Raw genomic sequence first — 57,671 nt, forward strand, 5'->3', positions numbered from 1 at the left:
TTGCAGCCTATGCAGTGATTGGTGTCAGCGTGAGGAGGCTGATGACCGATAACGGGCCTGCGTACCGCTCTGGGCTGTTTAATCGCATCCTGACGGCGAAAGGCATTAAGCATGTATACACCCGCCCTTATACACCTCGAACCAATGGCAAGGCAGAACGCTTTATTCAGACAATGTTGCGAGAGTGGGCATATGCCGTGCCCTATGCCAACTCCGTGACACGTCACTGGGCATTAGCAAATTGGGTCAATCACTATAACCGGGAGCGCCGTCATGGCAGTATCGGAAACTTACCGCCGGTATCTCGAATACCTAAACTTTGTGAACAACGTGCTTAGCATCCACACCTAGTGGTTCCTGTGCATACAGGCCGGGTTAATTGCAGACAGCAATAAAGCCAGGTGAATACCCTGTGTTGGGCCTGATGAATAATATAGAGGGTATGCCTGGGCCAGCGGACGCTAGCCCAGATAGCGCTGATAGAACGCCAGCTCCCGCTCCAGCACGGTGATATTGTTCTCCGCCTTACGGAAGCCGTGTTGCTCGTCGGGAAAGAGGTGCAGCTCGGTCTCTATGCCGTTGCGGCGGAGCTGGTCGGCCATCTGTGTGGTCTGTTCGGGCAATACCACTTTGTCTTCACTGCCCTGAAAGAAGATCACCGGGCAACGGATTTTGTCGGCGTGATGAAGCGGTGCACGTAGCTGGTAGCGGTGAGATTCCGTGACAGGATCGCCGATCAGCCAGTCGAGGTAGCGGGATTCAAATTTGTGGGTGTTACGGGTCAGTGTCAGTGGGTCTGATACACCGTAGAGGCTGGCACCGGCGCGGAAGCGGTCGGAGGCGACCAGACAAGCGAGGCTGGTATAGCCGCCAGCGCTGTTGCCCCGGATAAACACTTTATCGCCATCAATCAGCTGTTGCTCCGCCAGATAATCAATGGCGGCATCGACATCCTCAACATCGGTGACGCCCCAACTTCCCTGCAATCGCATTCTGTATTCCCGGCCGTAGCCGGTACTGCCCCGATAATTCAGGTCGGCAACAGCAAAGCCACGCTGGGTCCAGTATTGCAGGCGCATATTAAGCACCGGATAGGTGGCACCGCTGGGGCCGCCGTGGATGAAGATCACCAGTGGCGGCAGCTGCTGATCACTGGAGCAGGCTGCATTGGCAGGCGGGTAGAAAAAGCCGTGGGCCTGTTCGTTGCTATTTAGCGCATAACTGAAGTGCTGGGGCTGGGACAGGTTACCAGCATCCAGCGGCTGCTGGCCGCCGGCAACGATTCGGGTTTCTGCTCGGGCCAGGTCGATCTCAATCACCGCCGAGGTCGTGCTTTCTGACAGCGCTACGGCATAGAGCTTATTGCCGCGGCCATGCAGGTGACGGAAGTGATTAAAGGTTGTAGCTATCTCTGAGGCGTTGCCTGCCCGATCTGTTAGCCATAACCGTCCCACACCTCTTTCAAAGCTGACTGAGACCAGGCCAGGTGTAGTAATGGCATGGTGGCGCAGGCCACACTGCCAGCCTGCGGTGGCGCACTCCCCGCCTGTCTGGCTGATTAACGCTGGTGTCGTGGCAGCGGGTTCAGGGTTTTGTGCCTTATCGGAAAATCCTGCAAGATAACGGTATATTTTCCAGTCGTTTTTAAGATCACTGACGGCCAGAAGCTGGTTATCGACGTCGAATAGCGGCTGGGTAAGCGACTGGTCGCCTGCGGCTATGCAGCTGAAGTTGTCGAATTCACCGGCATCTGACAGGTTGCCGTGGTACAGCTTTGTCCGGGTCCAGGGCTGGTCGGGGTGGTCCCACGCGATGAAGGCCAGTTGATCGCCATCGTCACTGAGTGTTGGGTAGGCGTAGAAGTCATGGCCCTGATGCAGGGTTTTCATTTCACCACTATCCAGGCCAATGGCGACCAGCGTGTTGATCACTTCAGCGCCGGAGTGGTCTTCACAGATGGCGATCAGGCGGTCATGGGAGGGTTGCCAGATCGGTTCGAGGAAGCGGTAGCCCGGATAGTTGGTCAGGCGCTTTGTGGCACCGGTTGCATCGGCGGAGTCACAAGCTTCGCCCACGGAGTGGGCTCCTACAGGATCAAACCACTGAAGATATAGCTGCTGGTCCTGGTTGTTAACGAAGGCCAGGCGGTTATCGAGCAGGCACCAGCTGGTGCCGCCGTATTCATGCACACGGCTGCGGACGTTGTAGCTCTCGGGGGTGAGGGTTTCGATGCCCTGCGCGGATTCGCGGCAGATAACGCTGCGACCGCCCTCTTCCGGGCGGAATTCAACCCAGTAGAGTCGGCCCTGCGGGTCGGTTTGCAGCTGGCCATACTCTTTCATCCCGGCAACCACGTCGGCTGCGCTGAGGTCGGAAGGCCATAACCCCGGTTGTCGCGGGCTATTCGCTGCGGAAGAAGACACGGGAGTTACGCTCGTTGCGGTAGATAAATTCGCCTTCGACCGGTGTCTCGGCGCTGTCACGTGCTTCGACGATCTTATGGTGGTGCGGTGACTTGCCACATACCGGGTCGGCATTGGTGGCATCGCCGGTCATCATGTAGGCCTGACAGCGGCAACCGCCGAAGTCTTTTTCTTTCTCATCGCAGGAGCGGCATGGCTCCTTCATCCAGTCATAGCCGCGGAATTTGTTAAAGCCAAAGGACTCATTCCATATATAGGACAACGAGCCCTCTCGCACGTTGGGAAACTCCACTGGCAGCATTCGGGCGCTGTGACATGGCAAGGCGGTGCCATCCGGGGTGACGGTCAGGAACACCTGCCCCCAGCCGTTCATGCAGCCTTTGGGGCGCTCTTCGTAGTAGTCCGGAGTCACAAAGATCAGTTTGATCGGGTTGCCCTCGGCGGCCAGTTTTTCGCGGTATTCGTTGGTGATCCGTTCGGCACGCTCAAGCTGGGCACGGGTGGGCAGCAGCTGGTCGCGGTTTTCATAGCCCCAGCCATAATACTGACAAGTGGCCAACTCGACGAAATCGGCTTCCAGTTCGACGCATAGCTCGATGATACGGTCAATCTGGTCGATATTGTGACGATGGGTGACGAAGTTCAGCACCATCGGGTAGCCCTGGGCTTTGACCTCGCGCGCCATCTTCAGCTTCTGCTGGAACGCCTTTTTCGAACCGGCCAGCATGTTGTTGACCTCTTCGTCGCTGGCCTGAAAACTAACCTGAATATGATCCAGCCCGGCCTGACGGAACTCGGCAACTTTGCGTTCATTCAGGCCCACACCGGAGGTGATCAGGTTGGTGTAGTAACCCAGCTCCCGGGCAGCTCCGATCAGCTCGACCAGGTCCTGCCGCACCAGTGGCTCGCCGCCGGAAAAACCCAGCTGTACCGCGCCCAGCTCGCGCCCCTGACGGAAAACCTCGATCCACTCATCGGTGGTCAACTCGTTGCTATGGGCCGCGAAGTCGAGCGGATTGGAACAGTATGGGCACTGCAGTGGGCATTTATAGGTCAGCTCAGCCAATAGCCAGAGCGGCTGGCCGTGGCTCGGCGTCACGCCCGGTACGGAGTCGAGGGAGGGTTTGGCGTTACATGAGGCGTTGGCCATAGCGGGCCTCCGGTGTTGTTCTTGTTATCTGTTTTTTGCTATCCGTGGGAAAAAACTTCGCTCGCGGAGCGAGCTCCCACAATAGTCAGCTAGTCTCTGTGGGAGCGCTTTTCTTCGCGTATAGAGTAGACCCCTGCAATAAACCGGTTCAGGCCTGCAGGCTGATCCAGTTCTGGTTTTCGGCGTCCTGCATAAACTCGATCACATCGCCTTCGATCCCTTCAGCCCCGTCGAATTTCTCTTTCAGCAATGCGACGATCTCGATGATGGATCTGTCGCCGTCAATCAGGGCGAGGATCTCCCCTGCCGGGCCATTGAGTTTGATCATCCCTTCCGGGTAGAGCAGCACGTAGCAGTTCTGTGCCTGCTCCCATTGGAAACGGTACATGGCGCTTATGCCTGGAACAGAGTTGAGACTGGCCTCAGTGATCATCAGAACAACCCCCGGTGGTAAACTTTCTGATCGGTTACGGTGTGGTACGGTGGCCGGTTAAGTTCGTAGGCCATGGTCATGGCGTCGAGCATGCTCCAGAGGATATCGAGTTTGAACTGCAGGATCTCCAGCATACGTTCCTGCTGCTCACGGGTTTTATAGTGATCCAGCGTGATCTGCAGGCCATGCTCCACATCGCGACGGGCTTCAGTCAGGCGGTTGCGGAAGTACTGGTAGCCGTTGGCGTCGATCCAGGGGTAATGCTCCGGCCAGGTCTTCAGCCGTGACTGGTGGATGGTTGGCGCAAACAGCTCGGTCAGCGAGGAGCTGGCGGCCTCTTTCCAGTTGGCGCGGCGGGCGAAGTTAACATAGGCGTCGACGGCAAAACGGACACCGGGCAATACATGCTCCTGGGAGATAATCTCCTCACGGGTCAGGCCCACGGCTTCACCCAAACGCAGCCAGGCCTCGATACCACCTTCGGCACCGTCATAGCCATCGTGATCCAGCACCCGCTGTATCCACTGGCGGCGTACGTCACGATCCGGGCAGTTAGCCATAATGGCGGCATCTTTCACCGGGATCATAATCTGGTAGTAAAAGCGGTTCGCGACCCAGCCGCGAATCTGCTCCGGGGTACAGGTGCCTTCGTACATGGCGATATGGAACGGGTGATGGATATGGTAAAGGTCGCCCTTGGCCCGCAGCGCCGCTTCAAACTCTTCGCGGCTCATGGCCGCCTGATCGCAATGTTCTGACATGCTCGCCTCCTACAACTCTATGCTCATGCCGTCATACGACACTTCAATACCGTGACTCACCAGCTCGGCACGCTCTGCCGAATCCTCATCCAGGATCGGGTTGGTATTATTTATATGGATCAGTACCTTGCGCGGCTTCTCCAGGGTATCCAGGTATTCGATCATGCCGCCCGGGCCGGACTGACAAAGATGGCCCATCTCCTGCCCGGTTTTGGTGCCGACACCGGTGACGATCATCTCGTCATCACGCCAGATAGTGCCATCCACCAGCACGCAGTCTGACGATTCCATATAGGGACGCAGGTGGGGTTCGATCTGACCCAGGCCCGGGGCGTAGAACACCGACTTGCCGGTTTCACGGTCACGAATATGAATACCGATATTGTCGCCCGGATGTGGGTCGTTTCGGTGTGGCGAATATGGCGGCGCACTGCTGCTGAGCGGTATTGCAGTCAGTTGCAGCCGCGGGAATTTCGGGATCTCGAAGCGGTTCCGGCCCTCTTCTATATTGATCTCATGCCAGTTAATACCGCCATTCCAGTGCTCCAGCATATTGAATACCGGGAAGCCACTGCTCAGGTCCTGACGCACCATCTCGGTACACCAGATATCGTGCGGGCAGCCTTCGCGCAGCATCAGCAGACCGGTTGTGTGGTCGATCTGGCTGTCCATAAAGACGATGGCGGCGATGCCGGTATCACGGATCTGCCGTGCAGGCTGCATCGGCGCGAAACTGTCCAGCTGAGCGCGGATATCGGGTGAGGTATTAAACAGAATCCAGTCTTCACCATCGATGCTGACAGCAATCGATGACTGGGTGCGGGGGCTGGCGTTAAGGGTTCCGGCGCGAACACCCTTGCAGTTGGGGCAGTTACAGTTCCACTGGGGGAAGCCCCCTCCGGCAGCTGAACCTAAAACCTGTATTTTCATTATTATTCCCGGCTTTGAGGAATCCCGGAGTACTCAGTGCGGCTTCAGAAGGTGGGTACGACGGGCTTCGGAAGGCAAAAACTGCCGCAGGGCATAGGGGCCCCACAGCAGTCAACGGTGCTTAGCGGTTTGCGAAGTACATAGTGACTTCAAAACCAATGCGCAGATCCTGGTAAGCAGGTTTAGTCCACATAGTGCCTTTCCTCTTTTTTGTTTTCGGATGTGAAACAACGTCCTTTGATGATAGGCAGCCCCCCTTCGGGCAAGAATGGTACTTTGGAACTAAAAGGGTGCTGATTTGGTCGAGGGTAATACTACCCAGCAGATGTAAAAGCCCGGTTTAATAAGGATTTGCAGGGGCTTTTTCCCGAGCGACAGGAGCTGGGCACGGGGTTCATTCGCGCACGGAGTGCACTCCCACAGAGACGTCATCTGTCACTGCTTTTATCAGAGCTAGCTGCTGTATAGCGGTCTTTAGCTGTTGCTTTCTATCTGGTCGATATAGCCCAGCCAGTTGCGGGCGCTGCGGGCGGTGGCTTTTTCGGCCTTTGCCTGGGTGAAGGATCTGCGGGCGTCGTCCAGCTTGTGCTGGTTGACCTGGGCGATGCCTCGCATCACCAACAGCTGCCCCTTGTTGCCGGGTTTGCGCGCCAGTGCACGATCGATAGTACGTACGGCGTCATCCCAGCGTTTCAGACTGATCTCAACCTGGGCCAGCTGCCTCAGTGTCTTAGTGTCGTTTTTGATGGCGAGCAGCTTCTGCAGGGTCGGGCGCGCATCATTGTATTCCCGGGCCAATAGCTGGGCTGAAGACAGCAGTTTGAGGCTTTTGCTGCCGGACTTGAGCTGGCCCTTTTCAAGCGCTTCACTCAGCACCTCTGCGGCACGCTGTGGCGCACCCTGGCGGACCAGCATCTGGCCCAGCAGCATATAGTGACGCTCTTTAGTAAACAGGCCGTCGATATAGGCCGAACGCAGCGTTGCCAGTGCCTGTTTGTCGAGCTTGCGTCGCTGATAGACGTCTGTCAGCTGCTCCCAATAGGTCATTTTACCGGGAAACAGTACAATCATGGTCTTGAGCAGGCGGCTGGATGACTTATGTTGTTTCAGCCTCAGATGGGCACCCAGCTGAAGCTGGTACCAGCTCTCCGGGGCCTTCTTGCGCATTGATATGGCTTTTTTGATCGGACTGATCAGCGCGCTCCACTGCTTCAGTTGACTGTAGCCCTGGGCGATCAGCAGGTGGTCATTGGCCTTGATCATTGTCGGCGCTTTTTGCGTTGCTTCGGCCATCCATTGCTGCATCTCGCTGATGCCCTCAGACCACTGCTCTTCACTGAAATAGAGCTGGGCGATGGCATGCCTTAGTTTGAGCTGCTCAGTTTCAGGCAGGGCGTTTTGGGCATAGGCCAGCTTGAACTGTTTCAGAGCCGCGCTATAGCGTTCGCGGCTAAGATCGATATTGCCCAGCAACTGATGCACCAACGCCTTAGCATAGGGCTTGAGCGGCTTTTCCTGCATAGCCCGCAGGATCTTACCGGCGTCGGTCAGCTTCTCCGCCATCAGCGCATCCTTCGCTGCCATCAGTTGCTTATGCTCAAAGGCTGTCAGTACCGGCTTGGCGGCTGCAGCAGAGAGCGGCGCGTAGCTCAGTAAGAGCGCAAGGCCGATTGCATTAAGCGTCTTTGTTGTTCGCGTCACTTATCAATCCTGAATTCAATCGGCTGACGTACTTTGTACTCAACCGGCTTGCCATTGCTATAACGCACTTCGTAGCGGGAACGCAGCAACGCGCGCTTGGCGGCTTTCTCAAAGACGCCCTTGGGCGTCGCTTCAACAACCTTAAAGCTCTCGGCAATGGCACGCCCCTGAGTATCAATACGGTATTCAAAAACAACCTTGCCCTCTATCTTGCGCCGCAGTGCACGGCGCGGATATTTGGCATCGACCTGCTTCAGAAACGTTGCCTTACCGATCGTCACCGCCTGGGGTGCGGGCGGCGCGATCGGGCCTGGTGTTACCGGCTGGGCGATCTCGGCCGAGATATTAGGCGCGGCGTTGATCTTAACGCCAACGTCGATCTTCGGCGTTGGGATATCGATCTGAGGCTGGTCGATATTCACCTGGGTATCGACACTCATCTTCTGCTGCGGCGCCGGCGGTTGAGGTGTCAGTTCAAGCGGTGGCGGCGGTGGCGCGCGCTCACGCAGCTCGGCCTGGCTGTCCATCTTGAGGCGGAACAGATCAATACTGAGGGCCGTCCCCCTGTCGCCAATCGGCTGGCTGGCACCGATTCCAGCCAGGTAGGCCATCAGCAGGAAGGTGCCGAGGGTCAGCGGCAGCGCCAGCGGCAGAAAAAACAGACTGCGCATCAGTGCGCGCCTTCCTTCGCAGCAACGGATACTTTATCGATTCCGGACAGTTTCACCTGGTCCAGCACCTTGATCAGGACGCCGGTTTTGGCATCTTTATCCGACTGGATGATCACGCCGATATCAGGCTGCTCGACCTTAAGGCGCTCAAGCGTCGGGCGGATCATACGCAGGTCGATCTGCTTGCGATCAAGCCAGATATCGCCCTGTGCGGTAATCGCCAGCATAGCGCCGCTGGCCTCTTTAGTGGCCGCTGTGGAAGATGTCGGACGGTTGATATCCACCCCGGACTCGCGCACAAAGGTGGTCGATACGATAAAGAAGATCAGCATGATAAAGACGATGTCGAGCATCGGCGTCATATCGATCTCAGCACTGTTGTCCTGGGTCTCAAAATTAATTCGACTTCTCATCCCGGCTCTCCCATCGCTCGCAGGCTGTTCTGTTGTAGCTGGCTCCAGCGCTGCAGGCGGCTATACAGCAACAAGCCCGTGACGGCGACCACCATCCCTGCCATGGTTGGCAGCGTTGCCCGGGCAACGCCTGCCGCCATCAGGCGTGCATTGCCCGTACCGTTTAACGCCAGCTGGTCAAACACCTGAATCATCCCGGTGACGGTTCCCAACAGCCCGACCAGCGGACAAAGGGCAATCAGCGTCTTGATCAGCGGTAGATTGTTTTGTAGGGCAATCAGCGCATCGCAGCGTTGGTGAATCATCTGGGCAAGGCCACTGCTGGCATAACAGCGTTTACGCATCCGCGGATAGTCAAAATACTTAAACCAGATCCGCTCCAGCAGCAGGCTCCACAGAATCAGCGCCAGGCCTGCCAGCAATAGCAGTACCGGCCCACCGGCATGCAGAAACTGCAGCAGGACGCCCTCTGCCAGCTCCCGGTCAAGCTGCATCGCTGACTCCGTTTTCATTGGCGGCACGGGCAGGATTAGCCACGGCCCGATCAGTGTGATCGATCAGCAGCGCCAGGCTCTTCTGCTGCAGACGTTGCAGCATGCGCTTGCTACGGGCTGCCAGCAGGGTATGACAGAACAGCAGCGGGATCGCCACGCACAGACCCAGCACTGTAGTGATCAGCGCCTGGGATATGCCACCGGCCATCAGCTTAGGATCGCCGGTACCAAACAGGGTGATACTCTGGAAGGTACCGATCATACCGGTCACCGTCCCCAGCAGCCCCAGCAACGGCGCCACCGCTGCCAGCAACTTCAGCAGCGACAGACCGCTTTCAAGTCGCGGAACTTCCTGCAGCAGCGCCTCATCAATACGCAGCTCCATATCATCGCGGCTGTCTGCCTTTCGTGCTGAAAGCAGGATTCGCCCCAGTGGGTTGGACTGTTTAGGCACGGCGCTGTTTTTCATCTGACGCCGCACCGCCAGGTCACACATCAGGGTACGCAGCAGACGCCAGATCGCGACGATAGCACCCAGCGCGCCCAGGGCGATGATGATATAGCCCACCAGGCCACCCTGATGGATACGCTCTTCAATCGTTGGCGTCTGGGTGATCAGCTTCAGCAGGTTGCCGCGACTGGGATCAACCACCAACGTGTTCTGGCTGCCACTAAAGAAGGCCGCCGCCTGCTGCTGTACGCCACTGTCCGGCTGGCGCGGGATCACATTGAGGTGATGGGCATCAGGCTGGTAGCTCAGGTACTGACCCGCTTCGTTGATGGCGGTAAAGGGGCCGACCCGCAACACCTGCTGTTGCAGGCGACTGCCATCAGGCTGAACCACCTGATGACTAAAGGTCTTGATCTCACCGCTGGCGGTCATCTCCTGCTGCATCAGGAACCAGAGGGTCTCCAGCTCGGTCACGGTGGGGATGCGCTTGTTGTCGGCGAAGTCGAGTTGCTTCAGACGCTCCGGATACTCGGCGCTGATCATCGAGTCGCCCATAACGCCACGGAACTCCTGAGCACTCTGCTTAACCACCCCGAACACTTCGCCCAGCTGGCCACTGCGGTTGCGAAGAGCTTCCTCTTTCTCGGCCAGCTCATCTTCCTGACGATCAAACTGCTGTTTCAACTCAGCCTGGCGCGCGTCTGCTGCGGCCAGCCTATCCTGCGCCTGCTGCAGCAACTGCGCCTGTTTGCCGGCATCGGCCTTAAACTCTTTCAGGCGCTGCTGGTCGGTGGCTTTGTCGGCGGCGGCACTCTGGCGCACCTGTTGTAGCAGTTGATTGAGATCCTCAGCAGCCTGAACCTGGGTAGCAGAACCCGCCACCAGCAGCAACGAAGCTACGACACATTTAATCAGTTTCATCTTATTGCCCCGCCACCAGTGGAAGTTCCATCATTTCCGGCACCGCCTGCTGCAATGCGATACGAATCCCCTTCTGGATCGACCAGTTGAGGGATGGATCGATCGGCTGCCATGACGCGGTCGCATTGTTCCAGATAGCGGAACTCAGGCCATCCAGGCTCTGGTAGTAGAGGGCTGTGCGCCCTAAACGCAGGAAACGGACATCACGCGTCGTACCGGCCTGTTCGATCACGCCATCCCAGGCTTCCAGGGTGCGACCATATTCAGCTTCGATCTGATAGGCCTCCAGCAGCTGGCGATACTTCTCAGCAATGCTGACATCCGCCCGATCGATCAGCTTGCTCAGGCGTTCGATTCGCTGTGCGCGCTCTTCCTGCAGGAATGGCAGGTCGGCTTCGACAAAACGCTCCAGCATCCCCTGCATCCGCACCAACAGCGGCAGCGTGGCCTGCTCGGTTTCCGCCAGTGATGCCAGCTGGCTATCCAGGTCAGTCAGCTCATTACGCTGGGAGTCCACCAGCTTTTCCAACTGACGGTTATAAGCTTCAACCAACTTAGCCTGACGCAGCACAGCGGTGTAGGTCTCGTAATCTGTGGCTGTTTTCTCATCGAGCTTATTAATTGCTTGCTGAGTTTGTGCCGCTGTCTGGTGAGCTGACTCCAGGCTCTGGCGGACGCCATCCACCGTCGCAGCGGCCACCACAGGAGATAAGAAGGCACTACCGATTATTGCAGCAACGGCCAGAACGGTCGGCCTCTTTGCGCTCAACCATTTCGACACAGGCGGCTTATTCAGGATCATAGGGATTAAAACTTAATGAGAATGATTTAGATTTGAGAGGCAGTCTATCGTTTTCAATGCATAAAGCAAGCATTACCCCCGCTTAGCGCATCCTACTATCAGAATCTGCTATTGCATCACTTAATGAAACAGATGCAGAGAGACATAAAGTCGCAGGCACGGAGATCACAGCTACCAGCTACCAAATGATACATATTACGTATCTTTTAGTACCTTTAAACTCCTGATCAGGCATCCCATCCGGCCCTTGGAGCAACGCCAACGGCGCATTCCGGGCTGCCTTCAGGCACTTTGCCGCCTCCTTGTAGTCATAAGCTCAGAAGCCAATGTTCGGGCGGCAGCTAATGCAGGTTGTAAAGTTATGTAAAACCGGCTGCAGCTTCTGCCGTCGGCTACTAGTATCAGCCACCACAATAATGATCCTTAAATAAGACAGCTCCTATGAGGTCCTCCGTGCATCGGACAGCACTGAACAGATCACTCTCCTTTCTGGCATTGCTTGGCATACTGTCAGGCTGCGCTTCGGCACCACCGGCACTCAACCCCCAACCTACCCTGCCAGACAACTGGCACTTCAGGCATGACGGCAGCCAGGCCCCAAAGGGATGGATCGACAGCTTTGACGATCCCCAGCTGTCGGCGCTGATTAAGGAAGCGATGGAGAACAACTTTGCCCTGAAAGCTTCAGCACAGCGCATTGCCCAGGCCGGAGAGGCCGTAACCAGTGCGGCCGCGGCGCGCTACCCGACACTGGATCTGTCAATCGATACCGGGCGCAGCCGCTCCTCTTCGGGTGATATCGGCAACGACAGCAGCGCCGATCTCAAGCTTGAGTGGGAACCTGATATCTGGGGCAAACTGGGTGCGGCTGAGCAAGAGGCAAGCCTTAACCTGGGTGCCCGTGTCGCCGAATATGATAATAACCAGCAACAGCTGGCAGCCGATATCAGCGATCGCTGGTTTGAGCTTCAGTCCGCCCAGATGCTGCTGAACCTATATGTGCAGCGACGGCTTAACCTGCAACAGAACCTGGAACTGATCGAATCCCGCTATCGGCAGGGCCTGAACGACTCACTCGATGTCTATCTGGCGCGCAACGATGTGCGCTCCGAAGATGCCCGCATCAGCGAACAGCACCAGCGCGTACAACGGACCGGCCGGGAACTGGAACGGTTACTGGGACGTTACCCTGCCGCGCAGCTGCAGGCCCCGGCCCGCCTGCCGCTGATTGATGCCGAACCCGCCGCGGGCCTCCCTGCCGAACTGGTCAGCAGACACCCCTTAATCCAGCAACGCTGGCTCGAACTGCTGGCGGCCGATGCGGCATTAGCCCAGGCCCATCGCGATCGCTTCCCTTCCCTCAGCCTGAGCAGTTCCACAGGGCAGCGCAGCGAACAACTCTCAGACCTGGTCAGCCGGGGCAACCTGGTGTGGTCTGTCGGCCTGTCGCTGAGCCAGACCCTGTTTGATGCCGGAGACCTTGAGGCGCGACAGAACCGCCAGCTTGCGGTGCGCCGGGAGCTTGAGCAGCAATATCTCGATCAGCTGTTTGCACAGTTCAGCGAAGTGGAAAATGCGTTAAGCAACCGCAGCGCATTGAAGCAGCAATACAGTTTCTACCTGGAAGCGCAGGCGAACGCCACCGCCGCAGAAGTACTGGCCTTTGAGCAATATGCCCGCGGAATCGTTAACTACACCACCGTGCTGGAAGCCCAGCGCCGCGCCTTCGACGCCCAGACCAACGTGATTGAGGTACGTAAACAACTGCTGCAAAACCGCGTCATTTTGTACCGCGCCCTTGGCGGCAGTTACAGGGGCGACCTTAAAATCGCCGACAACAGGGCCGATCAGCCAGAAAAAACCCAGCAGCAGGTGACAGACAGCACATTATGAAGAAGTTAATCCCGGCCCTTATCCTGATTCTGTTCGCAGCAGTGGCCTACCAGCTCTACCAAAACCCACCCAAGGCCAAACAGCGCCGCCAGGTTCAGGCGCCGGTTGTTAATGTCGAAGTAATGACCGTCAGCGCGGCACCCTATCAGGTTATTCTGAACAGTTACGGCAAGATCCGCCCCCGCACCCAAAGCCCGCTGCTACCCCAGGTGTCCGGCGAAGTCGTCTGGATCAACCCTGATTTCCGCAACGGCAGCTTCTTCGAAAAGGATGAGCTACTGCTGAAAATCGATGACCGCAACTACCGAGCCGAGGCAGCCAGCGCCGAAGCCGCGCTGCAAAGCGCCCGCCAGAAGCTGGAAGAGGAGAAAGCCCAGAGCCGGCAGGCTGCGGCCGACTGGAAGCGACTGGGCAATAAGGAGAAAGCGCCGGCACTGGTGCTGCGCCAGCCACAGCTGAATACAGCCCGGGCTGAAGTATCCTCCGCCAGGGCAGCCCGGGATATTGCCCGACTAAACCTGAGCCGCACCCGCATTCGCGCGCCCTACACCGGCCGCATACTGGAAAAGAACGTCGATATTGGTCAGGTGGTCTCCAGCAACAGCACTCTGGCGTCGATCTATGCCGTTGATTACGTGGAGGTGCGGCTGCCACTGCAAAACCGCGACCTGCAGTTTATCGATCTGCCGGAGCGCTACCGTTTCGAAACCAACCATCAACAGCCACTGCCCGACGTCACTATCACCTCCGAACTGGTCGGCACCGAACACTGGCAGGGACAGATCGTCCAGACCGAGGGCGCGATCGATGACAGCAGCCGCCAGCTCTACGTGGTCGCGCAGATCGATGATCCCTATGGCGAGAAAGCCGCAGGCCGGGCACCGCTGAAGGTCGGGCAGTACGTTACCGCACGAATTGCCGGGCGCACGCTGGATCAGGCCATCGTCATTCCCAACCGGGCGATCTATCAGGGCTCCTATATCTACCGGGTAGAGGACAACCTGCTTCGCCGCACCGAGATCACGATTGAGTGGCAGAACGGCGAAGAAGCTATCGTCAGCAAAGGTCTGAAGGACGGCGACCAACTGGTACTGACCGCCCTCGGCCAGGTCATATCCGGCACAGCAGTCAGGATCAGTGAAGGCGACAGCGCTGACACCAGCATCGCCCAGCACCCTGTCCCGCCGACCACCACACCGGCAACTGACAGCGGAGAAAAGCCATGATCGCCTGGTTTGCCCGCAACCATGTCGCCGCCAACCTGCTGATGCTCAGCATACTGATTGCCGGCCTGATTTCACTCGGTTACCGCATCCCGCTGGAGGTATTTCCGGACTTTGAATCAGACACTATCAGCGTTTCGGTCTCACTCAGGGGAGCAACCCCTGAAGACAGCGAAAAAAGCCTTTCGATACGTATCGAACAGGCCGTTTCAGACCTGGAGGGAATTGAGGAAATTACCAGCCGCTCAGTCGAGGGCAGCGCCACAGTCTGGATCGAGGTTAACGAGGGTTACGATCCGCGTGAATTGCTGCTGGACGTCAAGGCCCGGGTTGATGAGATCAGCACGTTCCCAATCGAGGCGGAGCGCCCGGTTATCACGCTCGCCAGTTATAAACGCGAAGTTATTTCGGTCGCTGTCGCAGGGGACCTTTCCGAACTGGAACTGAGCGGTTTTGCGGCAAAGATCCGTGATGACCTGCTCAGGCTGCCCGGCGTCACCCAGGTCGAACTCGACGGCGTGCGTGACTTTGAAATCTCGGTGGAGGTAAAACAGGACAAACTGCGGGACTTCGGCCTGACCCTGCAGGATATCGCCGAGCGGATCGAAAACAGCTCACTCGATCTCTCTGCCGGTAATATTCGCAGCAAAGGCGGTGATATCCTGATCCGCTCGCGCGGCCAGGCCTACCATCGCGATCAGTTTGAACGTATCACCATCAAATCCAATGCCGATGGCAGCATCGTTCAGTTGCGTGATATCGCTAAGGTCACCGATGGCTTTGAAGAGACGGCCCTGCGCACCCGCTTTAATGGCCTGCCTGCAGCCATGATCGAGGTCTACCGGGTGGGCGACCAGAGCGCCATCAGCGTAGCCGATGCTATCAAAGGCTATATCGACCGCACCCAGCCTCTCCTGCCACAGGGGATTCACCTCTCTTACTGGGACGATGACTCCGATATCGTCAAAAAGCGTATCAAGACCCTGACCAGCAATGCGCTTCAGGGCGGCGCGCTGGTACTGATGTTGCTGACGCTGTTTCTGCGCCCTTCGATCGCTATCTGGGTATTTATCGGCATCCCGATGAGTTTCATGGGAGCCTTCCTGCTGATGCCTGTGCTGGGCGTCACACTCAATATCATCAGCCTGTTTGGCTTTATTCTGGTGTTGGGGATTGTGGTGGATGATGCCATTGTCACCGGCGAGAATGTCTACCGCCATATGCAGAATGCCGAGTCGGGATTGCAGGCCGCGATTTCGGGCACCCAGGAGGTCGCTGTACCCGTTACCTTTGGCGTTCTGACCACGGTAGCGGCCTTTATGCCAATCTACTTTATGGACGGCGGCCGGGCCGCGCTGTTCGCCCAGATTCCGGCCATCGTGATTCCGGTACTGCTGTTTTCGCTGATCGAATCCAAATTCATCCTGCCAGCCCACCTGAAGCATATAAGGCTGCGTACGGAAAAGCCGCGCAACAATGTACTTTCCCGCATGCAACAGAGCTTTGCCGATGGTTTCGAGCGCATTGTGCTGCGCTACTATCAGCCCCTTCTGCGATTCAGCATCCGTCACCGCTACAGTACGCTGGCGCTGTTTAGCGGTATTTTCATTCTGATCCTGACGATGGTGATCAGTGGCTGGACCCGCTTTATCTTTTTCCCGCGGGTTCAGAGCGAAACGGCGCGCGCCACCCTGACCATGCCCGCAGGTACACCATTTAACGTCACCGACCGCCATATAGTACGTATGGTCGAGGCTGCAGGTGTCTTGCAGGATCGCTATCGCGACGAAGACGGCAACAGCGCCATTATGAACATACTTTCCACCACCGGTGCCCGCGGTGGTGGTGCCGAACAGGGTCGGGTGCGGTTTGAATTACTGCCCTCCGAAGAGCGCGACAGCACACTTACCACCTCCAGACTGGTCAGGGAATGGCGCGAGCTGATCGGCCCGATCCCCGGTACAGAGAGCCTGATCTTCCGCGCAGAGATCGGCCGCAGCAGTGACCCGGTCGACATTCAGCTCAGCTCCGGCAATGTTGATGACCTCGAAGCGATCGCCGCCAAGGTGCGGGCGCAACTCGCCACCTATCCCGGCGTTTTCGATATCAGCGATAACCTGTCCGACGGCAAGGAAGAGCTCCAGGTCGAACTGACGGAGCAGGCCCACACCCTGGGTCTGACACGAAATGATGTGATCCGTCAGGTCAGGCAACACTTTTTCGGCATCGAGGTACAGCGGGTGCAGCGTGGCCGGGATGATATCCGGGTGATGGTTCGCCTGCCTCGTAATGAACGCCAGTCGGTCGCCAGCCTGCAGCAGATACTGATCACCACCCGAGAAGGCCAGGTCCCGCTGGCCGATGTCGCACAACTGGTGCCCGGCAAGAGCGCCGCCAGTATCTACCGGGTTGATGAGTATCGTACCGTCAGCGTCACCGCCGATCTGGAAAAGGAAAACGTGAACGCTACAGTGCTGCAACGGGATATCGACCAGTTTATGCAGGCACTGGTGCTGCAGTATCCGGGCGCAGATTACCGCCTGGAGGGCGAAGCCCGCGAACAGCGCGACTCCTTCCAGTCACTGGCTATCGGCCTCGGCGTTGTACTGTTCACTATATACAGCCTGCTGGCGATTCCGTTCCGCTCTTACCTGCAGCCACTGATCGTCATGTCTGTGATTCCTTTCGGCGCGATCGGCGCGATACTCGGCCACTGGCTGATGGGGATGAACCTTACCATCATGAGCGTGCTGGGCCTGCTGGCACTGGTGGGTATTGTGGTTAACGACAGTCTGGTGCTGGTTGACTTCGTCAATCGCAAACGGGCAGCCCTCAGCCTGCACGATCCGCACGCAGCAACGCTCGAAGCCGTGCTGCAAGCCGGCGTGGTGCGTTTCCGACCGGTGATGCTGACCTCGATGACCACTTTTATCGGCCTGATGCCGCTGCTGTTTGAGAAGGCCACCCAGGCTCAGTTCCTGATTCCGATGGCGGTTTCGCTGGGCTTCGGCATCATTTTTGCCACCCTGATTACTCTTTTGATGGTACCTGTGAACTTTATGATCCTTGAAGATATCAAACGATCGCTGGGGATCGGCAGAACCCCGGCATCAGAGCAACCTGTCCAGGGATAATTGAGGTGATGTATGGAAGATCTAAATGTATTCTCCGCCGTGGCTGCCGCAATCGCAGCCTTTGTCTTCGGCGCACTCTGGTATTCCCCACTGACCTTTCTGCCGATGTGGATCAAGGCAGCTGAGCTGGAAGACCATAAGCCCCCGCCGCAGGTATTCGGTATCTCTTTTGTCATGACCATCGTTTCAGCACTGGTTCTGGCGGCACTGCTTGGCCCCTCGCCTTCACTGGCGGATGCCCTGACCACGTCCCTGTTACTGGGTGCCGGGCTGGTGATGGCCAGCATGGGGATTAACTACCAGTTTGCGGACAGGGGTACCCGTCTCTGGCTGATTGATGGCGGCTTCCAGATCGGACGCTTTATGGTGATGGGTGTGGTGCTGGCGCTGCTATAGCGCTGGCATTCTGCAGCTATTGACGGCCAGACTGCAGGGGCGAGGCTAGCTGAGCGAAGCAAACTCCAGCGAAGCATGCAGTACCCCATCCCAGTCGCCCGGAGACGTGTCCAGCTGCAGGCAGGGCATCTGTATCTGGCTGATCAGTCCATCACACAGCTCTGCGTAATCGCCCCAGAACCCGTGCATGCACTGCCGCCCTTCCAGCCCCTGCCGGACACAATAACTGGTGCGTTCAAGATAAGCCGTCACCTTATCGTCCCACACCGGGCCACGAACCGATGCGATCCAGTCGATATGGCTGGCAATCTCCCTCGGCCTGATATAGATCATCCGCACATCGAATTCACGCATTAGCGCGAGGAAGTCCCGGAAATAGCTGTCGATCCGGACGGCATGCCCCCGCTCTAGCATAAAGCGCACCGAACTCTGGAACATACTGCCCTCAAGAATCCGCAGACCTTCTCTGTCGCCACACTCATGCAGGAACTGTTGCCAGCTGCGCAGGCAGTGTTCGGGAAAGTCACTCTGCGACTTGGCGGCGCGCAACGCATAGGGATGCACCGGGTGATCCTTCATCTCCTCCAGATACCACTCGGCATCCATGCCGTGCACCTGAGCCTGGCGGCAGATCAGTTCTGCCAGAGTCGACTTACCACTGCCGGGTACGCCTTCGATAAACAATAACTGCATAGCTGTACCCGAAGCTGATGTGGGAGCCGTCTAGCGATCATAGTTCAGTGCCTAATAGTCCAGCGCCTATAAGCCTAACCCATTGAAGGTGTAATAGCCGGTGATAATCTTTCGCTCACCTTGCTGCAGCACGGTAGAACGATGCAACGCCCGGGAGTCGAAGATAAACATAGTGCCGCGCTTGCCCGTGATCGCCTGTTCACGGTAGTGCCAGCGCTTTCTGATGGTCTCCACTTCGTGTGGCCAGAACATACCGGAATAATCAGTTAACGGGGTATATTGGTTATTTTCGTCCGTACGAAAGTGCAGATAGTAGTTGTACTCATGCCAGAGCCGCCACCAGTGATCTTTATGGCTCCCCAGAAAAATCGTGGTCGGCGCCTGCTGCTCGGTGACATCGGTGAGATAGACCCAGACTTTCACCCGATGACGCCAGTCATCAAAGTGGGTGTTGTTCGACTGGGAGGGAACACCAATCTCGGTCTTTTCTTCGTAAAAGGTCTTCAATAGCCGGCATTCGCTGGAACAGTAGCCCTTTATCAGATCCACAACCATCGGATCAGAAAAGATGGCATTGGTCGCGGGGGCCACCTCCGTAAGATCAAAGATACGCGAAATACCGGTATCGATATGACCGTTCTTGATGGTGTCGGCGGACTCGCGGGCTTTGGCCGCTGCGATACCTGCCTCAAACGAATCCAGCTGCTGATCGCTGAAATACTGCGGAAACACAATACAGCCGTCTCGCTGTAAGGTTGACAGGGCGTTGCGGTTCTCCGGCTGAACCTGATGCTTAGTCAGTCTGCATTTAAGTTTGTAGTCGAGTTTTTTCAGCATAAACCCGGTAATCGAGTCGTTTGCGATAAATCCCATTGTCAGAAACTTCCCTGATCAGTTTTTCTTATTTTCAGATCAGAATATAGGCCATATTTCGTAGCAACAAGATAAATCGGCAAACAACTGTTTAAATACCAACCATAATAACTACTCTCCGGCTACCGCTTTTAGCGCCCCTCGCCCGCCGTCGGTCACCATTAAAACGGCGACACCACCGTCTCGTAACTCCTTCTCCAGCGCCAGTGCATCCTGGCGCGGTGCAAACCAGGCTTCAATGCCATACAGGACACGGTAGGGAGGCTGCCTGTTCTGCAGCCGCCCCCTGAGATAGATTCCTTCCCCGGGTGGTTTCAGGTAGGCAGCTCCGGCCTGGTAAAGGCCGCTTGCCGAAGGCACCAGTGTCAGGTAGACAATCTCCCCCTCCCTTAATCCGGCCAGTTGCTGCTCGGAAAGGGCCAGTTGCTCTTTAGTCAGGCGGGAGAAGGCGTAATTAAGCCGGGCATAGTTGCCACGAAACAGTGAACGCGGATCGACAGGTACCGTCCTGACCTTTACTTCAGTGCCTGTATACAGCGGCCAGTTTGCTTTTACCAACATCCCAGACAGTACCAGAAGCTGAATCAGTATCGCCGCCAGAATTGCGCCTGTCAGTACAGGTGATAGCGTAAAGCGGCGGCCAGCCACAGAGCCTGCACAATGATCAGTTTTCATGTGAAACGCCTCCGCGTTGCTGATGCTTCCAGTATTTTGCGGCACCCAGTAACAGCGCGGCCAGCACCATAAACATGATGGCGGCACCGACGTAATCACCGATCAGGTCGATGTAGCGGATAAAGGCGGTTAACAACACGGCCACCACACCGAGGAAGAAGTAGTGTGACGATCCCTGCTGTATGCCGCGCAGGATCAGATAGATACCCCAGCACACCAGCGCGATATTGAAGCCGATCTGAAACAATACCGCATCACTACGCTGATCAGTGGCCTGCAACAGGGCTACCGACAGGATGCTGAACAAGCTCAGCGCCGTCGTCTGCCGCCAGCGCTGACACCGCGCCGCAATGGCAACCGCCATACAACAGATTATTCCAACCAGCCCCCACATTGACGGCGCATGGTGCCAGCCGGTCCGAATCAGCTCACGCCAGGGTTCCTCAAAACTCAGCACGAACATCACCAGCATAGCAAAGCGCATAGACCAGAGTGACAGCACCACACCGTAATCCCGATAGGCGTGATCTTTCCGCAGGCTCAGCCAGTGGCTGCAGGCGTACGCGAGGATAAACAGGGCAACGGTGACGACAAAATGCTCCTCCGAAAAGCTGAAACCATAGCCCCTCTCCTGCCACAGCTGGGAAAGCAGTCCCTCAATCCAGACGAAGCACGCCAAAACCGCAGACAGAAACAACAGCTTACTTTCGCCGCCGCGCACCAGCACATAGACCGCCGCGACAAGAAACAGCGGAAACAGCGTCGGGAAAAAGCCAAGGTTAAATTCAACGAAGAACCAGATAAATGCCAGCAACAGGCTGAACAGCATCAGCCAGGCGTCCCTGAGCAAGACACCGAAAGGCAGGCTTCCCAACGCCCACCAGAAGATCCCGTCCGGCATATGTTCTCCCAGATGGTAGATCTGGGCGATCAGGATAATGGATGCGCCATAGAACAGGTTTCCCAGCAAGAACAGGCCAGTTACCTTCAAGCCGCCTCCCGGCGGTGCCCGGGTATAGCTGTACAGCGCATAGCCCTGAGTCGTCAGGGTTAGAACCACCAGCCCGCCCATTCGCACGGCGCGGGGAATATCTTCCCAGTTGGCGCCAATCAGGGTGATCAGTGCCAGACCAATAAACAGATATCCCAGGGTGATAAGGATCAAATAGCCGGCGGAATGATTGCGGCGACCATCCAGATCAGCCCCATACAACTGACAGATTGACAGTCCCTGATCGCGGGAAATTAATCCCTGTTCGACCCAGCCGGAAACTTCCTGTGCAAGATCTCGTTTAAACAGGCGAAAAAGACGCACATCGAATGCCTCAGATTAGAAAACAGATAGCAGCCTGAAACAAAGCCTCTGGGGTGTCATCCAAAACCACTAAAGAGCGAATAGCAGACACCTGCGGTATTGTATTTCAATACCGCAGGCTAACGGGTGTTAGCAATATAGCCGCCTGATTGCTTACAGCTGCTCAGACTCTGCGGTCTGGCCGGTTGAATCGACTTTTACCTCATCCTGATGCTGCTCGCGCTGTTGCTCCAGGTTCTCGATGATCACCTTCATCTGGCTAAGCTGCTCACCCTCCTCCTCTTTCTGCACTACGGTCTTCTCACGCAGGCGTCCCATGACATCGAGTACGCTCTGGTCGATATGCAGCACACGGACGGAGTCGCCTTCCGGCTCCTCTTCATCAATAGCCCCTGTATCATTACTGGATATCTGGCTCCGGGTCTCTGACTGCTCCTCCAGCAACTCCTCCAGAGACTGCTTTCGTTCCTGCCCGCCAGGTGATTTAAGCGGCGGTAGCATCAGTTCAATAAAACCCGGTCGGTCGGCGCTGGCGTCTAATCCACCTCTGGCGCTATTCGTATTATTCACCGCAGCGTCAAACTCTGCGCCCAACACGAATGTCCCGGCCTGGCGCCCCTGCTCCCCGGCACTGCTGCTGTCGCCATGCACCGCAAGATCAAGCTCCTGAATACTGGCAACGGTGCCGCTTTCCATCAGGAAGACGCCGCTGCGCTTCACCTGACCCAGCAGGTTGTTGTTGCTGTCTGTCAGATCAAAGCTGGATGACGTAGAACCAAGGTGAATCGCGCCCACACCGGCTTCTTTGAGGCTCAGGAGCTTATCCTGACCGTTCTCGTCCCGGGTCCAGACTTTCAGCTTCGAAAAGACCTCATCGTTCTCATCGATCCAGCGATTGCCGTCGCTGTCGTAACGGGCCAGATGGGCAAAACCTTCGGTACCCTGGGTACCAAACAGCTCAGAGCCATCGTTAATCTGACCATCCTCATTGATATCCAGAGCCAGGAACCCGCTGCCTTCAGTGACAAACGAAATATCTTCATTTGAGCCATCTGCATCCAGATCAAAGCTGAAACTGGAACTGGTAAGGCCTGCAGTGCCACCACTGAGATTGATCACCAGCGGATCGATCATCGCGCGGGAGAGGCGCTCCTGCTCCAATGTCTCCTCCAGCTCGAATGAACGGTTCATTTCGAGTTCGAGCATAAAGTTGATCTCACGGCCATCGGCCGTGGTAATGCGGCCCTGGCTGGCAACCTGTAAGCGCTCTTCCTCTTTGAAATGATGGTATTGCTGAATATTGACCTGTGTCTGCTCTGCCTGGAGGATCGCCGGCATTTCAGCGCCAACCTGCAATTCACTGCTCTCTGCAGCGGCGATATTAAGAGGGGTACCCACCGGCTCTTCACCAGTCAGGGTGCTGATAATCAGCGCATCCAGTGACTGTATCGATTCGTAGGTCAGTGCCTGCACTGACGGCGCCCGAGGACGAACCTGCGCTGCGACCGGCTCAGGGATCTGCAGATCCCTGACGCTGACATCACGCTTCAGGACACCGGAAACTATTTCGCTGACATTATGGTTCTGTTGCAGCCTGCGGACCCGATCCCCATCAGTCACAACCGAACTGCTGCGCACCGCATCGGACTTTTCGGAACGCACCCGTCCATCATAGGAGATGTCGACCTGGCTGCCCCGTGCCACCAGGCGTTCATTCGCACTCAGGGCCCAGGGCTGCCGTTGCTCCGCGCGCAGTTCGCGATACTCGTGTCGGGACTCTTTCTGATGCTGACTGTTAAATGCCACTTCTGAACTGGAAATCTTCAACCCCGCCTCCTTGCCCTGCCTGGAATTACGCGCATGTTTCTAGCAAACAACGACTTTGCAGCATCCCTGGGGCCGTTATTGATAAAGACGCTATCGGCACCGGTGATGAAAGTTTTAATAACAAAATTACCGGGCAGTCGTTGCAGGCAGAAAAGCCCTGTTATTCAGGCGCTGGCGGAGGGCTGACCGTCGCGAGAAGGTGTGACGATAGGTGCGCCTGATTACCGCCCTGACGGTCAGACCAGACAACCGATAACTTAGCTTTTAGTCGATAATTCAATACCATCCGTCAGCCCATACTTCAGTATGAGGTCGGTTATAGCGTATAATCCCGCCGCAACATAATAATCCAAAGGATCAGGTAACCTTGACAAGGCAACCACAAGTCGCCTTTTTTACCGGGCCTTTGGCTATATAAAGCCGGAAAAACAGGGGATAAAATGACGACTAATACGCCAACTATTGTCTATACTCTGACCGACGAAGCACCAGCACTGGCAACTGCCTCGCTGCTTCCAATCGTCAAAACCTTTACTAAAGCTGCAGGCATCAATGTCGCAATCAGCGATATTTCTGTAGCCGCGCGCATCCTGGCATCCTTCCCCGAAAAGCTGACCGACGAGCAGAAAGTAACTGACACCCTGGCTGAGCTGGGTGAGCTGACTCTGCAGCCTGAAGCTAACATCATCAAACTGCCTAACATCAGTGCTTCTATCCCTCAGCTGAAAGCAGCCATCGCAGAGCTGCAGTCTCAGGGTTACGACGTGCCTGATTACCCGGAAGATCCGGCATCTGATGAAGATAAAGACGTACAGGCCCGTTACTCCAAGATCCTGGGTAGTGCTGTAAACCCGGTTCTGCGTCAGGGTAACTCTGACCGTCGCGCACCTAAGGCAGTAAAAGCCTTCGCACGCAAAAACCCACACTCTATGGGTGCATGGAGCAAGTCCTCTACTTCTCACGCTGACTACATGCGTGGCGGTGACTTCTTCTCCAGCGAACAGTCCATCACAATGGAAGATGCCGGCACTGTCCGCATCGAATTCGTTTCCAAAGATGGTCAGGTAGAAGTTAAGAAAGAACTGAGCCTGGAGAAAGGTGAAGTTCTGGACTCTATGTTCATGAGCGCCAAAGCCCTGCGTGCGTTCTTTGAAGAGTCCCTGAATGACGCTAAAGAATCCGGCGTTATGTGGTCCCTGCACGTTAAAGCGACCATGATGAAGGTTTCTCACCCGATCGTATTCGGCCACGCGGTTAGCGTGTTCTACAAAGAAGCGTTCGATAAGCACGGTGAGCTGTTCGAAGAGCTGGGCGTTAACCCGAACAACGGTCTGGGTTCTGTACTGGATAAGATCAGCACACTGCCTCAGTCTCAGCAGGATCAGATTCTGGAAGATATCCACGCCTGCTACGAAAACCGTCCGGAAATGGCAATGGTTGATTCCGTTCGCGGCATCACCAACCTGCACGTACCATCCGACGTAATCGTCGATGCGTCCATGCCTGCGATGATCCGTAACTCCGGTAAGATGTGGGGTCAGGACGGCAAGCTGAAAGACACCAAGGCGGTAATGCCTGAGTCTACTTACGCGCGTATCTATCAGGAGATGATCAACTTCTGTAAGACCAACGGTGCTTTCGACCCTACGACTATGGGTACAGTGCCAAACGTTGGCCTGATGGCGCAGAAGGCTGAAGAGTACGGTTCTCACGATAAGACTTACGAGCTGCCAGAAGACGGTACTATGCGCGTCGTTGACGCTGCAGGTAACGTCCTGATGAGCCACGACGTCGAGAAAGGCGATATCTGGCGTGCATGTCAGACCAAAGACGCGCCTATCCGCGACTGGGTCAAGCTGGGTGTAACCCGCGCCCGTCAGTCCGACACACCAGCTGTTTTCTGGCTGGACGCTGAGCGTGCCCACGACAACGAACTGCGCAAGAAAGTTGAGCTGTACCTGCAGGATCACGACCTGAACGGCGTTGAGATCCACATTATGTCCTACAACGAAGCGATCCGCTTCTCCATGGAGCGCATGCTGCGTGGCAAGGACACTATCTCCGTAACCGGTAACGTACTGCGTGACTACCTCACCGACCTGTTCCCGATCATGGAGCTGGGTACTTCTGCCAAAATGCTGTCTATCGTACCAATGCTGAACGGCGGTGGTATGTACGAGACTGGCGCCGGCGGTTCTGCACCTAAGCACGTACAGCAGCTGGTGGAAGAGAACCACCTGCGCTGGGATTCCCTGGGTGAATTCCTGGCCCTGGCTGTCTCTCTGGAAGAACTGGGTATCAAGAACGACAACCCTCAGGCGAAAATCCTGGCGGCTTGTCTGGACGATGCCACTGGCAAACTGCTGGACAACAACAAGTCCCCTTCCCGTAAGACAGGCGAGCTGGACAACCGTGGCAGCCACTTCTATCTGGCGATGTACTGGGCTCAGGCTGTTGCCGCTCAGACTGAAGATAAAGAGCTGGCCGCTAAGTTCTCCACTCTGGCAAGCGCTCTGACCGAAAATGAAGAAAAAATCGTTGCTGAGCTGAACGCCTCTCAGGGTCAAGCTGTCGATATCGGCGGTTACTACCACGCTGACCCGGAGAAAACCAAAGCGGTTATGCGTCCAAGTGCGACCTTCAACGAAGCACTGTCTGCTGCGAAGTAATAGTCTTCAGTCCCTGCAGCTGCACGGCGGCTGCAACTGAAACTTAGAAAGCCCGGAAGGTTCTGCCTTCCGGGCTTTTTCGTCACGCCCCCAAGCGGCTGCCCCCTGCCTCGCCCGGGACATCTTTCCTGGTTGGCAAAAGCCACAAACAGTAATGATTTACATTTACCATTCATTCTATATAATCCGTCACCTCAAGATTCAGACCTTTGAACTCTGCCAGTGAACTATCCAGCAGCCGTACCTACACCCGACCCGTCGATTCTGATCATTGAAGATGACCCGGCGGTAAATGACCTTGTAGCCTCTCAACTCCGGCGTCACGGATACCAGACCGAGCAATGTTTTGACGGCAGGAAGGGACTCAGCCGGGCACTGGGACAGCACTTCAGCCTGATCCTGCTGGACGTATTGCTACCAAAACTCGACGGCTTCGAGCTGCTCAACCAGCTCAGATGTCAGCGCGATACCCCGGTGATTATGCTGACCGCCTGCGGCGCTGAAGAAGACCGCATCAGCGGCTTTCGCTGCGGAGCAGATGACTACCTGCCCAAGCCCTTTAACCTGACCGAGCTGACACTGCGTATCGAAGCAGTCCTGCGTCGCCGCCCGTCCGGTGCCGATCGCGCCAACGCCGCCAGTGTGCGATTGTTGCGGTTCCAGAACCTGCAGCTGGATCTGTCCGGTCAAGTCGCAAGCGTTGGGGTAACGGAACTACCTCTGACCCCGATGGAGTTTCGTTTGCTGGCGCTATTGCTGGAAACCCCGGGTGAGGTCATTAGCAAACCGGTCCTGTACCAGTCACTGATGGGACGCCCATTCAGTCGTTACGACCGCAGCATCGATATGCATATCAGCAAGCTACGCCGCAAGCTGACCAACGCCGGCTTTAACGGTGAGCATATAAATACTGTTCATGGGCAGGGGTATCGAATCCAGTGAACCGGAAACTGTTATGGCGGCTGTGCCTGAGCATCTCCCTGGTAGGTGTTGTACTGGTCTATCAGATTAACGAACTCAGTATCTATATCGAACGTCGGATGAGCTATATCGACAGTCAGTATCAGGAAGAACTGAGGGCTTACCGAAGTCAGGCCGAAAACCTGGTCGCAACCGCTGACAACCAGGCCCTGACGCGCTGGCTGGAGCAGCTGCAGAATGAGGAGCAGGTATTCGCCACGGTGGTCAGCATTAACGCCACTTCACTGACCTCCCCCATCTTGCCAGATGCAAAGCTGCGTCCCCTGATCGGTGCTGGCAGAGAGCTTAAGTGGCCGATACATCTTCACCACGATAACCCGCTGATGCGGGTGCCGTTTGAACACAGTAGCAACCTTTTCCTGATCGAGTTACCTCAACGTATGCGCCCGGGGAAGTGGTGGCCGGCAACGCACCTGTTCCTGCACCTTATCCTGCCGGTATTGATCTTTATTACACTCAGCCTGCTGATCTATCGCCACCTGATGCGGCCACTACGTGAACTGGAACAGGCAACCCGCAGTTTCAGCGCAGGCGATTACAGCAGCCGTGCCCGGCCAACGCTGGGTGACCGGGATGACGAGCTGACTCGGCTGGCCGATACCTTTGACCGGATGGCAGAGCGCACCGGCAACCTGATCGAAACCCAGCGTCAGCTGCTGGGCGATCTGTCGCACGAACTGCGTACCCCCCTGACCCGGCTGGAGCTCGCTATCGATTGCTCCGCTCAGGAGCAGCAATGCCAGCGCGGCCGTATGCAGCGAGAGGCCGTTCTGATGCGCCAGCTGGTTGAGGACACCCTGACTATTGCCTGGCTGCAGAACGAAGCCCCCTGCCTGCGTAAGGAATCCGTATGCCTGACCACACTGGTCGAGGCGGTGATAGATGATGCCCGGTTTGAGTTTCCGGACCGACGCATAGAGTCAGCTCTGCGTGACGATATCGTTGTCAGCCAGTCCAGCGAGCGGGCGTTGTGGCAGGCTATTGAAAATATCGTGCGTAACGGCCTGCGCCATACCCCACCGGGGGGCAGACTGGGCATCAGTATTGCGGAAACAGCAGAACACTTTCTGCTGACCATCAGGGATCAGGGTCCCGGGGTACCCGAGCATGCAACGAAGCTGATATTTAAACCCTTTTTCAGGCTCGATAAGTCCCGCGACAGGGAGAACGGCGGTTTCGGCCTGGGGCTGGCCTTGTCAGAACGACAGATAAAAGCGGTGGGTGGTGAGATCAGCGCCCACAATGTCGCGGCAGGCGGGCTTGAAGTGCGTATTCAGCTACCGCGCTGAGATCCGTGCGGTAGCTGATTGCGTGCGACTCTAGCGTGATGCGTTCCAGTCGATACACTCCTGCAGCGTCACCCCCTGGCCACCAAAGATGTCCAGCGCACTACCGATAGTGAGATCCACCTTACCGCCCGAAAGGCGATCAACCAGTTTCAGATCTTCCAGCGAACGAGCGCCCCCGGCATAGGTGACCGGCACGGTGCAACATTCGCCAAGCAGTTTAACCAGTTCCTGGTCGATTCCGCCCTGTAACCCTTCCACATCGGCCGCATGAATCAGAAACTCGGCACAGTGCTCGCTCAGCTCACTCAGAGTCCCGGCATCAACCGCCGTCCCGGTCACAGTCTGCCAGCGGTTAGTTGCGATATTCCAGCCATTGTCGGTACGACGGCAACTGAGGTCCAGCACCAGGCGATCAGCGCCGGTTTCCTGCTTGATTTGCTCCAGTCGCTCCCAGCTGAAACGGTCATTCTCAAATAACCAGGAGGTTACGATTACGTGGGATGCGCCTGCCTGAAGGTATTCCGCAGCATTTTCACGGTTAACCCCACCACCAAACTGCAGGCCCTGAGGCCAGCTGGACAGTGCTTTCAGAACCTCCTGCTGGTTACCCGGTCCCAAAGCGATAACATGACCGCCGGTCAGATTATGCTGGCGATACAGTGACGCGTAATACCCGGCGTCGTGCTGGCTGACAAAATTCGTATCAGCCCCCTGATCATTCAGGCTACCACCAACAATTTGTTTTACCTGTCCCTGATGCAGGTCGATACAAGGGCGAAAGAAAGTCACCGTCAGCTCCATATAAAACAAAGAAATACAGGAGCGCTATTGTAGCAGAAGCCCTGTTGGCGGCGCAGAAATATCCGGGATGCCCATCCAGACAAAATGCCGGGCTCACCCGCTACTGGATTAATGGCTCAGGCCATTACCAGGAAAGTTCACCGAGTAAATGTAAAAGTTGTAAAACTACTTTAGGATAGGCCAGATTTTAATGAGAATGATTCCCGTTAGCCATACGGTTATTAATTCTTTTGGAGTACTTTAGATGTCTAGCCTTCCCCGTCGCCAGTTGCTGTCTATAGCGATCGCTGCGGCCACCTCCTCCCTGTCGTTAAGCGCCGCCGCAGAAACTCAGGAAACCATTAAGGTTGTCGGTCACGACAGTGCTCTGGTCGACAGCCTTATCGATCAGGAAACCCTGGAAAATTACCAGGCAGCAGATCTTGAAGATATTTTCCGCGGCGAACCATCGGTATCGGTGGGCGGCTCGCTGGGGGTCGCTCAGAAGATCTATGTACGCGGCATCGAGGACACCAACCTCAACATCTCTATCGACGGTGCAGTGCAGGCGGGTTATCTGTTTCACCATCAGGGCAGGGTTTCCATCGAACCTGAACTATTGAAGCAGGTCGAAGTACAGACAGGTGCAGGCCTTGCCACTGATGGCCCCGGTGCGCTGGGAGGCGCTATTCGTTTTGAAACCAAGGACCCGGAAGACCTGCTGAAGGAAAACGAACAGTTCGGCGCCCTGGTTAAACTGGGCTACCACAGCAACAACCAAGGACTGAAAGGCAGCACCAGCCTGTTCGGACGGCTCAGCGACGACGTCAGCGTGATGGCATCGGTCGTGCGATATGATGCAGACAACTTCGAAAGCGGTAATGGCACTGAACAGGCCAATACGGAGATTGACCAGACCAACGGCTTCTTCAAGATCGTTGGTAATGTTGCCGACAATCAGACTCTGCGCCTCAGCCATGAACGTCGCTACGACGACGGCACCCGCAACCTGCGCCCGCACTTCGGTGCTTTCTCCTGGAACGCGACGAATGATCAGGAAAGCCACCGCAAGACCACCACGCTGCAATATGATATTGATCCGGCTGGCGATGCACTGGATATCGAAGCCACCCTCTATCACACCGATAACTACCTGACACAAAACCGTAGCGGCGACTTCAGTGGCGCCGGCGTTAAGAGCACCGGGACTGATATCCGCAATACCCTGCGCAGTGACGACCACACACTGGTCACTGGCATCGACTACCGTGAAGATAGTGGCTACTTCATCAATCCGGAAACGCCGACCCGCGATGACGAAGCCAGGGTTGCCGGGCTCTATATTCAGGATCATTACCAGGCTACTGACCAGCTCTTGCTGACCGCAGGTGCCCGTTATGATCATTACGAACTGACCGACACTGAGAACAAAGAGTTTGAAGCCAAAGGACTGAGCCCTAATGTCGGCGCCCGATACCAGCTGACAGAAAACCTGGAACTGCACGCCAGCTACGCCGAAGCACTGCGCGGCCAGAAGGTCAAAGAAGCCTATATGATTGGCTGGGCGACAAACCGCGACGGCCTGCAGGAAGAGACTGCCGATAACTATGAAGTCGGTTTCGATTACCAGTCAGGTAACTTTGGCCTGAAATCTACCGTCTTTGTCGGCCATATCTATGACTATGTCGACCGTGTTACCCGTCAGGAAATCGATAACAGCGGCGATGTGAAAACCAAGGGCTTCGATATCCGCGCCAGCTACGACTGGGAGCTGACGACTGCAGCCCTGAGCTTCAGCCGTATCCGCCCTGAGATCGATGGCAAACCGCTGGATGACGGCGATATGGGCGCGGGCACCTCAATCGGCGACACACTGACCGCCGAGGTTAGCCACCAGCTACCACGGTACGATCTGGAACTGGGCTGGACCGGGCGCTTCGTCAAGCGGTTGGAGAGTATAGCCAGCGCCGGCCGTGCAGAAAAAGCCGGCTACGGGGTCAGTGATGTCTACGCCAAATGGTTGCCGACAGGTAACCCGGATCTGTCTCTGACCCTGACGGTTAAGAACCTGTTTGACAAGCAGTACCTGGATCACGGCAGCTACGGCGTCAGCACCGACTCGGGGGATACCCTCGGACTGCCCGAAGCAGGCCGCGATTTCCGTCTGACAGCAGCTTACCGTTTCTAAGCTACCGACTTTTACCGCGCAGCCCCTAAACAAATGTAAAAATTGTAAAGAGGCTGTCGCGGTTCACCGGTTTTATTGAGAATGCTTCCCACTCTTTTTTGATCAATGCTCCCCTTCTTGATCGCAACCGATGTGGGGAGCTATATCCAGCCAGGTAAACCGTAAAAGATGCAGCCGTTCACAGCCACAGCACCGGCAAGAAATCGTGCCAGACCCTACCTGATCAGTCCCAGACTGATGCGTACTCTGCACATCTACTCATCAATGCTGATGCTGCTGATCATGCTGTTTTTTACCCTGACAGGCATCACCCTTAACCACCGGGACTGGTTCTCGGGCCAGGGTAACAGCAGCGAAACTTTATTGGTACTGCCAACGCCGTTTCAAAACAGCACATTATGGCAGACGGACCCCCTCACTCTGGGCGTTCAGGTACGCCATTGGCTCGCCGAGCAGCACCAGGTACCGGGCAGTGACTTTCGTATCGAGTGGGATGCGGATGACCAGATGCTGATGATCGATATCAAGCGTCCGGGCGGATACAGCACAGCAGAGCTTTCCCCTTCCTCTGCAGAGGTGCTGCTATTCAGCCAGGATTACGGCGCTATAGCGCTATTGAATGATCTGCATATGGGACGCAATGCCGGTGACATCTGGCGTTGGTTTATCGACCTTTCGGCTGCCGTGATGCTGCTGTTTACCCTGACCGGTTTCTGGCTGGTACTGCCTCAGAAAAAACGCCGTTCGCGCCTGCTCTCTATCAGCGGTGTCGGCAGCATGCTGATGCTGCTGTGCTACTGGCTGGCGCTAGCGCCCTAAAGGATAGCTGATGAAATCTGACTCTAACTCCCGCGCCATTCTGGCCCTGCTGGCGGCACTGACAAGTTCAGGTGCCCTGGCATCAAACAGCGTCGAGATTGCACTCGAAATCCCGAAGCAACAGGACGGACAGTACCAACGCCCTTACGTCGCGGTCTGGGTCGAGTCCGGAGGTAAGGCGATACGTACACTGGCGCTTTGGAAGAAAGAAGATGACTGGCTTAAGGACCTGCGCCGATGGTGGCGTAAGGCCGGACGCTATAGCCATACGGACATTGACGCCGCCACCGGCGCAACCCGTGCGCCGGGGCAATATCGCTTACGCTGGGACGGACGTGACCGCAATGGCGAGATGTTACCGCCAGGCGACTATCTGATCGCGCTGGAAGCAGCCCGGGAGCACGGTAACCGTACTTTGTATAAACAGAAAATCAGCCTGAACAATTCACCTCAACGTTACACCCTGCCTGCCGGAAAGGAGTTAGGCCAGGTAACCGTTACGGTAGGAGATACCCAATGAAATCCATCAACTTCGCCAGCGCCGCAGTTCTGACGATTCTTGCGACATCAATGCTCAGCCAAACAGTATCGGCTCACCCGGTCTATATGCTGCCGGGAGACTTCAGCCTCTCCTCCGATAAGGCCGAGTGGGTCAGTGTCGATGTCAGCGCTTCTCATACCGTCTTCTCAGCTGATAAAGGCATTGGCCTGCAGGACTTAAAAATCATTTCACCTGACGGTCACAGCAGCCGCATCGGCAGCTACTTCAAAGGCCAGCGACGCAGCGTATTCGATCTCGAACTGCAACAGGAAGGTACCTACAAGCTGAAGATCCAGGGCAAACCCGGAGTGATGACCTTCTACAAGATCGGAAAACGCGGCACCGAAAAGCGCGGCTTCTTCGACAAGATCGAAGCCCGGACCCAGCTTCCCAAAGGCGCCTATGACGCTGAAAGTATCCGCTTTAGCCGCCAGTCCCTGAGCTTCGTCACCCGCAAGGCACCAAGCCGTGGTGCTCTGACCTTAAGCGGTAAAGGGTTTGAGCTGGAAGCGCTGACCCATCCAAACGATATCGTCAGCGGCGAAGGGGCCGAGATGAAACTGTTGATGGACGGCAAACCGGTGACCGGCGCAGAGGTCGAGATCACCCGCTCCGGCACCAAATACCGCAACGATCGCGAGTCACTGAAACTGATCACAAAAGAAGACGGCCTGATCAACTTCACCCCTGCAACTGCCGGCCCCTACATGCTGACAGCCTCTCTGGAACAGCCCAGCCAGTCAGAGCGGGCGGATAAAGAGATCGCAGTACTGTTTATGACCTTTGAAGCTATGGCGGAGTAAATGATGAAATGCCCTGTGTCGTCCCGTACCTGGCTAAAAAACCTGATGCTGTTGCTGTCCCTCAGCAGTACTCAGGTGCTGGCACACTATCCCACCCTCGATTGCGCAAAACAGGCCCAACTTGTCCACTGCAAGGCAGGCTACAGTGATGGTACTGCGGCACAGGGCGCGATCATCCGGCTGTACAGCTATGACGAGGAACTGCTGTTCAGCGCCAAAGCCGACCAGCACTCAGAGGTTTCCTTCGTAATACCGAAGACGGAATACTTCATCAGCTTCAATCCCGGCCATGACCGTCCAGCCGAAGTCGACTATATAGAGCTGGACTGAGATGGCTTATATCGAACCTATACAACCGGCCAACGGTCGCAAAGAGTCACTGTGGGTACTGTTCGCTGTAGTAGCAATCCTCTCTGCAGGCACGATCGGTCTCTCACTGAATAAGCAGGCCAATCGACCTGTCGCCAAAGCGGCCGCTATCACGCTGAGCATCGCTGAAAAGCAGCTGCTAATGGAGCTGACTAACGCATTGCCGGAGATCAGTTTCGAACAGCAGGCCAGCGGGCAATGGCCATCTCTGACCGACCTTGCCCGGCTTGGAATCGAACCATTCGCCAATGAGTTAAGGTCTGACTGGCGCTGGACTCAGCCAGACAGCCATTGCTACCTGTCCAGGCCACAGACCGCTCACTCGGGCTACTTCCTGTTAATCCCCGGGGACAACGCCATTCTGTTTCGCCGCTCAGAGCCGGATGCGCATCTCTCCTGCCAGCCTGATATTGCATGGGTACAACTCAACCAGCGGGAGGACTCCAGCCGGTGAAACCGCTCAGAATTTTGTTGCTGTTCTTTGTATTGTTCAGCCCCTGCAGCTACGCCCGCCTTACCGTGGGTATCACGCTGCACCCCTACTACAGTTACGTCGCCAATATTGTTGGCGATCGCGCCACCCTGCTGCCTCTGGTTGAGTCCGGCTTCAATCCTCACAGCTATGAACTGCAGCCCGCTGATCTTAAACGCCTGCATCAGCTCGATGCATTGGTGGTAAACGGCATCGGCCATGACGAGTTTGTTATGCATGCGATGAAAACCCTGTCGAAAGACAGCAAGGTAGCCATAATCCATGCCAACCGGGATGTGCCATTGCTGGCCGCCCACACTGCCACCAGCCCGGATGTCAGCAACAGCAACGGGGCCTGGAATCCACATACCTTTGTTTCCATCAGCGCCGCCATCCGTCAGATCTACACCATCGCCGATGAACTGGGCAAACTGGACCCGGATAATGCGGTTTTCTTTAAGCGCAACGCCGTTGCCTATGCACGCCAGTTAAGGATGCTGAAAAACCGCTATCGCAAACAGCTGATCGATACTGACCTGAGGCAGATAAAAATTGCCAGCACTCATAACGCCTATGGGTATTTTCTTCAGGAGTTCGGTATCGCCATCGACACCGTGATTGAACCTGCTCACGGAGTGGAACCCAGTGCCAGCCAGCTGAAAAAAACCATCGATCGCATCCGCTCTACCGGTGTCGACCTGCTGTTTACTGAGCTTGATATGGCCAATCGTTATGTGTCCACCATCGAAGACGCTACCGGGGTCAGACTGTATCACTTCTCCCATATGACCTTTGGTGCCTATAACAGAGAGATGGTGATACTGCAGATGGAACAGAACCTGAAAACACTGGTTACAGCACTGAAAAAAGCCAGCCAGTCGCGCACTACAGGAGATCACCATGGGGCCTGAAATCCGCTGCCATGACCTAAGCCTCACGCTCGGCGGCAACGACATACTGCAGCCCCTTTCGACCTGCCTGCACGCTGGCAAGTTACACCTGCTGATCGGCCCGAATGGGGCCGGAAAGTCCTCTCTGCTGAAATGCCTGCTGGGACAGCAGCCCCATCAGGGCGATATAAGCCTGCACTGGGCCAGTAAAGCGGATCGCGTCAGTCCCGCTTATATACCGCAACAAAGCGTATTCGATGTGGCCCTGCCTGTTTCAGTCAGTGACTTCCTCAGCGCCGGTATCAGTCGCTGGCCGTTGTTTGGCTGGAAGCGCCAGCGGGTCGCAGATGAGGTTCGCAAGTTGCTTTTACAGGTGGGCATGGCGGACAAGGCCGAATACCGCCTGGATCAGTTGTCCGGAGGCGAGCGTCAGCGGGTGCTGTTTGCCCGCGCGCTGCAGCATAAACCCGGCTTCTGGTGTCTGGACGAACCGATGACTGGGCTCGACCAGGACGCTCATGCTCAGATCACGCAGCTTATCCTGCGGCAGCGACAGCAAGGCGCCACCATCGTTATGGTTCACCATGACTATGGCTTCGTCCGTCAATACGCCGATCAGGTGCTGCTTATCGACAACGGACTTGTTGCCTCCGGCAGTGCGGAATCCGTACTCAGACGCCTGCCAACAACTCCGGTGACATCCGCTGCCTGAAAGGATAACAACCGATGATGCAAACCCTGAGAGACCTGGCATCCCGGATGGCCGACGGTGGTCAGCTGCCTGAAATCTTTGAATATGCCTTCCTTACCAATGCCCTGGTTGCGGCACTGATTGTCGGCCCCCTGCTGGGCGGACTCGGCACTCTGGTCGTCGTCAAACGTCAGGCATTCTTCTCCGAAGCAGTTGGACACGGCGCACTCACCGGCGTTGCGATCGGCATCCTGCTGGGAGAACCCGCAACTGCGCCCTATGCCTCGCTCTTCAGCTTTTGCCTGGTATTCGCGCTGCTTTTGCACTGGATTAAAAGCCGCACCCGGGTGCCCTATGACGCCCTGGTCGGTGTATTTCTGGCCTTTGCGATTGCATTGGGCGCGGCACTGCTGCTGTATGTGGCAAAGCAGGTCAATGTTCATATTCTGGAGAACGTGCTGTTCGGCTCAATACTCACCGTACAGGATAGCGACATTATCCTGCTGGGCGTGATAGCGCTGATAACACTGCTGCTGGCGATGGTATTTGGCAACAATGCCCTGATAGCCAGTCTCTCCCCGGAGCTGGCACAGGTTCAGGGCATAAACACCCGGTTGTACGACTATGCCTTTGTCCTGCTGATCGCGCTGGTCACAGTGGCCTCGGTGAAGATTATCGGTGCCGTGCTGGTCGGCGCCTTACTGCTGATACCAGCCACCATTGCGCGCATCTTGTCGGGCAGTTTTCGCCGTTTCTTCTATACCGCAATTGCCATCTCCACACTGAGCTGTGTCCTGGGCATTTTGCTGCCGATGACCCAGGCCCTGCCGATACCCTCAGGTGCCGCGATCGTTCTGATCGCCTGCGGATTCTTTCTCACCGCCCTTCTGTCCCGATCACTAAGGAGCTTACTGTGAATCAGATCGCAATCATCCTGAGCATGGTGCTACTTATCGCGTTCACCCCGGTCAGCGCAAACGCCGCCAGCATCGCCACCACGACTCCAATCGCAAAGCTGATCGCAGACGGACTGCTGGCGGACACGCCCATTCAGGTCGCTTACCTGCCCCCGCGTAGATTGCCCTATGGCCGCATCGGCAACTGGCTGCAACATAAGGCAGCACTGAAGGAGATCGCGCACTATCACAGCCTACTCACCGTCGAAGCCCTGCGACCAGATCTGGCAGCCTATCCTTTACTGAGGCGCGGCAATATCGCCGTCATACCAATCGACATTACCCGCCAGATGACACCCGGCGGAACGCGGATAAGTTCCTATCATGGAGATAGTTACTTCTGGCTGCATCCGGATAACCTGCAGGTGATGATCAATATTGCAGCTGCGGACCTGGTCAGAGTCTGGCCGCAATTCAGACACCAGATCATCGATAACCGCCAGATCCTGCGCCAGCAGATCCGGCACTACCAGCTCAGCATCGATGAACTGCTGCTGGATGCCGGCATTGATGAAGTGTCGATCCATCAGGCTGGATTAAAAAGCGCGGCAGAGGCTACAGCCCTTCCGCTGCAGTCTGCCGACACTGAAACCGACCCTATGTTACGCCGCTTGACGATCAGAGCCCGGAAGAAAAGCCACGTTCCGGCACAGACCGAGTTTGTTTGGTCGATCGAGCCGATGGTCAGGCTCACTGATCAGACGTTGTCAGAAGCGCTGGATTTCAACATAGGGTCCCTCAAACAGGCCCTGACGCATCGCTGACCGGCCAAAAGTGTGATCAGTACAGGCGCTTGTCCGCAGTGGCTCAGTCGCGCTCGATCAGCTCTGTGCTGCGCTTAGCCATCGCCCATCTCTTCAGGCCTGTTTAGTCACACAGCAGCCTAACCGAGTAATATGACAACCGATTTTCTCAGCAATAAGTCCCGTAATCCCGCTCTCAACTGATAAGAATCAACTTAATGCCGCGACGTTCTGTGGTGAAATCGATGCCATTGCACTCTAAAAGGCGACAACAGAGGATACCCCGGCCGATGAAACCCGACACAACCCAGGCGATGGAGCAGATGATTGCAGAGATCCGTCACGTGTTGCCCTTTGATATGCCGGTAGACCAGCTCTGCAGTGGTATCTGCAATGGCTGCTCTAAGAAGCTGCTGGATTTTCTTGATATGCAGCTGGAGGAGTGGGAGATGCGCCTGCAAACTGGCGATGCCCCGGCGCTGGGCGAGCTGGATCAGCTGTCGAAGACTGCGCGCAAGATCCACAAGGTGATTGAGCGCAACGGATTGTTGGGATAGCGAGCGCGGAAAACAGCAATAAAAAAGCCGACTCAGCAGAGTCGGCGAACAGGTTCAGAATAGGTTTGGATGCAAATGCATCCTGAGACTGGGTCTCAGCAGCGACCGCGCCCCGAAGGGCGCAGTGTCTGATCAGCGCAACACGCCCTCTTCGACCAGCAGGTCGAAAACAGCCTTTGCTTTTTCCTGAGCAGATTCTTTCTTCAGCACTTTACCGCCGTCACCGGAGGACTTGGCTGTTGCCGCCTTAAAGCGGTCGGCAGCCGTTTTGGCCTTCACCACTTTCAGACGTTTAGGACGTTTACGCGCAGGTGCCTCTTCCCAGCTTGTACGCACGCTGTCTTCAACATTGGCAGCATCTGCCCCGTCGATGGTTGCGCGACGCGCCGGACCGAAAGCGCTCTGGCGCGCAGCATCGGCGGCCAGGTCTACACTGGCGACAAACGGCAGGCGTACCTTGATCGCACGACGCTGACCGCGGGGCAGTGCTTGCAGAATCTCAGCTTCGCCGTTCTCGATCTTACCGATATCGGCAATGCGCGTTACCAGCGGCCAGCCCAGTTTTTCAGCCAGCATAAACGGCGTCATGCCCGAGGCTTCACCACTCTCGGCGCGCACACCGGTGAGGACAATATCCGGACGGTTATCGGACAGATACTCGGCCAGCGCAGGTATGGCATCGCCGGTAGTTGGCTGCTTCAGGACGGTCATCCCTTTCAGGCCCATACCCAGATAGCTGCGCAGTGCTTCTTCAGAGTCATCGCCGGCATGAACCATCTGCAATGATTCCCCTGCCAGCTTCAGGCCCAGCTCGACAGCACGGCCATCCTGTTCGCCGCGACGGGCACGACCGGATTTAGGATGCTGACCAATAGAGACCAGAGAGACAACTTTCACGTTATGCGGCATTTTCGGCCCCCCCCTGACGGTGCTGTTCAACCAGCTTCATCAGCTCGTCCAGAATCTCCTGGCTGTCACCAATCACGCTCAGATCAGCGCGCTTGATCATGTCACAGCCAACATCAGTGTTGATGGCGATCACCTTGTCACACTGGCCGATACCCTGCAGGTGCTGTACCGCACCGGAGATACCCACGGCGATATAAACACGCGCGGTTACCCAGGTACCGGTTGCACCGACCTGACGGAAACGTGGCATAAAGCCATCGTCGACCGCCACACGGGAAGCACCTTCAGTAGCGCCCAGTACTTCAGCCGCCATGTGGAACTGATCCCAGTCGTGAATACCGTTACCCGCAGAGAGGATAAACTCGGCTTCGCCCAGCGGAATCTGGTTCGGATCCACTGCCACCTGTCCCTTGTCTTCGATGCGCACGATAGCACTTGGAATCGCTTCCAGCACGATCGGCTGCGCTGCGTGACGGGTCTCGTCGATCGGATCGGCACATTCTTCCGCCAGCAACAGCAGGCGCGGTGTTTCGCGGGTGATGTCGGTACGCTCGCTGCCACCACGGCAGACCGCATTGGCAACATCCACCTGCCAGGCCTGAGTCGCCGGACGCTCGCCCAGCTTCGCAGCCAGACGGGACCCCAGTTCGTTGCCACCATTGATGCTGTCAGGGAACAGCCAGTAGCGCGGCTCCAGCATTGCATCGACCGCCTGCAACGCGGCAACGCGTTGCTCCGGGCTGTAGCCTTCGTAGGCTTCACCTTCGATATGGATCAGGCGGTCAACGCCTGCCTTGTCGTAGGCTTCCTCTTTGGACTCGCCGAACACCACGGCAACAACTGCGCCCTCGCCTTCGGTATCTTTAACCAGTTTATGGGCCTGACCCAGCACATCTTTGTCATGGCCAGACAGACGGCCACCGACCAGATCCATCACCGCGACAATGTAGAAGTCCGGATTGTCGACGGTTACCAGTGGCAGCTCGACCTCAGCGGCCGCTTTAGCACCGCGGCGGGCACCGCCGGCCTGCGGGCCGTTACCAGCCAGACGGTCAATACGCTTGAGGCCGTTCGGGCCGATAAAACCAACCGCATGCGGGTTTTTACGAATCAGGCCGGACGGGCCACGGGTTTCCGCGGCCGGGGCCACCACATCCGCGTGTTGCGGATGCAGTCGGTTACGGGCGATCCACTCGGTACGGGGATCGCGACGAATCACTCCATCGTAATCATTTGCGCTCATCAGTGAACCTCCTCAACCAGGGTTTCGGCCACGATTTCTGCAATGTCTTTCACTTCAGGACGTGGCTCAACCACACCTTCAAGCATCGCCGTACACTGCTGACAACCGACGGCTACCAGCTCAGCACCTGTCTCTTTGGCATCTTCGATACGCATATCGGCGATACGACGTTCACCCGGGATATCGGTGATCGGCGCACCACCACCACCGCCACAGCAGCGGGAGCGGAAGCCGGAGCGCTCCATTTCAGCCAGTTCGATACCCAGCGCAGCCAGCAGCTCGCGCGGAGAGTCGTACTCGCCATTGTATCGGCCCAGGTAGCAAGGATCGTGATAGGTCACGGTGCCACCTTTAAACTGATCCAGCTTCAGTGTGCCCTCTTTCACCAGCTCATTGATAAAGGTGGTGTGATGCAGCACTTCATAGTCACCGCCGAAGTCCTTGTACTCGTTCTTGAGGCAGTGGAAGGCGTGTGGATCCGTGGTCACAATACGCTTGAACTTGTACTTGTTCAGTACTTCGATGTTGCGCTTAGCCAGGCTCTGGAAGGTCGCATCGTCACCCAGACGACGGGCTACGTCACCGGAATCGCGCTCTTCATCACCCAGTACGGCGAAATCAACCTTGGCGGCTTTCATCAGCTTAACGAAGGCACGCAGGATACGCTGGCTACGCATATCGAAGGCACCGTCGCTGACCCAGAACAGCACGTCCGTTTCCTGAACATCGGCCATGGTGGACAGGTTCTGGTCGGCTGCCCAGTTCATGCGGCTGCCCGGATCGAAACCGTTCGGGTTATCGGTGGCGATCAGGTTTTCCAGTGTCTCGGCACCCTTGTTCGGGGTGTTACCTTTCTCCATGGTCAGGAAGCGGCGCATATCGACGATCGCGTCCACGTGCTCGATCATCATCGGGCACTCTTCGACACAGGCACGACAGGTGGTGCAGGACCACAGTGTCTCGGGGTCAACCAGGCCATCAGTGATGGTCATGGTCGGGCCACCATTGGCGTTACCTACATCGCGACCCGGATAAGGGCTACCGGCGTACTTGGCATCGCTGCCACCGGCCAGACCCACAACCATATCCTGAATCAGCTTTTTCGGGTTCAGTGGCTGACCTGCGGCAAAAGCAGGACACATCGCTTCACAGCGACCACACTGTACACAGGCGTCAAAGCCCAGCAGCTGGTTCCATTTGAAGTCAGTCGGCTTCTCGACACCCAGGGTATCGGCGTTCAGGTCTACCGGCTTAAGGCCGGTCGAACGACCGCCACCGAAGCGCTCAGAACGACGGTGAAAAGCCAGGTGCAGTGCGCCGGCGAAGGCGTGCTTCATCGGACCGCCCCAGGTCATACCAAACAGCATCTCACCCAGGCCATAAACGATACCGGCCAGCAGGATGATCGCCAGCACCCAGCCACCAAACGCTTCAGGCAGGATACCTGCGGCAGGCAGGGTCACGATAAAGAAAGTCGTCGCAAACACCAGCAAGCTCTTAGGCAGGCGCATCCACGGCCCTTTAGACAGGCGTGAAGGCGGGTCCTGACGGCGCTTGTAGACAAACACGGCACCGGTAAACATCAGCGCAGTCGCAGCCAGCAGGGCCCATGCCAGGATCTTGCTTTCAAAACCGAACAGATGCACCAGGATAATCAGTGCCAGGGACAGAACGAAGCCACCACCCGTAGCAACGTGGGTGTTGGACATATACTTGTCGCGCTCGACAACATGGTGCAAATCCACCAGGTAACGACGCGGAATTGCCATCAGACCGCCAACAATGTTGACCTCTGCCGGCTGACCGGCGCGCCACAGGCTGATGCGGCGAGCCGCACCCACCACCAGCAGCGCCAGTGCTACAACAATAAGAATGGGAAGAAGCGAGTCGAGGATCATGATTTCCCCTCATAAAGCCGGATGGAAGGCGGTAGAACCCGCCTTCATTGGTTTCCAGTAAAGGAATGTTATGCAGCGATCGGCGCTGTGGCTGCCACTCCCCGGCCCGACCGGGGTCGGAAAGGGTGATGGCAGCTAAATCAGTTCAGTCCGATCGCTGCAAAGTGCCCCTTAAAGATCCTTACACAGACGCAGTGCATCGTAGATCGCAGCGTGGGTATTACGCTGCGATACACAGTCACCCAGACGCCACAGGATCATACCGTCGCCGGACTCAGACAGTACTGGCTGAGGCTTACCGTCAAACAGGGTTTCGTTATCGATCTGACCCTTGTTGCGGGACTCGGCTTTCAGCTCGAAGTACAGCTCTTCGTTAGGACGAACGCCGTTCTCTACTACGATCTGGTCAACCACACGTTCTTCCTGCTGACCGGTGTACTCGTTCTCCAGCAGCGCAACCAGCTTGTCACCCTCGCGGTAAACTTTCTCCAGCAGCAGATCGGAGGTCATGATCACCTCTTTCTCATACAGACTGCGGTAGTAAGTCGGGAAGGTTGTACCACCGATACCAACACCCGGTTTGATATCGTCAGTCACGATCTCAACCAGAGAGCCTTTAGAGGACAGGTAGTCCGCTGCGGACAGACCGGAGAACTCACAGATAGTATCGTAGATCAGGACGTTTTTGCCCGGCTCGACAGTACCGTTAAGGATGTCCCAGGAAGATACAACCAGCCCTTCTTCAGCGCCCCAGTGCGGGTTCTGCTCCAGGAACGGACGGCCACCGGTTGCCAGGATAGTGACATCCGGCTTCAGGTCACGGATCATGTCAGCGTTAGCTGCAGTGCCCAGACGCAGGTCTACACCCAGACGTTCCAGCTCCAGTGCGAACCAACGGGTAATACCCGCAATCTGGTCGCGCTGTGGTGCTTTGGCGGCGATGGTGATCTGACCGCCCAGCTCTTCCGCTTTTTCGATCAGGGTCACATCGTGGCCACGCTCAGCGGCAACACGCGCCGCTTCCATACCACCAGGACCACCACCGACAACCACGACCTTACGCTTAGGCCCTTCAGTCTTGTCGATGATGTGAGGCATATTCATATGCTCACGGGAGGTCGCAGCGTTCTGGATGCAGAGCACGTCCAGACCCATGTACTGACGGTCGATGCAGTAGTTTGCGCCGACGCACTGACGGATCTGATCGACCTGGTTCATCTTGATCTTGGCGATCAGATGAGGGTCGGCGATATGTGCACGGGTCATACCGACGAAATCAACATAACCGGCTTCCAGGATACGCTGAGCCTGGTTAGGGTCTTTGATGTTCTGAGCGTGGATAACCGGTACGTCGACTACTTCCTTGATGCCGGCTGCCAGGTGCAGGAACGGCTCAGGCGGGTAGCTCATATTCGGGATAACGTTCGCCAGGGTGTTGTGAGTGTCACAACCGGAACCTACTACGCCGAAGTAGTCGATCTGACCGGTGGCGTTGTAGTAAGCAGCAATCTGCTTCATGTCGTCGTGGTTCAGACCGTCCGGATGGAACTCGTCACCGGTGATACGCATGCCGACAACAAAATCAGGGCCCACTTCTTCGCGTACCGCTTTCAGTACTTCCATACCGAAACGCATGCGGTTCTCGAAAGTACCACCCCACTGGTCGGTACGTTTGTTTACACGCGGAGACCAGAACTGGTCGATCATGTGCTGGTGTACGGCAGACAGCTCAACACCGTCCAGGCCGCCCTCCTTCGCACGGCGCGCAGCCTGAGCGAAGTCACCGATGATGCGCCAGATCTCTTCTTCTTCAATGGTTTTACAGGTAGCACGGTGAACAGGCTCACGGATGCCGGAAGGCGACATCAGGTTTACCCAGTTCTCACCATCCCAGCGGGAACGACGTCCCATATGGGTGATCTGAATCATGATCTTGCCGCCGTGCTTATGCACTGCATCAGCAAGATTCTGGAAATGAGGAATGATGCGATCGGTGGAGAGGTTTACGGAACTCCACCAGCTCTGCGGGCTGTCGATAGATACGACACTGGAACCACCACAGATACAAAGACCACAGCCACCTTTGGCTTTCTCTTCGTAGTATTTAACGTAACGATCTGTAGTCATACCACCGTCAGTGGCATAAACCTCAGCGTGAGCGGTACTGACGATACGGTTACGGATGGTCAGTTTATTGATGTTGAGCGGCTGAAACAGTGCATCAAACTGGGACATGGTGCTACCCCATTAACTCTTGTCTGGACCGGCTTGCCGTAATCATTATTATCAGATCAGGGGCCGGTTTTATTATTGCTTTTATAGCCTCCGCCCGCTTCCGGTGCGGAGGCACATACACTCTGGAGGGCGTCTTGCCTTACAGAGGCGTTACTTCGAAGTAACCCACTTCGCAGCCTTCTTCTGCTGCACACTGAGTCTGTTCGGCTTTAGTGCGAACGTCATAACCCAGGCTTTCAGCGATCTGGTCCATCGCGCCGGCGAACCAGCCAGTGAACATGTAATCGACTTTGCGGTTAACCTTGCCGTACTGGTAAACAAAAGCAGAGTTTTCCAGACGTACGCGGGCGGTACCCTTTTCGATGTCCAGTTCTTCAGTGATGAAGAAGCCCCATCCGCGCTGGGACAGACGTTTCATGTAGTGATCCCAAACGTCAGCGCCGGAGATACCATGTTCAGCCGCTTCCTTTTCGCACCAGTAGTGCGCTGACTTGTAGCCTGCCTTGTACAGGATTTCCGCGTACTTCTCTGCACCGATCTCTTCTTCGATCGCCATATGGTTGTTGCAGAAGAAGTGACGAGGAACGTACAGCATTGGCAGGGCATCAGTGGTCCATACGCCGGTTTCATCATCTACTACGATTGGCATTTCCGGTGCGTGTACACCCATGGTCGTTATCCTCAAATCTTATGTTTATTGTTTTGCAGTAATTGGCGTCGGATAAAACCGGTCTGATAGCGCCAACTTTAAAAACCAGGTTTTGGCAGCCGACTCCGACGACAGCGGCAAGCTCGATGCTCAGCCCGTCTCCGGAGCAAGCTGCCCGAGGGACTTACTCGCCCCAGACTTCTTTCAGCAGGTTGACCCAGTTCTCGCCCATGATCTTGCGAACCTGGGTTTCCGAGAAGCCGTTGCGCAACAGCGCCTCGGTCAGGTTCGGGAACTCACCCACGGTACGGATACCTTCAGGGTTGATGATCTTGCCGAAACGGGTCAGACGACGGGCATAGCCTTTGTCGTGAGTCAGGTACTCGAAGAAATCGTGACCGTGGCCCTGAGTGAAGTCGGTACCGATACCGATCGCGTCTTCACCGACGATGTTGTAGATGTACTGGATCGCTTCCACGTAATCATCAACAGTGGCGTCCACACCTGCGCGCAGGAACGGTGTAAACATGGTCACGCCCACGAAACCACCGTTATCAGCGATGAACTTAAGTTCTTCGTCAGTACGGTTACGTGGATGTTCTTTCAGGCCGGATGGCAGGCAGTGGGAATAGGCCACTGGCTTATTGGATTCAATGATGACTTCTTTGGCGGTGTTGGAACCGACGTGAGACAGGTCGCACAGCACGCCGACACGGTTCATCTCAGCAACGATCTCACGACCGAAACCGGACAGGCCGCCGTCGCGCTCGTAGCAACCGGTACCCACCAGGTTCTGAGTGTTGTAGCACATCTGCGTGATACCAACGCCCAGATCTTTGAAGATCTGTACATAGCCGATCTGGTCTTCGTATGCATTGGCATTCTGGAAGCCCATCATGACACCTGTTTTGCCCTCTTCTTTGGCACGCAGGATGTCTTTGGTGGTGTGAACCTTCATCATCAGATCGCTGCTTTCTTCGATCAGCTGATTCATTTCAACGATGTTATTCACCGTATTCTGGAAGTTCTCCCAGAAAGATACAGTGCAGTTAGCAGCGGTCAGGCCACCCTTTGCCATATCTTCAAACAGTTCACGATTCCATTTTGCACAGATCAGACCGTCGATAACGATCGAGTCTTTATGCAGATCGGCTGCGTTCATTGGCTCACCTATTCTCAGCACTCAAGTGCCATGTAGTTGTTTTTGATCCTGGACCCGTATCCGGCATTCCTGCAGGCCGGCTACGAATCTATATTTATGGGCCCAGTCTATCCCTGCAGCCGCCAAGCCAAATCACCAGAAACGACCAGCGGGTAACAAAAACCGCCAAAAAGCGACATTCGCCTGAAAGCCAGTAATGACGCGGCCCAGAGAGATATAGCAAGGCCAGAGAGGTTACTCTGAGTGAAAAAAAGCGCTGTCCTGAAAGCGTCAGGCAGGTAGCAGGCAGACAAATTGAAATTCAGGCGGGAAATAAAACCCGGGCGGAAACCCGAACGGAAAAACGAAAAAGCCCCGCCAGCGCAAACTGACGGGGCTTTAGAATGACAGAATCAGCAGATCAGGAAGACAGTGCGACGCTGGCGTAACTCGGCTCGGACTGCGCTTCGGTCAGGGCAGACATAGCGGCCGAGGAAAGACGGCCATTCAATCGACTGGAGGTACTACCGGTGCGCTGACCGATCATACTCATCACATCATCTTCTTTCGGTGAGCGCATTCCCAGGCGCTCTTCACGCGGCGGGATGCCGATATGTTCGCGATAGCATTTGCTGAAATGCGGCGTGGACACAAAGCCACAGGCCGAAGCGACTTCAATAATGGACATAGAGGTCTGCTTCAGCAGCTGACGCGCACGCAACAAACGCAACTTAAGGTAGTAACGAGATGGTGAGCACTGCAGATACTTCTGAAACAGGCGTTCCAGCTGGCGACGGGACACATCCACATAGTTCGCCAGTTCATCCAGGCTGATCGGCTCTTCCAGGTTGGCTTCCATCAGCGACACAATCTCAACCAGCTTGGGTTGAGTCGTACCCAGCATATGACGCAGCGGAATACGCTGATGATCGGCTTCGGTACGGATACGGTCACAGATAAACATCTCTGAGATCGCGGAAGACAGCTCGTAGCCATGTTCATGCTTGATCATATTCAGCATCATATCCAGCGGCACAGTACCGCCGGAGCTGGTCATACGATCGCGGTCGATTGTAAACAGTCGGTTGGTGGAGCTGACCTTCGGAAACTCCTCCTGCAGCGATGCCATGCACTCCCAGTGGGCACTGCACTCATGACCATCCATCAGACCCGCCACTGCCAGCATGTATGGCCCGGTACAGATACCGCCCACTTTCATACCACGGCGGGCCTGGCCCTGCAGCCATGCGACTTCACGCGAACTGTAGCTGCGAGTGATATTGACGCCACCTGCGACAATCACCATGTCGAGATCAGTCACATCCGCCATGGAGTTGTCCGGAGTAATGTTGATACCGTCACTGGCTCTGACCGGCCCGCCATCTTCAGTGATGGTGCACCAGCTATAGAGCTCTTTGCCTGACAGCTGATTGGCCATACGCAACGGTTCAATAGCCGAGGCGAGCGAGATCATGGTGAAATTTTTAAGCAGCAAAAACCCGATATTGCGTTGCTTTGATACGGTGTTGCTATTGTTATTATTCATTCCTGTCATTGCAGGTCTCCTCAACTATCCGTCAGGACTGTTGAAGCCGCTATGTGTGCAGCTTTGGTTTTAATTGTTGTTGTATGACCTACTCAAACCGCAGTGGGCTGGTGATTGCCACGATCTTCTACGAGATTCTTATTTATCAGATCCGCGGCGCTCAGTAGCAGAATCTGTTTAGTCTTATTGCAACCACCTATGAGTCTCGCCGGTTTTGTCTTTGACTTAAGTCATACCCATAACCGACAGACCCCGAATTTAAAGCAAATTTCGTTTTTGGGAAGTTTTTTTACGCTTTCATACAGAAATTGATTATTGCTGAACTGCAAAGATGGGAGTATTTCCCAAATATATCAATGAGTTGGATATTTTTCGAGCAACATGAAATATTTTAACCCGCACTCAATATAGCGTCGCAATCAGGCCAACCATGGCGGATCAGGCAAAAAATACAACCATTCGTTCTACGACAGCCCGGTAGTCGCCCACACTCAGCTCAAACTTTCGCGACTCTAAACCTCGCGCTTTATGCATCCAGGCTATTAAAAGCGCAGGTGCAGCATTCTGCCGGACAAAAAAATGCCCGCCCCGAACAAGCCGGAGCGGGCATTTTTTATTTAGACGACTATCAGCATTCGATGGCGTTAACTGCCAGTCCGCCGCGAGACGTCTCTTTATATTTGTCCTGCATATCCATACCGGTGTCGCGCATGGTCTTGATCACTTTATCCAGAGAGATAAAGTGCTCGCCATCGCCGCGCAATGCCATCTGAGTCGCATTGATCGCTTTCATCGCCGCAATCGCATTACGTTCGATACATGGCACCTGGACCAGGCCACCCACGGGATCACAGGTCAGGCCAAGGTTATGCTCCAGACCGATCTCTGCGGCATTCTCTACCTGCGCCGCGGTTCCGCCCATCACTTCAGTGAGGCCGGCCGCCGCCATTGCACAGGCAGACCCCACTTCACCCTGACAACCAACTTCGGCACCGGATATAGATGCATTCTTCTTACACAGAATACCGACAGACGCCGCAGCCAGCATAAACTCGACCACTTCCTCTTCGTTGGCGTCTTCCTTAAAGCGCATGTAGTACATCAACACCGCCGGAACGATACCCGCAGCACCGTTGGTCGGCGCGGTCACCATACGACCACCGGCTGCATTTTCCTCATTGACCGCCAGTGCATAGAGGTTGACCCAGTCCATCGCGTTCAGCGTAGAGCTGATCACATTGGTACCGGCGGCGGTTTGCAGCGACTGGTACAGGCTTGCGGCACGACGTCTGACATTCAGGCCACCTGGAAGGATACCTTCCTGATGCAGGCCCTTTTCAACGCAGTCCTGCATCGCCTGCCAGATCTTCTTCAGGCCGGCACGGGTTTCCTCTTCGCTGCGCCATACCTTTTCGTTCTCCATCATCAGCTCGCTGATACGAAGATCGTGTTTGATACACAGCTGCAGCAGCTCTTCCGCAGTGTTGAATTCATACGGCAACTTAATCGGCGTATCCAGCGTCGCGCCCGCCTGTGCTTCCGCCTCATCGATAACGAAGCCACCACCGATGGAGTAATAAGTGTTGCGATAGAGTTCTGCGTCACCGGCCAGTGCGATCAGTGTCATGGCGTTGGGGTGGTAAGGCAGGTTCTCTTCCAGCAGCAGCATGTCGCGGTCCCAGATAAATTCCACGTCACGCTTGTTTGCCAGGCGCAGCGTGTTGCTGCTTTTGATCTCTTCAATGGTCGGATCGATGATGTCCGGATCGATCGAATCCGGCCACTCACCCATCAGGCCAACCGCAGTTGCCTTATCAGTGCCATGACCAATACCGGTTGCACTCAGAGAACCGTAAAGCTCAACCCGCACAGAGGAAACGTCATTCAGCATGCCCTGCTGTTCGATAGCGCCTACAAACTCGGCTGCGGCACGCATCGGTCCAACGGTATGGGAGCTGGAAGGCCCGACACCGACCTTAAAAAGATCAAAAACACTGATACCCATAGTCTCCTCCACGGAGTCATTCTTGTTGTATATGGCGCAGGACGCGCAGGTATCGCTGTGGCAACACAGTCATCACACCAGGTTACTCATTGGCCTCACCCTGACCAGGTTACGAGTACCCCGTGGATATAAACACAGCAGATTGCGGCCATTATCCAGCGTGTCCAGCATCACAACATGCTGGGAAGCGACACGGGTGTGCTTTAAATCGAACCTGAGCAGATGGCGTGTCTGGTAAATAAATGACAGGAACTTGCCGCTATATTTCAGCAAAAGTCGCTTATGAATATGGCAGGGACGGTAATACACACGAGCAGAATGTTATAGGGTAACTTTATGTCTTTTTCTGACAGCCCAATGCCTTTTATAGACAGGTCGGCAGTAACCGATCTGGTTACGGTAGGTGGTTCACGGGGGTAAACACCTGTGAGAGCCAACCATAAAAAATTGCCAACCCGAACAACAAACTTATAAGGAGAGTCGGCAATGTCTAGCACAAACCGTGGTGTTGTCTATAAAGGCGCAGGTAAAGTTGCTGTAGAGTCAATCGCTTTTCCGGAACTGGCTATCGGTAAACGCAAGTGTAATCACGGCGTTATCCTGAAAGTTCTGACAACAAACATCTGTGGTAGTGACCAGCACATGGTCCGCGGTCGTACCACTGCTCCTGAAGGCCTGGTACTGGGTCACGAGATCACCGGCCAGATCATTGAATGTGGTAATGACGTTGAGTTCCTGAGCGTCGGCGATATCGTATCTGTACCATTCAACATCGCTTGTGGCCGCTGCCGTAACTGTAAACAGGGCCTGACCGGCATCTGCCTCAACGTAAACCCTGCTCGCCCTGGCGCAGCATACGGTTACGTTGACATGGGTGGCTGGGTAGGCGGTCAGGCTGAGTACGTAATGGTACCTTACGCTGACTTCAACCTGCTGAAATTCCCTGATTCCGATCAGGCTAAAGAGAAGATCGAAAGCCTGACACTGCTGTCCGACATCTTCCCAACAGGCTTCCACGGCTGCGTAACTGCAGGTGTTGGTCCAGGTTCTACCGTATACATCGCCGGTGCGGGCCCTGTAGGCCTGGCTGCTGCAGTATCCGCTCAGCTGCTGGGTGCAGCCTGCGTTATCGTTGGCGATATGATCGAAGAACGTCTGGAACAGGCCCGTAGCTTCGGCTGTGAAACTATCGACCTGCGTCAGGATGGCGAGATGGAAGATAAGCTGGAAGCGATCCTGGGCGAGCGCGAAGTAGACGCTTTCGTTGACTGCGTAGGCTTTGAAGCTCACGGCTGTGGCTGCAACCACGGTAAGGAAGCTCCGGCAACCGTACTGAACTCCGCAATGACCATCACCCGTGCCGGTGGCCAGATCGGTATCCCTGGTCTGTACGTAACAGAAGATCCAGGTGCGGTAGACGAAGCGGCTAAAGTCGGTGCCCTGAGCATGCGCTTCGGTCTGGGCTGGGCTAAATCCCACTCTTTCCACACTGGCCAGTGCCCTGTCATGAAGTACCACCGTCAGCTGATGCAGGCAATCCTGTTTGATAAGGTCGACATCGCTAAAGCGGTTAACGTACAGATGATCTCTCTGGACAACGCGCCAAACGGCTACGCTGACTTCGATGGCGGCGCAGCGAAGAAATTCGTTATCGATCCACACGCAGCATTCGCTTCTTAAGCTAAGCAGCGACTTCGCACGCTAATACAAGGGCAGCTTCGGCTGCTCTTTTTTGTTTCAACGGCCGATTGGCCTTGCATCATCATCCGGCTGGTTATACTGTTGCCGCCCCGCTCCATCCACAAGATTACGCGGGCGAACAGCCGGTGATCCTCCGGCCTCTGAACGCCACTACCCGGCGTCACTCATCCGTTACTGCCCGGCCAGGTCGCTCGATACAATTCTTGCCGGCTCCGGACTCCAGACGAGACAGCGTTCGTCCCTTATAGGGTGCACCCTGCGTGCAGCCGGATCTTTGCCATCGGCAGCGGGAACCGAATTTGTCTTTTTGCAGGAGGTTCCGGCGAACATGTCTTCGCAAGCACAATCGATCCAGATGCCACATAGCCGTCAGGGCAGCCCGATGTGGTCATCCCGGCTGGCTTTTATCCTGGCCGCCACCGGCTCCGCCGTGGGCCTTGGCAATATCTGGAAATTTCCCTATATCACCGGTGAGAACGGCGGCGGTGCCTTCGTAATCGTTTATCTGCTGTGCATCGCTATGATTGGCCTGCCGATCCTGATCGCCGAGATCTATCTCGGCCGCCGCGGTCGGATGAGCCCGATCAACACCATGAAATACCTGGCCCGGGCCGATGGCAGCTCGCCTCACTGGAAATATCTGGGCTGGATGGGCGTATTGGCTGCCTTTCTGATCCTGTCGTTCTACTCGGTGATCGGAGGCTGGTCGATCGCCTACGTCGGTCATGCCGTCAGTGGTGATTTCAATCTTGCTGACAGTGCAACGATTGGCGCGATGTTCGGCTCCATGCTGCAAAGCCCCTCCACACTGCTGACATGGCACAGCGTATTCGTGCTGATGGTGGTGGCGATCCTGTCGGGCGGTATCCGCGGTGGCCTGGAGAAAACCGTCAATATACTGATGCCGCTACTGTTTCTGCTGTTGCTGGTGATGGTGGGCTACGCCATGTCCACCAGCGAGTTTATGCGCGCCGTGGACTTCCTGTTTACACCGGATTTCTCAAAACTCAGTACAGAGGGCGTACTCACAGCGCTGGGGCATGCCTTTTTCACCCTCAGCCTGGGCTCCTGCGCGATGATGGCCTATGGCTCCTTCCTGCCGAAAGAGGTCTCGATTGTGAAGACCTCAGTCGCCATTGCCGTCGTAGATACGCTGGTTGCCCTGCTGGCAGGGCTGGCGATATTCCCGCTGGTATTTGCCAATGGTATGGAACCCGGTGCGGGTCCCGGACTGATCTTCCAGACTCTGCCACTGGCCTTTGGCCAGATGCCGGCAGGCACCCTGTTTGCCAGTCTGTTCTTTTTCCTGTTGCTGGTTGCGGCGATCACCTCAGCGATATCGATGCTGGAACCTGCCATCGAATGGCTGGAGGAACAACGCGGCATTAATCGTCGCCTGGCGGCGGTGATTGCAGGTGTCGCGGTGTGGAGTGTCGGATTGCTGAGTGTGTTTTCCCTTAATACCTGGGCTGACTTCTACCCACTGTCATTTATGCCGGTATTTGCCGAGAAAACCTTCTTTGATGTGATCGACTATCTCACCGCCAATATCATGCTGCCCCTGGGCGGGCTGTTTATCGTGCTCTATGTAGGACGTTGCATGAAACCCGAGATATTGTCACAGGAACTAGGCCTGAAGGGCATGCCGTTCAGGCTACTGATGTTCCTGATCCGCTACCTGTCACCGGCACTGGTTATGGTTGTATTTATCTACAACCTGATCTGATGCCCCCATCCCATGCATGCGCTTTGACCCATGGATTTCAGGCCACGCCGGGGTAATACCCGGCTTTGCTTAGCGCCAAAGACTTTGACTTTACAAAGCCCAACTGAATTTCATTCAGGCGCTATGCCTTTACCTGGCCTGATTAACGCCTCTGCTTCCTCGCCTTCCTTTTCGAACAGAGTCCGGATATGAAGATCCCGTTGAGGGAAAGGGATTTCTATATCGAATTCCTGTAACGATGTTTCTATTTCCCACATATAGGCGGCTATCACACCTGACGGGCGCTTAACCGCGGCCTGGCTGACCCAAACAACCAGCTCAAAGTCCAGACTGCTGTCGCCAAAGCCCACCAGCCACACCTGAGGCTCATACTTTTTGGGCCTTGTCAGTGTTACCGGAACACGAGCGGCCGCTTCAAGAACAGCAGTCTTGACCCTTTCCTTATCAGTACCGTAAGCAACCCCGAACGGAATTCTCATCCGTCGTGTTGCATCGCGTAATGTCCAGTTCGTTACCTTGGCACTGACCAGTTCAGAGTTAGGGACAATAATGTCCACATTATCATTGGTATTGATCAGCGTGCTACGAACGTTAATCTCCATAACAACACCCAGCACCCCCGAGTCCAGCTCAACAAAATCGCCTACTTTTAGAGAACGTTCGAACAGCAAAATCAGGCCAGATACAAAATTATTGACGATAGACTGCAGGCCAAAACCAATGCCGACACTCAATGCGCCCGCCACCAGCGCTAAATTTCTGAAATCCAGCCCGATGGAGGACAATGCAATCATCACCCCCACCAGCAGAATCACATAGTGGGCAAGGCGTCCAACGGTATAGAGTGCCGATCCCTCCCCTTCATGGTGCTCAGCAATTTTTGCCAACATTCGACGCAACAATATCGATACAACCAAGGCGATTGTTACGATTAAAATAACCCTGAATAATCCAAGGACCGTAACTGGCGTATCTCCAATTTTAAACAGACTATCTGTCAGCAATCCTGAAGTATGGCTCCAAACAGTAGAAAAGATTTCCTTCGTACTGGCCCACCAATGCACGACCACGCCTTCCTTCCTGACTAGATGCTCGCGACATAATTCCGCTAACGCCTCAACATTTAACCGCAAGTCTGTCAGTTTTCGTAATTTGAGTAACGTCTCCTGTGATAACCGGTTTCGTATTTCCAGCATCTCTTTAATTGATGCACTCGGCGGAGGCTGCCTTAAAAGGTGTGATTGAGAACTGTTTTGCTCTCGGAGACTTTGCGCTTGCCACGTAGTGAGCTGATCACCCGTTTCCCTGATCAGGAGTTGCCAGCGCCCCTGCATATCGCGTACACCGGACAGATTAATTTCGCTGTTAGCCAGCAAGCTGGTCAGAACGATACTAGCTTCTGCAATTGCGACATTAAGCCTGGCAATAGCTTCATCTGACGCGGCAGAAATAACCTGTTGCTCTTTTAACTTGTACCTCGTGCTGTCTTCAGGTGTTTGAACACTGCCTTCAAGCGCCTGTAGCCTTGCGGTATGCAGCAGCTTGCCAGCCTGGCTGAGGTGTTTCTCCTGAAATAACAGTTTTTCCCTCAGTTCCGGAATTTCGCCGATAGAGACGACAATGCGCTTTTCTGCCTCGACTTTCTCTTCCAGCAATGCCTTAAGCCCTGCCTTAAGCTCCCGGAGGGTTTTGCGTTGACGCGAAAGGCGCTCCTTCGCCAGCTCCAGTGCCGAACGGTCAAGCATAATATCGATACCCAGCACGGCCCGGCTCGACTCTGTAACAGGGATATTAATGTAGGCAGCCATCTGCTTGTCATACTGCCGAACTGCACTCTCGACTGCTTTGGTCAGATACTCAACAGACGCTTGTTCATCTTCAACTTCCCTTTTTTTAACGCGGTAGCGGCTTTCCAGTTTAAGCCAGCTTTCAATACTGTAGGATTCTTTGGGTTGGGATGTCTGCGAAGGAACAATGGCGGGTTGTTTTCGGAGTTGCCCCAGGGCTTGAAGGTTAACGATAATTTGCTGCCGTTGATCAGCAGCTTTTTCTTTCAGTTCGGCAGGGAAGTCGGATATCTGGGTTTTCAATCGTCGATTCAGCTGTTCTACGCGCGACTCGAAGTCATTGCTTTCCGCCAGGAATCGCCACCAGTCTGCTTTCAGGGCTTCAGCCTCCGGAACTCGCACTTCTGACGCTTCACTGCTCGACGCCTCCCCAGGCTTGAGCAGAGCGTTTGGTAAGTCCTGCGCTGCGATTCCCAGGGAATAAACAAGAGCAAGACAGGCCAGCCAACAGGCCTTAACTTTTGTCATACCGAACTCTCCTGATCCAAATCAGGCCGCGGCAAGCGAAAATGCAATGCCAAACAGATCGTTTATTAAAAATCACTCCCCGGATAGACTGTATCAGTGACGTTAAAAGCCTGAGTAGCTCATAGATTGCTATAGATTTACCGGCCTGATAAAGCTCATTAATTATTAACGACAGACTTTATCCTAAAGCCAGTTCTTCTTCTTAAATATTAAAAACTGCATCAGCACAACAATTAGCAACATGACAACAAACACCCAAAATGACCAAGAGTTTTCAGCTCCGGGAATTCCTCCGACATTGATACCCAGCAACCCGGTCAGAAAGCCCAGTGGCAGAAATATGGCTGCCACCAACGACAATACATACATTCGCTTGTTCATTTGCTCCGCAAGCCGGTTAGCGAGTTCTTCCTGAGCGACGGCGGCGCGATCACGTACCGAATCGAGTTCTTCGACGTAGCGCGTCAGGTGATCCGCGACCTCCCGGAGCGCCTGCCGATCATTAGAGCTGACCCATTTCACCTTGAAGGTCTGTAACTGCAGCATTGCCTCCCGCTGAGGTGCCAGATAACGCCGCAGCGCAATGACTTCCCGTCTCAATGAGGAAATACTTGTCCTGAGCGCATAGCTTTCCGTTGCAAGAATCATATCCTCGATAGCAGCCACCTGATCCTCGGTCTGTTCGATCGTATCTTGCATACGCTCAATTAGCCCTCCTGTCAGCCGAACCAGAAACTCCCCAGCGGAACGAGGTCCCTCCCCCCGCTCCAGCGCCCTGTAAATATCCGCCGCAGACAACAGCCTTCTTTTTCGGGTGCTTATAATGCGCTGCCCATCGCTCCATACCCTAATACCCACCATATCCTCAGGATTAGAACCCGGACTTAAGTTCACACCGCGAAGGGCTATTAACAGCTCATCATTTATCATCGACGCACGTGGGCGATTTTCCTCCATCAGCAGCGCTTCAATTACCAGTGGCTCCAGTTGACTCTGGTTGTAAAACCAGGACTGAACACGTTCGTTTACATACTCAAAATGCAGCCAGAGCACTCCCTGATCCGGACTCCAGTCAGGAACATCTTCCCACCCATAAGTACGTCCACCGCCTTCACCATCCAACAGGCAGCCATAAATCAAACCGTCGCCATCCATTCCACGATCCCCTTGCTACACAAAAAACCGGGCATATTAAGAAGGATTATAGGTACAGGATTAACAACTTCCCATTATGAGCGTGCCCAGGTCCCTCAGCGAGGCTCCTGTGTTTTGCAATGAATTGAAAAGAGTATGCCGTTGGTCGGGCAGCTGACATGACTGTCATCGGTGTATGGAGCCTGACCGGCTCGGAACAGAACATCGGCGCTTCTGACTTATTAGCAGATGTCCCGGAAAAACGTCAGGAGCAATATTATCCGGCAAGTGAAACTTGCCGGTTTCAGCGGCTAACCCAGTAACCAGAGTTGCTGCCAGCCCCAGCTTCCCAGCATGACGAATGACGTGACCAGTAACAGCAGCCTATTCCAGGGCACTTCAATATCGGTGGCGGGTCGTTGCAGGCTTTTATAGCCCGATAACATCGCGGCTGTAATGCGCTCTTTGTGAAACACCTCATGCCACAGTACAGCTGCAATATGCAGTCCGATCAGCCACTGCAGTAATACAAACCCATCCATATGCCAGCCACTCAGACGAGCCACCCAGTCTTCGCTAAGTACCGCAACCAGCGGGCCATCGTAGAGCACATCGTCTGAAGTCCCCAGCCCTACCCCGACCTGTGCCAGTAGCGTCAGTAGCATCGCGGCAATCATCCAGCCTCCCAGCGGATTATGCCCGACGGATGCTGCGTCCCCCCGTCGCCATAGCGTGGGAATACTTTTCACTGTCGTCAGCGGACTGCGGATAAAGTCACTGAACCGCGCATAGCGAGAGCCGGCAAACCCCCAGAAGATACGAAACAGCACCAGCAAACCCAGCAGGTAGCCGATGATAAAGTGGAGATCCATCATCTCGCCCTGAGTGCCGCTGCGCCAGAGAAACAGCAGCATAAACACCATACTCCAGTGGAACAGGCGGATTGGCAGATCCCAGACTTTTACGCGGTGCTGTTTCGTCATCTCACGCCCCCTTAGTCGCAGTCCAGCTGCAGCGCTTTATGGCTCTTCTTGGTGTGAGCGCCCACCTGTTTAACCAGCGCCATAACCTGTCCCTTGTCTTTTGACTGCTCAGCCTGCTCCAGCTGTCCCAGCAGCAGATCCAGCTTTTCCATCCCCTTGCGGTACTTCTCAATCAGCTCAGGACGTTCATCTGCGTTCATCTCTCTGGCTTTCAGTGGCTGCTCGTCAGTTACGCTGACAGACAGCTCAGACAGTTTCA

At 55.5% G+C, this 57,671-nt stretch carries 52 protein-coding genes (1 of these 52 running past the window's edge); 22 read left to right on the forward strand and 30 right to left on the reverse strand.

The annotated features are described in order from the left end of the window. Positions 1–338 (forward strand): integrase core domain-containing protein (locus Q354_RS27910; RefSeq protein ID WP_156948323.1); only part of this gene is annotated, 338 nt, incomplete at its 5' end. Positions 339–461: 123 nt separating this feature from the next. Here Q354_RS27910 and Q354_RS25675 read toward each other — a convergent pair. From Q354_RS25675 to Q354_RS0113065, 12 genes are all read right to left on the reverse strand, one after another. Further along, positions 462–2,423, reverse strand: coding sequence for a S9 family peptidase (locus tag Q354_RS25675; RefSeq protein ID WP_036229746.1), 1,962 nt, complete (start codon positions 2,421–2,423; stop codon positions 462–464). Beyond that, the gene (pqqE, locus tag Q354_RS0113020; protein ID WP_027857988.1) at positions 2,401–3,573 is read right to left on the reverse strand and encodes a pyrroloquinoline quinone biosynthesis protein PqqE; all 1,173 of its coding nucleotides are present in this window, start codon (positions 3,571–3,573) and stop codon (positions 2,401–2,403) included. The genes Q354_RS25675 and pqqE overlap by 23 nt, the downstream gene beginning before the upstream one ends. Positions 3,574–3,721: 148 nt before the next feature. Continuing rightward, positions 3,722–4,006 (reverse strand): pyrroloquinoline quinone biosynthesis peptide chaperone PqqD, encoded by a 285-nt coding sequence (gene pqqD, locus Q354_RS0113025; RefSeq protein ID WP_084332587.1) that lies wholly within the window; start codon positions 4,004–4,006, stop codon positions 3,722–3,724. Continuing rightward, positions 4,006–4,767, reverse strand: coding sequence for a pyrroloquinoline-quinone synthase PqqC (gene pqqC, locus Q354_RS0113030; protein ID WP_027857990.1), 762 nt, complete (start codon positions 4,765–4,767; stop codon positions 4,006–4,008). The genes pqqD and pqqC overlap by 1 nt, the downstream gene beginning before the upstream one ends. A gap of 9 nt (positions 4,768–4,776) precedes the next feature. Then, complete coding sequence (gene pqqB / locus Q354_RS0113035; RefSeq protein WP_027857991.1) at positions 4,777–5,697, reverse strand: pyrroloquinoline quinone biosynthesis protein PqqB; 921 nt, start codon at positions 5,695–5,697, stop codon at positions 4,777–4,779. Positions 5,698–5,818: 121 nt separating this feature from the next. Then, a complete protein-coding gene (gene pqqA / locus Q354_RS27915; protein ID WP_084332595.1) occupies positions 5,819–5,890 on the reverse strand; it encodes a pyrroloquinoline quinone precursor peptide PqqA in 72 nt (23 codons plus the stop codon). A gap of 281 nt (positions 5,891–6,171) precedes the next feature. Then, positions 6,172–7,398: a tetratricopeptide repeat protein gene (locus tag Q354_RS0113040; RefSeq protein ID WP_027857992.1), complete on the reverse strand. Its 1,227-nt coding sequence runs from the start codon at positions 7,396–7,398 to the stop codon at positions 6,172–6,174. After that, on the reverse strand, positions 7,395–8,069 hold the full coding sequence (locus Q354_RS0113045; RefSeq protein ID WP_027857993.1) for an energy transducer TonB: 675 nt from the start codon (positions 8,067–8,069) through the stop codon (positions 7,395–7,397). Before Q354_RS0113045 ends, Q354_RS0113040 begins: the two co-directional genes overlap by 4 nt. Further along, positions 8,069–8,482, reverse strand: coding sequence for an ExbD/TolR family protein (locus Q354_RS0113050; RefSeq protein ID WP_027857994.1), 414 nt, complete (start codon positions 8,480–8,482; stop codon positions 8,069–8,071). Before Q354_RS0113050 ends, Q354_RS0113045 begins: the two co-directional genes overlap by 1 nt. Next, positions 8,479–8,976, reverse strand: coding sequence for a MotA/TolQ/ExbB proton channel family protein (locus Q354_RS0113055; RefSeq protein ID WP_027857995.1), 498 nt, complete (start codon positions 8,974–8,976; stop codon positions 8,479–8,481). The genes Q354_RS0113050 and Q354_RS0113055 overlap by 4 nt, the downstream gene beginning before the upstream one ends. Then, positions 8,966–10,348, reverse strand: coding sequence for a MotA/TolQ/ExbB proton channel family protein (locus Q354_RS25680; RefSeq protein WP_084332588.1), 1,383 nt, complete (start codon positions 10,346–10,348; stop codon positions 8,966–8,968). The genes Q354_RS0113055 and Q354_RS25680 overlap by 11 nt, the downstream gene beginning before the upstream one ends. A gap of 1 nt (position 10,349) precedes the next feature. Continuing rightward, a complete protein-coding gene (locus tag Q354_RS0113065; RefSeq protein WP_027857996.1) occupies positions 10,350–11,117 on the reverse strand; it encodes a DUF3450 domain-containing protein in 768 nt (255 codons plus the stop codon). A gap of 486 nt (positions 11,118–11,603) precedes the next feature. Here Q354_RS0113065 and Q354_RS25685 point away from each other — a divergent pair, with 486 nt between their 5' ends. The 4 genes from Q354_RS25685 to Q354_RS0113085 are packed head-to-tail and all read left to right on the forward strand — an operon-like array spanning position 11,604 to position 17,796. Next, the gene (locus Q354_RS25685) at positions 11,604–13,043 is read left to right on the forward strand and encodes an efflux transporter outer membrane subunit (RefSeq protein ID WP_211252256.1); all 1,440 of its coding nucleotides are present in this window, start codon (positions 11,604–11,606) and stop codon (positions 13,041–13,043) included. Further along, complete coding sequence (locus Q354_RS25690) at positions 13,040–14,269, forward strand: efflux RND transporter periplasmic adaptor subunit (RefSeq protein WP_245601043.1); 1,230 nt, start codon at positions 13,040–13,042, stop codon at positions 14,267–14,269. The genes Q354_RS25685 and Q354_RS25690 overlap by 4 nt, the downstream gene beginning before the upstream one ends. After that, entirely contained in the window at positions 14,266–17,400 is a 3,135-nt protein-coding gene (locus Q354_RS0113080) for an efflux RND transporter permease subunit (protein ID WP_027857997.1), read from the forward strand. Before Q354_RS25690 ends, Q354_RS0113080 begins: the two co-directional genes overlap by 4 nt. 12 nt (positions 17,401–17,412) lie before the next feature. Further along, complete coding sequence (locus tag Q354_RS0113085) at positions 17,413–17,796, forward strand: DUF1761 domain-containing protein (protein ID WP_027857998.1); 384 nt, start codon at positions 17,413–17,415, stop codon at positions 17,794–17,796. 45 nt (positions 17,797–17,841) lie between these two features. Here Q354_RS0113085 and Q354_RS0113090 read toward each other — a convergent pair whose 3' ends face one another. The 5 genes from Q354_RS0113090 to Q354_RS27435 all read right to left on the reverse strand — a co-directional run bounded on the left by Q354_RS0113090 (position 17,842) and on the right by Q354_RS27435 (position 23,179). Continuing rightward, entirely contained in the window at positions 17,842–18,489 is a 648-nt protein-coding gene (locus Q354_RS0113090) for a P-loop NTPase family protein (RefSeq protein ID WP_027857999.1), read from the reverse strand. 66 nt (positions 18,490–18,555) lie between these two features. Further along, a complete protein-coding gene (locus Q354_RS0113095; RefSeq protein WP_027858000.1) occupies positions 18,556–19,362 on the reverse strand; it encodes a phytanoyl-CoA dioxygenase family protein in 807 nt (268 codons plus the stop codon). Between the two features lie 111 nt (positions 19,363–19,473). Then, positions 19,474–20,037 carry a GDYXXLXY domain-containing protein gene (locus Q354_RS0113100; RefSeq protein WP_084332591.1) on the reverse strand — a complete coding sequence of 188 codons (564 nt, stop codon included), beginning with the start codon at positions 20,035–20,037 and terminating at the stop codon, positions 19,474–19,476. Then, positions 20,027–21,352 carry a DUF2157 domain-containing protein gene (locus tag Q354_RS25695; RefSeq protein WP_036229751.1) on the reverse strand — a complete coding sequence of 442 codons (1,326 nt, stop codon included), beginning with the start codon at positions 21,350–21,352 and terminating at the stop codon, positions 20,027–20,029. The genes Q354_RS0113100 and Q354_RS25695 overlap by 11 nt, the downstream gene beginning before the upstream one ends. Before the next feature lie 153 nt (positions 21,353–21,505). After that, positions 21,506–23,179 carry a hypothetical protein gene (locus tag Q354_RS27435; RefSeq protein ID WP_051560113.1) on the reverse strand — a complete coding sequence of 558 codons (1,674 nt, stop codon included), beginning with the start codon at positions 23,177–23,179 and terminating at the stop codon, positions 21,506–21,508. A gap of 33 nt (positions 23,180–23,212) precedes the next feature. On the opposite strand from Q354_RS27435, the gene Q354_RS29070 reads away from it, so the two are divergent. From Q354_RS29070 to Q354_RS0113125, 4 genes are all read left to right on the forward strand, one after another. Further along, the gene (locus Q354_RS29070) at positions 23,213–23,365 is read left to right on the forward strand and encodes a hypothetical protein (protein ID WP_211252257.1); all 153 of its coding nucleotides are present in this window, start codon (positions 23,213–23,215) and stop codon (positions 23,363–23,365) included. A gap of 254 nt (positions 23,366–23,619) precedes the next feature. Further along, on the forward strand, positions 23,620–25,848 hold the full coding sequence (locus tag Q354_RS0113115) for an NADP-dependent isocitrate dehydrogenase (protein ID WP_027858002.1): 2,229 nt from the start codon (positions 23,620–23,622) through the stop codon (positions 25,846–25,848). Between the two features lie 222 nt (positions 25,849–26,070). Further along, positions 26,071–26,790: a response regulator transcription factor gene (locus tag Q354_RS0113120; RefSeq protein WP_051560114.1), complete on the forward strand. Its 720-nt coding sequence runs from the start codon at positions 26,071–26,073 to the stop codon at positions 26,788–26,790. Beyond that, entirely contained in the window at positions 26,787–28,118 is a 1,332-nt protein-coding gene (locus Q354_RS0113125) for an ATP-binding protein (protein WP_027858004.1), read from the forward strand. The genes Q354_RS0113120 and Q354_RS0113125 overlap by 4 nt, the downstream gene beginning before the upstream one ends. 30 nt (positions 28,119–28,148) lie before the next feature. On the opposite strand, the gene hisA is transcribed toward Q354_RS0113125, so the two are convergent. Next, positions 28,149–28,907 (reverse strand): phosphoribosylformimino-5-aminoimidazole carboxamide ribotide isomerase, encoded by a 759-nt coding sequence (gene hisA / locus Q354_RS0113130; RefSeq protein ID WP_027858005.1) that lies wholly within the window; start codon positions 28,905–28,907, stop codon positions 28,149–28,151. A 256-nt stretch (positions 28,908–29,163) separates the two neighbouring features. Between hisA and Q354_RS0113135 the strand changes: the two genes are divergently transcribed. The 11 genes from Q354_RS0113135 (at position 29,164) to Q354_RS0113185 (ending at position 37,927) form a co-directional block, all read left to right on the forward strand. After that, positions 29,164–31,086: a TonB-dependent receptor domain-containing protein gene (locus tag Q354_RS0113135; protein ID WP_027858006.1), complete on the forward strand. Its 1,923-nt coding sequence runs from the start codon at positions 29,164–29,166 to the stop codon at positions 31,084–31,086. Positions 31,087–31,254: 168 nt separating this feature from the next. Further along, positions 31,255–31,905, forward strand: coding sequence for a PepSY-associated TM helix domain-containing protein (locus Q354_RS0113140; RefSeq protein WP_036229754.1), 651 nt, complete (start codon positions 31,255–31,257; stop codon positions 31,903–31,905). A gap of 10 nt (positions 31,906–31,915) precedes the next feature. Then, positions 31,916–32,425 carry a DUF2271 domain-containing protein gene (locus Q354_RS0113145; protein ID WP_027858008.1) on the forward strand — a complete coding sequence of 170 codons (510 nt, stop codon included), beginning with the start codon at positions 31,916–31,918 and terminating at the stop codon, positions 32,423–32,425. Further along, positions 32,422–33,249, forward strand: coding sequence for a DUF4198 domain-containing protein (locus tag Q354_RS0113150; RefSeq protein WP_027858009.1), 828 nt, complete (start codon positions 32,422–32,424; stop codon positions 33,247–33,249). The genes Q354_RS0113145 and Q354_RS0113150 overlap by 4 nt, the downstream gene beginning before the upstream one ends. Then, positions 33,250–33,579 carry a hypothetical protein gene (locus Q354_RS0113155; protein ID WP_245601044.1) on the forward strand — a complete coding sequence of 110 codons (330 nt, stop codon included), beginning with the start codon at positions 33,250–33,252 and terminating at the stop codon, positions 33,577–33,579. A 1-nt stretch (position 33,580) separates the two neighbouring features. Next, positions 33,581–34,072: a DUF6162 family protein gene (locus Q354_RS0113160; RefSeq protein ID WP_027858011.1), complete on the forward strand. Its 492-nt coding sequence runs from the start codon at positions 33,581–33,583 to the stop codon at positions 34,070–34,072. Continuing rightward, entirely contained in the window at positions 34,069–35,001 is a 933-nt protein-coding gene (locus Q354_RS25705) for a metal ABC transporter solute-binding protein, Zn/Mn family (protein ID WP_036229756.1), read from the forward strand. The genes Q354_RS0113160 and Q354_RS25705 overlap by 4 nt, the downstream gene beginning before the upstream one ends. Next, complete coding sequence (locus tag Q354_RS25710; RefSeq protein WP_051560116.1) at positions 34,991–35,692, forward strand: metal ABC transporter ATP-binding protein; 702 nt, start codon at positions 34,991–34,993, stop codon at positions 35,690–35,692. The genes Q354_RS25705 and Q354_RS25710 overlap by 11 nt, the downstream gene beginning before the upstream one ends. A gap of 14 nt (positions 35,693–35,706) precedes the next feature. Next, a complete protein-coding gene (locus Q354_RS0113175) occupies positions 35,707–36,588 on the forward strand; it encodes a metal ABC transporter permease (protein ID WP_245601045.1) in 882 nt (293 codons plus the stop codon). Then, positions 36,585–37,391 (forward strand): hypothetical protein, encoded by an 807-nt coding sequence (locus Q354_RS0113180; protein ID WP_027858013.1) that lies wholly within the window; start codon positions 36,585–36,587, stop codon positions 37,389–37,391. Before Q354_RS0113175 ends, Q354_RS0113180 begins: the two co-directional genes overlap by 4 nt. Before the next feature lie 269 nt (positions 37,392–37,660). Next, the gene (locus Q354_RS0113185) at positions 37,661–37,927 is read left to right on the forward strand and encodes a hypothetical protein (protein WP_027858014.1); all 267 of its coding nucleotides are present in this window, start codon (positions 37,661–37,663) and stop codon (positions 37,925–37,927) included. Between the two features lie 132 nt (positions 37,928–38,059). On the opposite strand, the gene etfB is transcribed toward Q354_RS0113185, so the two are convergent. From etfB to Q354_RS0113230, 8 genes are all read right to left on the reverse strand, one after another. Next, positions 38,060–38,836, reverse strand: coding sequence for an electron transfer flavoprotein subunit beta (etfB, locus tag Q354_RS0113190; protein ID WP_027858015.1), 777 nt, complete (start codon positions 38,834–38,836; stop codon positions 38,060–38,062). Further along, positions 38,826–40,079: an electron transfer flavoprotein subunit alpha gene (gene etfA / locus Q354_RS0113195; protein ID WP_027858016.1), complete on the reverse strand. Its 1,254-nt coding sequence runs from the start codon at positions 40,077–40,079 to the stop codon at positions 38,826–38,828. Before etfA ends, etfB begins: the two co-directional genes overlap by 11 nt. Continuing rightward, the gene (locus tag Q354_RS25715) at positions 40,079–41,974 is read right to left on the reverse strand and encodes a (Fe-S)-binding protein (protein WP_051560121.1); all 1,896 of its coding nucleotides are present in this window, start codon (positions 41,972–41,974) and stop codon (positions 40,079–40,081) included. Before Q354_RS25715 ends, etfA begins: the two co-directional genes overlap by 1 nt. Positions 41,975–42,148: 174 nt before the next feature. Beyond that, positions 42,149–44,212, reverse strand: coding sequence for a dimethylglycine demethylation protein DgcA (dgcA, locus tag Q354_RS0113205; RefSeq protein WP_027858017.1), 2,064 nt, complete (start codon positions 44,210–44,212; stop codon positions 42,149–42,151). A gap of 139 nt (positions 44,213–44,351) precedes the next feature. Next, positions 44,352–44,861 carry a DUF5943 domain-containing protein gene (locus Q354_RS0113210; protein ID WP_407637282.1) on the reverse strand — a complete coding sequence of 170 codons (510 nt, stop codon included), beginning with the start codon at positions 44,859–44,861 and terminating at the stop codon, positions 44,352–44,354. A gap of 184 nt (positions 44,862–45,045) precedes the next feature. Continuing rightward, entirely contained in the window at positions 45,046–46,023 is a 978-nt protein-coding gene (locus Q354_RS0113215) for a dipeptidase (protein WP_027858019.1), read from the reverse strand. A 400-nt stretch (positions 46,024–46,423) separates the two neighbouring features. After that, entirely contained in the window at positions 46,424–47,557 is a 1,134-nt protein-coding gene (gene gbdR / locus Q354_RS0113220; protein WP_245601046.1) for a choline metabolism transcriptional regulator GbdR, read from the reverse strand. A 619-nt stretch (positions 47,558–48,176) separates the two neighbouring features. Next, entirely contained in the window at positions 48,177–49,553 is a 1,377-nt protein-coding gene (locus Q354_RS0113230) for an L-serine ammonia-lyase (RefSeq protein ID WP_027858021.1), read from the reverse strand. A 486-nt stretch (positions 49,554–50,039) separates the two neighbouring features. Here Q354_RS0113230 and fdhA point away from each other — a divergent pair, with 486 nt between their 5' ends. Both fdhA and Q354_RS0113245 read left to right on the forward strand, forming a co-directional pair. After that, positions 50,040–51,233, forward strand: a complete 1,194-nt coding sequence (gene fdhA / locus Q354_RS0113240) for a formaldehyde dehydrogenase, glutathione-independent (RefSeq protein WP_027858023.1) — start codon at positions 50,040–50,042, stop codon at positions 51,231–51,233. 349 nt (positions 51,234–51,582) lie between these two features. After that, entirely contained in the window at positions 51,583–52,980 is a 1,398-nt protein-coding gene (locus Q354_RS0113245) for a sodium-dependent transporter (protein WP_027858024.1), read from the forward strand. Between the two features lie 110 nt (positions 52,981–53,090). Here Q354_RS0113245 and Q354_RS28565 read toward each other — a convergent pair whose 3' ends face one another. The 4 genes from Q354_RS28565 to Q354_RS27440 all read right to left on the reverse strand — a co-directional run. Continuing rightward, positions 53,091–55,295, reverse strand: coding sequence for a mechanosensitive ion channel domain-containing protein (locus tag Q354_RS28565; RefSeq protein ID WP_211252258.1), 2,205 nt, complete (start codon positions 55,293–55,295; stop codon positions 53,091–53,093). 183 nt (positions 55,296–55,478) lie between these two features. Continuing rightward, positions 55,479–56,450, reverse strand: coding sequence for a zinc transporter ZntB (locus Q354_RS0113255; RefSeq protein ID WP_027858025.1), 972 nt, complete (start codon positions 56,448–56,450; stop codon positions 55,479–55,481). Between the two features lie 290 nt (positions 56,451–56,740). Beyond that, on the reverse strand, positions 56,741–57,412 hold the full coding sequence (locus Q354_RS25725; RefSeq protein ID WP_051560117.1) for a cytochrome b/b6 domain-containing protein: 672 nt from the start codon (positions 57,410–57,412) through the stop codon (positions 56,741–56,743). Between the two features lie 11 nt (positions 57,413–57,423). Further along, positions 57,424–57,671: the 3' portion of a hypothetical protein gene (locus Q354_RS27440; RefSeq protein WP_156948325.1), read on the reverse strand. Its footprint extends 220 nt past the window's final position; only the last 248 of its 468 coding nucleotides appear in the window; its start codon lies off the right edge, out of view; the stop codon is at positions 57,424–57,426.

The organism is Marinobacterium jannaschii DSM 6295 (assembly GCF_000620085.1).
In the GTDB taxonomy this organism is placed as follows: domain Bacteria; phylum Pseudomonadota; class Gammaproteobacteria; order Pseudomonadales; family Balneatricaceae; genus Pontibacterium; species Pontibacterium jannaschii.

What these genes read in the sequence shown, in the direction of transcription:
- Q354_RS0113210 (WP_407637282.1), bottom strand. Translation starts at nt 44,861, where the DNA reads ATGCCAATCGTAGTAGATGATGAAACCGGCGTATGGACCACTGATGCC.
- Q354_RS0113230 (WP_027858021.1), bottom strand. Translation starts at nt 49,553, where the DNA reads ATGGGTATCAGTGTTTTTGATCTTTTTAAGGTCGGTGTCGGGCCTTCC.
- Q354_RS0113255 (WP_027858025.1), bottom strand. Translation starts at nt 56,450, where the DNA reads ATGGATGGCGACGGTTTGATTTATGGCTGCCTGTTGGATGGTGAAGGC.
- pqqE (WP_027857988.1), bottom strand. Translation starts at nt 3,573, where the DNA reads ATGGCCAACGCCTCATGTAACGCCAAACCCTCCCTCGACTCCGTACCG.
- Q354_RS29070 (WP_211252257.1), top strand. Translation starts at nt 23,213, where the DNA reads ATGTTTCTAGCAAACAACGACTTTGCAGCATCCCTGGGGCCGTTATTG.
- Q354_RS0113050 (WP_027857994.1), bottom strand. Translation starts at nt 8,482, where the DNA reads ATGAGAAGTCGAATTAATTTTGAGACCCAGGACAACAGTGCTGAGATC.
- Q354_RS0113160 (WP_027858011.1), top strand. Translation starts at nt 33,581, where the DNA reads ATGGCTTATATCGAACCTATACAACCGGCCAACGGTCGCAAAGAGTCA.
- Q354_RS25680 (WP_084332588.1), bottom strand. Translation starts at nt 10,348, where the DNA reads ATGAAACTGATTAAATGTGTCGTAGCTTCGTTGCTGCTGGTGGCGGGT.
- Q354_RS0113215 (WP_027858019.1), bottom strand. Translation starts at nt 46,023, where the DNA reads ATGAACGCAGCCGATCTGCATAAAGACTCGATCGTTATCGACGGTCTG.
- Q354_RS0113145 (WP_027858008.1), top strand. Translation starts at nt 31,916, where the DNA reads ATGAAATCTGACTCTAACTCCCGCGCCATTCTGGCCCTGCTGGCGGCA.
- dgcA (WP_027858017.1), bottom strand. Translation starts at nt 44,212, where the DNA reads ATGTCCCAGTTTGATGCACTGTTTCAGCCGCTCAACATCAATAAACTG.
- etfB (WP_027858015.1), bottom strand. Translation starts at nt 38,836, where the DNA reads ATGCCGCATAACGTGAAAGTTGTCTCTCTGGTCTCTATTGGTCAGCAT.
- Q354_RS0113155 (WP_245601044.1), top strand. Translation starts at nt 33,250, where the DNA reads ATGATGAAATGCCCTGTGTCGTCCCGTACCTGGCTAAAAAACCTGATG.
- Q354_RS0113100 (WP_084332591.1), bottom strand. Translation starts at nt 20,037, where the DNA reads ATGAAAACTGATCATTGTGCAGGCTCTGTGGCTGGCCGCCGCTTTACG.
- Q354_RS28565 (WP_211252258.1), bottom strand. Translation starts at nt 55,295, where the DNA reads ATGACAAAAGTTAAGGCCTGTTGGCTGGCCTGTCTTGCTCTTGTTTAT.
- Q354_RS25710 (WP_051560116.1), top strand. Translation starts at nt 34,991, where the DNA reads ATGGGGCCTGAAATCCGCTGCCATGACCTAAGCCTCACGCTCGGCGGC.
- Q354_RS0113245 (WP_027858024.1), top strand. Translation starts at nt 51,583, where the DNA reads ATGTCTTCGCAAGCACAATCGATCCAGATGCCACATAGCCGTCAGGGC.
- gbdR (WP_245601046.1), bottom strand. Translation starts at nt 47,557, where the DNA reads ATGACAGGAATGAATAATAACAATAGCAACACCGTATCAAAGCAACGC.
- Q354_RS0113115 (WP_027858002.1), top strand. Translation starts at nt 23,620, where the DNA reads ATGACGACTAATACGCCAACTATTGTCTATACTCTGACCGACGAAGCA.
- Q354_RS0113150 (WP_027858009.1), top strand. Translation starts at nt 32,422, where the DNA reads ATGAAATCCATCAACTTCGCCAGCGCCGCAGTTCTGACGATTCTTGCG.
- Q354_RS0113135 (WP_027858006.1), top strand. Translation starts at nt 29,164, where the DNA reads ATGTCTAGCCTTCCCCGTCGCCAGTTGCTGTCTATAGCGATCGCTGCG.
- pqqD (WP_084332587.1), bottom strand. Translation starts at nt 4,006, where the DNA reads ATGATCACTGAGGCCAGTCTCAACTCTGTTCCAGGCATAAGCGCCATG.
- Q354_RS25725 (WP_051560117.1), bottom strand. Translation starts at nt 57,412, where the DNA reads ATGACGAAACAGCACCGCGTAAAAGTCTGGGATCTGCCAATCCGCCTG.
- pqqC (WP_027857990.1), bottom strand. Translation starts at nt 4,767, where the DNA reads ATGTCAGAACATTGCGATCAGGCGGCCATGAGCCGCGAAGAGTTTGAA.
- Q354_RS25690 (WP_245601043.1), top strand. Translation starts at nt 13,040, where the DNA reads ATGAAGAAGTTAATCCCGGCCCTTATCCTGATTCTGTTCGCAGCAGTG.
- fdhA (WP_027858023.1), top strand. Translation starts at nt 50,040, where the DNA reads ATGTCTAGCACAAACCGTGGTGTTGTCTATAAAGGCGCAGGTAAAGTT.
- Q354_RS0113080 (WP_027857997.1), top strand. Translation starts at nt 14,266, where the DNA reads ATGATCGCCTGGTTTGCCCGCAACCATGTCGCCGCCAACCTGCTGATG.
- Q354_RS0113095 (WP_027858000.1), bottom strand. Translation starts at nt 19,362, where the DNA reads ATGGGATTTATCGCAAACGACTCGATTACCGGGTTTATGCTGAAAAAA.
- Q354_RS0113185 (WP_027858014.1), top strand. Translation starts at nt 37,661, where the DNA reads ATGAAACCCGACACAACCCAGGCGATGGAGCAGATGATTGCAGAGATC.
- Q354_RS0113055 (WP_027857995.1), bottom strand. Translation starts at nt 8,976, where the DNA reads ATGCAGCTTGACCGGGAGCTGGCAGAGGGCGTCCTGCTGCAGTTTCTG.
- Q354_RS0113090 (WP_027857999.1), bottom strand. Translation starts at nt 18,489, where the DNA reads ATGCAGTTATTGTTTATCGAAGGCGTACCCGGCAGTGGTAAGTCGACT.
- Q354_RS0113175 (WP_245601045.1), top strand. Translation starts at nt 35,707, where the DNA reads ATGATGCAAACCCTGAGAGACCTGGCATCCCGGATGGCCGACGGTGGT.
- Q354_RS0113045 (WP_027857993.1), bottom strand. Translation starts at nt 8,069, where the DNA reads ATGCGCAGTCTGTTTTTTCTGCCGCTGGCGCTGCCGCTGACCCTCGGC.
- Q354_RS0113140 (WP_036229754.1), top strand. Translation starts at nt 31,255, where the DNA reads ATGCAGCCGTTCACAGCCACAGCACCGGCAAGAAATCGTGCCAGACCC.
- etfA (WP_027858016.1), bottom strand. Translation starts at nt 40,079, where the DNA reads ATGAGCGCAAATGATTACGATGGAGTGATTCGTCGCGATCCCCGTACC.
- pqqB (WP_027857991.1), bottom strand. Translation starts at nt 5,697, where the DNA reads ATGAAAATACAGGTTTTAGGTTCAGCTGCCGGAGGGGGCTTCCCCCAG.
- Q354_RS0113085 (WP_027857998.1), top strand. Translation starts at nt 17,413, where the DNA reads ATGGAAGATCTAAATGTATTCTCCGCCGTGGCTGCCGCAATCGCAGCC.